Source organism: Desulfomicrobium norvegicum (genome assembly GCF_900114595.1).
Classification (GTDB): domain Bacteria; phylum Desulfobacterota; class Desulfovibrionia; order Desulfovibrionales; family Desulfomicrobiaceae; genus Desulfomicrobium; species Desulfomicrobium macestii.
The window spans coordinates 278247-335324 of record NZ_FOTO01000003.1; the positions used below are offsets into that span (position 1 = coordinate 278247).

Sequence of the window (57078 nt, forward strand, 5' to 3'; positions counted from 1 at the left end):
CCGGACAGCCGCTCTTGTAGGCCTGGGCTCCGGCTGCGAGGGCCAGGACCAACGAGGCGGCGATTATGAGGTGTTTCAGGTACATTTTAAGGCTCCCTTTGCAATTACATTCTGGAGGTAGTGGAATGTCTTTGGTTGGACCTCACATAGCAGGCGTCGTGCCAAAAGCTTAAGTTGTTTTATTTCAGCTTGTTGAGATTTGTGGTCGTGCGTCCTGCAGGAGATTTGCGTGCCGGTTGCTGCACAAGACGTGTGCATGTGCAATATATTGCATTTTTCCCGGTATTGCCATTGCCGGGGAAAGGATTACCTTGACCTCCATATTTATCGCAAACAGCCTGCTTCAAGGCGTAAGGGAGGTCCGTATGTGCAAGGGCTGCGGATGTTTGAGAGGCAAGACCACCACGACCGTGGTCAAGCATGAGCACGAACACACCCACGGGGATCTGACCCACAGTCATCCCCATGACCATGATCACGACCATGTCCACGACGAGCAGCCTCCAGCGGCTCATGAGGATCACAAGCATTAGTATCGACGGAAGCGCGTCGGTTCAAGGGCCGCCTGCAACAAGTGGGGGGCCTTTTTTCATCTTTACAGGTTTACAGGGAGGGTGCGTGCGTAAAACCGGAATGATCGTGCTTGGGCACGGCAGCAGGCGCAGGGAGGTTTCCTTGCAGTTCACGGCCATGGTGGAGCGGGTCGCGCGGGAAGTCAGCGGCGCGCCGGTCCTGCCGGCCTTTTTTTCCCTGGGCGAACCGACCCTGGCCGACCAGGTGCGTGCCCTTGTCCTGCAGGGCTGCGACAGGATCGTGGTCATGCAGTACTTCCTCTACAACGGGGTGCATATCGAGCAGGACATTCCGGAAATGATCGCCGCCCTGCGGGAGGAATTCCCCGCGATCGAGTTCGTGCTCCAGCCGACCCTGCAGGACGATCCCGCCCTTGAGCGCCTCATAGTTGATCGCCTTTTGGCGGATGCGGGCCGATGACTCTGTCATGAAACCTCCTCGCCTTCGTCTCCGGTACGAAACACGCGGATCCTAGTGTGCTTCAACGGCAAGAAGTTCGAATCCGGGTGTTCCGGGTGGACCGACTTGCCACACACAATGGAGGTATCCATGTCGCGTGTTTGTCATATCCATCAGGACATCGAGATTCGGCTGCGGGAAAAATTCAGGAAGATCGAAAGGGAAAACGAAAGGTTACGGGAATCCATGTGCCAGGACCGGGAGCTTGAGCCGGATCTGGCGGATCAGGCCAGCACCGCTTCCTCCCAGGACTGGAACATGATACGCTACAATCGCAACGTTAAGCTGCTGAGGGACATCACCGTCGCCCTCAAGGCCATCGACAACGATTCCTACGGGATCTGCGAAATGTGCGGAGAGCATATTGCTGACCGCAGGCTCCTGGCCATACCGAGCGCGCTCTTCTGCATAGAGTGCCAGGAGATGATCGACAGGCATCCCGGAGAATTCGGACGCACCGGACTTGGGGACGGGGTTCTGGCAGCAGTCTGATCGGCCGCCCTCTCCCGTCAATGGTCCGGACCGGGGCCACCGGCCCCTAAGGATTGAGCCGTCCATGCAGAAGAATTACGTACTTGATACCAATGTGCTCATTGACAACCCCCAATGCATCCGCGCCCTGCGCAACGGCCAGGAAAACCGGGTCATCCTGCCGTACACCGTTCTGCGAGAGCTGGACAAGCTCAAGCGCGAGCCGCGTGTGGCCCACATCGTGGCCCAGGCCATTGCCGCCCTGCAGGACGACCCGGATGTCCTGTTCCTCCCGCCCCGGACGTTCACGGACGCGGAAAGCAAGAGCGGCGATGACCTGATTCTTGACGAACTCAAAGACAGCGGAGTGGATGCGCCCATCCTGGTCACCAACGACCGCATCCTTCAGCTCAAGGCCCGCATCCACGCCATCGCCAGCGAGGGGTACCGCGATTCAAATCCCTTCCGCTCCGAATCCCAGTCCTACACCGGTTTTGTGCGCGAGGGCGAGCCGCCCATTGCCAACAGCTTCGCCTGGGTTGGCGGACAGCCGTACATGCACGCCACCTCCGGGCCCCGCTTCATCGATTTTCAGCACAACGTCTGGAACGTGCGGCCGCGCAACGTCTATCAGAACCTGGCCCTGGAACTGCTTCTCGACGATGCCGTGAACCTGGTCACCATCCAGTCCGAGGCCGGATACGGCAAGACCTTCCTGGCCTTGGCCGCGGCTCTGTTCATGGCCCTTGAGAAGAAGGACAATCCATACCGCAAGATCTACCTTGTCAAACCCGTCATCGAGATCGGCGCCAAGCTCGGCTATCTGCCCGGCGATCTTGAGGAAAAGATGGCTCCCTACGTGCGCTACATCGGCGATCTGCTCATGAAGCTGCACGACCTGCGCCCGGCCAACCGCATCTTCGCCGACAGCGAGAGCGGCAATTTCAGGTACAATCCCAAACGCTTCGAGATTCTGCCTATCGCCTTCATCCGGGGCATGAACCTTGAGAACGCGGTGGTCATCATCGACGAGATGCAGAACCTTTCGCGCACGGAGACTCGGGCGCTTTTGACCCGCATGGGCGAAAACGTGAAATGCATCTGCCTTGGCGACACGCGCCAGGTCGACAATCCCTATCTGAATGAATCCAACAACGGACTGAACTGGACCGTGAAGATGCTCAAAGGGCTGCCCGGATACGGGCACATCGTCCTCAAGGGCGAACGCTCACGCGGGCCCATCACGGACATGGTCATCAAGACTGGGCTCTGATTTTCCGGGCGCCAACGGCCCGGTCCTTTCCCCACAAATCTTTATACCCCGTCTGCCGCGTGTGAGATTCCCTCACGCGGCAGGCGATGTCGCGTCCTTGTAAAGCTCCCAGGTTGCCAGAAAGGCGGAGCCGAAGCTGCGCTCCTCGGCGAAGCTGCGCGCCGCCTCGCCCATGCGTTTGACCCGGCATGGGTCGCCGCAGAGTTCGATCATGGCCTGCGCCAGGGCCTTTGCGTTCCGTCCGGGAACGATGAGTCCGGTCTTGCCGGGATCGATGTTCTCCATGGGTCCTCCCTTGTCGCTGACGATGATCGGCAGCCCCGAGGCCTGGGCCTCCAGGACCACATTGCCGAAAGTGTCCGTGGTCGATGGAAAGACGAAAAGATCGGCGGAGGCATAGGCCTCGGCCAGGGCCTCGCCGTGCAAGACGCCGGTGAAGAGCGCCGGCAGTCCTGAAAGTTCCTGCTCCATCTCCTCCCGATACGGCCCGTCGCCGACGATGACGAGGCTGACCCCGTGTCCGCTCAATGACTCGTGGGCCGATTTGAAGGCCGCGCAGAGAATGTCCAGATCCTTCTCCTTGGAGACTCTCCCGACGTAGATGAGTTTAAAGTGGTCAACGCCCCGCCAGCGCTTGAAGAAGCCGTTGCGCTTGATTGGATCAAAGCGCGCGGTGTCGACTCCGCGCGGGTACACCCGGATGGCCCCGCGCTCCACGCCGAAGGATGTCAATTCATCGGCGATGGCCTGGGACGGGGCATAAACGACATCCATCTGCTTGTAATACCAGGCCATGTACTTGCGGGTCAGATCTTCAAGGCCTGAATCGCCGGTCAGGGAGGCGACATATTGGGGAAAGGCCGTGTGATAGGTGCCATGGATGGGAATCTGCAGAATTCTGCTTATGGCCAGCGCGGCGAGGCCGACAGGACCGGGCGTGGCGGCCAGGATGAGCTTCGCGTCCGCTTCGAGGGTGTATTCGAGCATGCGCAAAAACGGTGGGTAGGAAACGGAAAGTTCGGGATACTCGGGTATCGCGAAGGTACCGATGGGGTCGAAGACCTGGAGGCCCGGCGCGTTCTCGCCCTGTCCGCAGGTGATCACGGTCATGTTCTTGCCGTGTTCGAGGGCCATGTCCAGCTGCTGGCGGATGGTCCATGAGACGCCGTTCACGTCTTCGAAGGTGTCCGTGAAATGCAGGAGCGCGAGGGGACGGGGCCTGGCCTGTCCGAAAGCGCGGGCGCATTTGCGGCTGAAAGATCTTTCCCGGGCAAAGAGCCCGAAGGACACGAAATAAGGGGCCAGCAGCGCGTACAGCGACCCGGCCGTGCCGATGGTGCTGAAGATGTCGAAGATGTCGGCGCCGAGAGCGCTGGTGAGCAGGCGGTCCAGGAAGGTGGCGATGAGCTTGTCCGAGGCCTGCCCGACGCAGCGGAACCATTCCTGGTCGAGATCCGCCCCCGTCTCGCCCCTGGCGATGGCCGTGAACACGGGGTCGTTCTCGATGATTCGGGTCACCTCCTTCAGGAGCACGGCCTTGATCCCTTCGGCGTCGGCCAGGCGCAGGTAGGTGCTGCTCTTGCGTGTGCCGATGGCCGCGTGCAGACGGGCCAGAAAGCCGTCCCCGGACGTTTCGCTGGCACCGAGCATGCGGTCGGCGAACTGCATGCAGACTAATTTGGAACGCGAGCGCCGGGTCTTGGCGCGGTAGAACTGGTAGGCAATGGCGTACAGATTGCGCGCCAGCGCATGTCCGGTGGCTGCGCGTCCAGACGGCTGGGAGTTCCTGCCGCGCACCGCTTCCAGAAAATCGTCCGGACCGTCCGCCCTGGCCAGGGTGTGCATGCTTGCGATGTTGAGGCTCGAATGATCGTCGGAGCCGCCGATCAGCCCCTTTTCCCAGGGCTTGCGGCCCAGCGGCGCCATTGCGTGCCTGTCTGCCAGGATCTCGATGGTGGATCGGTCCAGATCGGCCAGAATTTTTCGCAGCACCGTGTTCTGCATATCGTCTCGGCAACCGTTCAATTCGAAGATGTCGAAGAGCAGCAGGCTCTGCTCGAAATGGTCGATGTCCAGCTTGTCGTTGACCGCGAACAGGGGATGGGCCAGCGCGTGCACCAGGTTCTCGCTGCGTAGGTAGCCGCACAGGTCATGGACATTTTCCCGAAGGCGCTGGATCTCCACATGCTGGCCTTCCGTGATGTCATAGACCAGGACGTGCAACTTGCAGCGATCCTCGGGGAAATAGGTGGTGACCTCCTCGCTCACGAAGACTCCCGGCAGATGGGCGATCTGCAGCGCCCCGTCGATGACGTTGTGGTCGGTGATGGTCACATAGTCCATGCCCGCGGCCTTGGCCCGCTCGTAAATGAAGGCAGGTTCCGTGAAGCTTTCCGGACAGCCGAGTTTCTGTAGAATCCATTGTGACGGCCTGCTGGAGAACTTGGAATGAACATGCATGTCCGCCTTGCGCTGTGGGATCATATGCGTACCTCGTTGTGGTTTAAGCACGTTATCCCGCATGGACGTCATTTTTGTTACGCGGTCATGACAATTCAATAAAGATATCGAGTTCATGAAAGGCCGGGGTAGGGTTGTCACAAAGCTGTGACGCAAATGTCACAGTATGGGAATTGACTTTATGGCGCTGTTAACAGACAAAATCCGCATTTATATATCACTTTTCACCAAGGAAGCGTGCATGGCCTCGAAACTCAAACACAATTGGCTGCTCTCACGCGCGGAAGCGGCGGATCTGCTTCGCAAACTGGCGGATACCCTGGAGCAGGAGTCCGATGATCTGGCCGAATACGGGATCAGCCTGGCGGAACTTGTCAAATTCAAGGTCAAGGTCGATCTGGGGCATGAGGACGCGCTGGAGGTCAAATTCACGGGCAAGGGCATCAAGGTTTGCGGAGCCGAAGACCCCTGCGGATCGGGAGTCGTGTGCGAGAGCTACTCGAAACTCAAGAAGCGGATGCAGATCTACTTCAAGGCCATGAGGGAAAGCATCGCCAACGGCGAGATGCCTTCGCGGGAGATTGTCTCGGTTTTTCTCTCGGATTCCGAAAGAATGATTTCATATCACGGCTACGGTGACGAATACTATCCTGCGTATGCGGAAATCTGCGAGCGCCTGCGCCTGGCCTTCGACCAGGAAGACCAGGCCGCGATCGCCGCCGTGGTCGAAGAACTGATCCAGTCCAAAAAATCCTGCCACGACCGATACAAATAGGCTTTGCAAATGCGTTCTCTCGATCCCATGAATCCGGCGGCCTGGGACCCGGCCATCACCGAGCAGGATCTCGCTGTTTTCGAGCGCGTGATCAGCACGGATCTCAATGATGAAAAACTGAAGGAACTGGTCTCGCCGTCGCTCACCCTTCCCGTTCAGCAGAGCGTCATGGCCGTGCACTGGCACCCTGAATTCGTGCCCATGCCGGTCATTGAACAACGCGTTCACAACATGTTTCCGGGCATGACCGAGAGCCTGATCATCCCGACTCAGCACAACGAGATCCTCGAATACGGCGATTTCAGCGGCGTGGAGGTGGACTGCTACTCCCACGGTTTCAACCAGAAGGTGCAGCTGTTGCTGCACTTTGCCACGGCCCGTCTGGAGCATGCCCACACGCTGCGCGCCATGCTCCGGCACACCCTGACCTACCGCGCTTCCCAGCTCTTTGATTTCATGCACACCATCACGGCCCCGCTGGAAGACCGCATCGAACAGGCCGCCCGGGAGACCGGGGCCGATCTGGATCTGGTCGAATTCGTGCGCCATCATGTGACCAAGGTGCAGCGCATGGTGGAGGACAACCACGCGCGCCTTCCCCAGGACGCCCTCAAGAACAAGCTGCTGCGTAACTATTTCAACGCGCTGCGCCCCGTGTACGACAGCGAGCTCATCGACCGCATCCAAACGTATCTTTCGGCGGTCAAGGCCATCGTCAAAATCCATTTTTCGCTGCGCTATTTCTACCGCACATCGGAAGTGATCGAGGAGGTCCGCGCCCTTGGCGGCGGGATCATCATCCCGCATCCCGAACAGTTCTGGCCCATCCTCCTGGCCGATTACGACGTGGACGGATACGAGGTCTGGAATCCTCAGTCCCAGCGCTATACGGATTTTCTGATCACGGTCGTGGGCAGGGCCAACGCCTGCGCGGGTCTGTCCCAGCGCCGCAAGCTGGTCTTCATGGGCGACGACACGCACATGGGCGAAAAAGTGAAGGACGTCTCACAGCGCAATTCGGAAAAAGCGAACCGTGAGATCGGGTATCAACCCGCCTGGGACGATCTGGAGATCTCCAAGCGGCTCATCCTTTCGGGCATGAGCCGGGAAATCGTCATCCGGGAATATCGTGAACGCCTGCTGGGCTGAAACAAGGAATGATCATGTCTCAAGACGACAAATTTGAATTCGAGTCCGTACAGGACAGCCAGACCATCCAGAAATATCTGCAGGCCTTGCAGGACGGCTTCGCGCAGGGGCGGATAGTGCTTCATTCCGAGGGGTCGGAAATATGTCTGCACCCGAGCGGCTTCATGAAATTTCAGGTCTCGGTGAAGAAAAAGGGCTCTGAAAACAAGCTCTCCGTCAAGTTCGCCTGGAAGGACAAGAGCGACGAATCCCCGGCATCCAGCACCATTTCCATCACTTCCTAGGACGCGTCATGCTCAAAAGTTTCGAAGGGCTCGATGAGAATTTCAGGTTCCTGATCATGGAAGTGCAGAACCAGATCAAGGCCACCTTCCAATTTTTGCTGGAGCCGACTCCGGCGACCTATGACAAGATCTTCAGCAAGGACGACTACATCGATAACCTGAAGAACGTCATAGAGAACAAGTGCTTCACCACGCTGAACCAGACCAAGCTGGCTCCGGATCAGATGAAGTGTCTGCGGGCCGTGCATGTCATCAGCATCAACCTTGAACGCATCGGCGACTATTGCGTGAATATCGCCAAGCAGATGGGCTATCTGTCCACCCCTCGCTTTCTGGAGAATTTCGACTATAAGGATAGCTTCCTGAAAATTCACGATACGGTGAGCGAGATTCTTCCCGTGCTGCAAAAGGCCAACCTGTCGGGCGCGCTGTCCATTTGCCGCATGGAGGACGAGCTCGACACCATGTACAAGGAAAATTTCGACAAGATCATGATCCACCTGCGCATCGGCCGCAACGTGGAGGATCACATCACCTCGCTTTTCATCATCCGGTACATGGAGCGCATCGGGGACAGCCTGCTCAACATCGGTGAGGCGCTGCTTTTCGTCATCATCGGCGAACGCATCAAGATCCAGCAGTTCCAGGCCCTGCAACGCAACCTGAACAAGTCGGGCATGCAGGGGGACGTCACGGATGTGGATTTTCAGGGAATTTGGGGCTCGCGCTCCGGATGCCGCATCGCCCGCGTGGAAGAGAAGAAATCCCCCCAGGCCCGGGATTCCATCTTCAAGGAAGGCAACCTGCGCAAGATCCGTCAGGAGAAGATCAACCTCGAATGCTGGAACGAGATATTTCCCGGACTGGTACCGAGGGTTTTCAGTTACCAGGAAGACGGGGAGAATGCGTCGCTGCTGACTGAGTTCCTGTCCGGCTGCACCCTCGATGAGACCATTTTCAATCCGGACCGGGAGATCCTCAAAAACGCCCTCTTCATCTTCGAGCAGACCGTGCAGCACATCTGGGAACAGACCATGAGCGAGCACGCCCTGCCCACGAACATGATGCGTCAGGCCCTGGACCGCATGTCCTCGATCCTGCAGGTCCATCCGGAGCTCATGCGCCCCGCGATGGGCATAGGCTCCATCGCCATCCCCTCGGCCGGGGAACTGATCAAGGGCTGCATGGACATCGAGGCCAGATTCCCGGCGCCTTTCTCGGTCTTCATCCACGGCGACTTCAACATCAACAACGTCATCTACAGTCATCTGGATCAAAAGGTCTATTTCATAGATCTGTATCGCTCCCAGCATGCCGACTACGTGCAGGACGTCTCGGTCTTTCTCGTCTCCAACTTCCGCTTGCCCGCTTTTGACCGGGAATCGCGTAAGCGCATCAGCGAAACCATCACCAGCTTCTACAAGTTCGCCAGGAATTTCGCCCGGGCCCATGGCGACGAGAGCTTCGACATCCGGCTCGGGCTCGGTGTGGCCAGGTCGTTTTATACCTCGACCCGTTTCGAGCTGAACCGGGCCTTTGCCCATGCCATGTACAATCGCTGTCTTTTTCTCATGGAGCGGCTCACGGAACATGAACTGAAGTCTCCGGCTGATTTTTCTTTCCCCTTGGAAATACTCAACTATTAGGATTTTTTTATGAAGATAGGAGTGGTCGGAACGCGCGGTGGGTGGTCTTCGGAACTTCTTGCGGACACGGTGGCCGCCAAGACCGGATTTCGCCTGCTGGTGGACATGGAGCAGGTCTGCATGGACCTGGACAGCGGCAAGGTCTGGACCGAAGGGGTCGATCTTGGCGGCCTTGACGGCCTCATCATCAAGAAGATCGGCGCGCGCTATTCTCCGGATCTTCTCGACAGGCTTGAGGTGCTGCGCTTTCTGGCACAGCGCGGGCTGCCCATTTTTTCCTCGCCCATGTCCATCATGCGCGTCCTGGACAGGCTCAGCTGCACCGTGACCCTGCGTCTCGGGAATATCCCCATGCCGCCGACGACCATCACCGAGTCCGTGGACGAGGCGCTGGGCGCGGTTGAACGCTATGGCGCGGCCGTGTTCAAGCCGCTTTTCACCTCCAAGGCCCGGGGCATGACGGTCATTGACCACGGAGCCGGGGCGCGCGCCGCCATCGAGGCCTTTCACGCGGAAAATCCCATCATGTACATGCAACAGAAGATCGAGCTGCCCGGGCAGGATCTCGGCATCGTCTTTCTGGGCGGCAAGTACCTGACCACCTACGCCCGTTGCGGCACGGGGGCCTGGAACACGACCACCGAGTCGGGAGGCAAATACGCCCCGGCCACGCCTTCGCCCGAGGCCATGCGCACGGCCGAGGCGGCCCAGGCCCTGTTCAATCTCGATTTCACATGTGTCGATGTGGTGGAAGCCGCCACCGGGCCAGTGGTCTTCGAGGTTTCGGCCTTCGGCGGGTTCCGTGGCATCCAGGATGCCTGCGGTCTTGATGCCGCGGCCATGTACACCGATTATGTCATGGAGAAGATTCGTGAATAATGACAGCACTCTGCGCGGACTCGTGCATCTTTTGAGCGCCGGCGTCGCGACACCGCACCAGGTCTGCCTGAGCATGGGCGACTGCCGTTTTCGGGTCATGACCAATTCCGGGAATCTGGCCCGGGAATTGACCAGATATTTCGCGCCATTCCTGAACTCCGGGTCGGAGGCGGACATATCCATCACGGCCCTGCAGGGCGAGGTTCCTGATCTGGGGCTGATTTTTGAGGTCAAGGAGCCGGACCCGGGCAAGACCAAGATAAAAGAGGAGTGGGCCGACATCGAAGGCGGGCGGGTCATCCGCAAGCGTCTGACCGGCATGCATTTTCTCTTCGGAAACGGGGAAAATCTGGCCGTGGGGGACTGCGAGGCCAATCCCAACCAGGTCGTCAATTTCATCAACAACCGTTTCATCGAGCGCAAGTTGAACGAAGACTGTCTTCTGGCGCATGCCGCCGGAGTGGCGATGTGCGAGACCGGTATGGCCATGGCCGGGTTTTCGGGCATGGGCAAATCGACCCTGGCCCTGCATCTGGTCAGCAAGGGCGTGACCTTTGTCAGCAACGACCGCCTGATGATCAGTCCGGCAAGCTCCGGCCCGGTCATGTTCGGCGTGGCCAAGCACCCGCGCATCAATCCCGGCACGGCCCTGCACAATCCCGACCTGACAGGCATAATCTCCCCCGAGGACACGGCGCACTTTCAGAGCCTGCCACCGGAGGAACTCTGGAGTCTGGAGCACAAATACGACGCCCTCATCGACCAGCTTTTTGGCCCGGACAGGTTCATCCTGCAGTGCCCCATGCGTTATCTGGTGCTGCTGAACTGGCACCGGGACGGCTCGCCCACGCGCTTCGAGGAGATCGACATCAATGCACGGCACGATCTGCTGGAAGCCTTCATGAAGGACACCGGCCTTTTTTTCACCGCCGAAAACGGCTATGCCCCGACGCAAGACGACTATGCCAAGGCGCTGGCGGGGTGCAGGGTGTTCGAGATCAGCGGAGGCGTGGACTTTGACCAGGCCGCGGATGGCTGTCTGCGGCTGCTGGAAAAGGCATGACGGCCATACGGGTCACCCGGGAGGTCAACGTTCCGGATCCGGTACGCGTGGCCAGGTCGTTGCGCAGTCCCGACCTTGGGCCGCGAATCCTCTTTTTCACCGGCGGCACGGCTCTCAAGGAAACCAGCCAGGCCCTGGTGGGGTACACCCACAACTCCGTGCACCTGGTCACGCCCTTTGATTCGGGGGGCAGCTCGGCCGTGCTGCGCCGCTATTTCGACATGCCGGCCGTGGGTGATCTGCGCAACCGGCTCATGGCCCTGGCCGATCGCACCCTGCATGGATACCCAGAGATTTTCGAGCTTTTTGCCCACCGTCTGCCCAAGACCGCAAGTTCCGGACAGCTGCTGGACGAACTCTCCGCCCTGGTCGCAGGCAGCCATCCGCTCATTACCCGTGTGTCGGACCCCATGCGCAAGATCATCCGCCATCATCTGCAACTCTTCGAGAAATCCATCGGCCCGGATTTCGACCTGCGCGGGGCGAGTGTAGGCAATCTCATCCTGACCGCCGGATATCTTGAAAACAGGCGGCACATCGATCCCATCGTCTACATCTATTCCAAACTGGTCCAGGTGCGCGGGGAAGTCCGCCTGCTGATCAATTCCAACCTGCAACTTCGGGCCGTGCTCGAAGGCGGCGGCCACCTCGTCGGCCAGCATCTGCTGACAGGCAAGGAGACTTTGCCCCTGACCCGCGCCGTGTCCGAACTGTCCCTCGTCGATCCCGCCAAGGGCAACGCGCCGGTGCGCCCGCTCATCCGCGACAAGATCCGCAGGGCCATCCAGGGCGCGGACCTCATCTGTTATCCGGTGGGCAGCTTCTACAGCTCCATCGTCGCCAACCTGCTGCCCCGGGGAGTGGGGCAGGCCGTGAGTCAGACGCCCTGTCCCAAGGTCTTCATCCCGAACACGTTCAGCGACCCTGAATCCGTGGGCCTGTCCCTGGCGGGCCAGGTCAGGACCCTGCTGCGGCACCTGCGCGCCGACGCCCCGGACAGCATCGCCATCAGCGATGTCCTCGACTTTGTACTGCTTGATCCGTCCGTGAGCTATCCGGACGCAAAGAATCCGCAGCGGGAGCTGGCGCCCCTCGGCGTCCAGATCATCAAGACTCCCCTGACCGACACGAAAACCGGCGCCATCGACCCGCATCTGCTCTGCCAGGCCCTCATCTCCCTGGCGTGATATTTAAAAGGAGGATCTCATGGGAAAAGACAAGCTCAAATCCAAGAACATCATGACCAGGGATGATCTGGTCGCGTATCTGGAAACCGTGCTCTCGGGTCTGAAGCAGGGCACGCTCATCCTCGACAACGAAGACAGGCCCCTGATTTTAAGGCCTTCGGACAGCATCGAGGCGGAGCTCGAAATAAAGCAGAAAAGCGACAAGGAGAAGCTTGAACTCAAGCTCTCCTGGGTGCCGAACAAGATGCAGCCGCTGACCCCGGTGGCGACACAACTTGAAGCCCCCATCCTGTCTTCGCCTCCCCTGGGTGACGAAGCAAAAAAAAAATGAGCTGAAGGAAGCGGCAGAAGCGGCAGAAGGGGAAGAAGCGGAAGAAGATAGGACCCATGGGACCTATAGGACGAATGGGCCGAATGAGACGAACGAAAACACAGAACTTCCTGCAACCCATACGACCCATTCGACCCATTCGACCCATACTTCCTATTCTTCCCCGCAAAAGGCCCTCTATGCGGTCATCCGCGAGGCCCTGACCCTGGATCAGGGTATTTCTCTGCCGGGGCTCGGCTCTTTTTCCGTGACGCTCCATGCCGCGCGCATGGGCCGAAACCCGCGTACCGGGGAGAGCATCGCCATTCCGGCGCGCAGGCGGGTTCACTTCAAGGCGGCAAAGGGACTGCGGCAGCTGCTGAACCCATGACTTGCGCGGCGGCGTCCCGGAAATTTTCGGCCAAAGGAGCCTTTCATGAAGTTTCTCCCCACCTGTCGCGCGCTGTTCCGGGGGCGCCTTCCCGGCCAGGCCGTGATCCAGATCACTACCCGCTGCAACGCCCGGTGCGTGCAATGCGGCATGAGCGCGGACAATTCTTTTGCCCGCCACAGTCTTGACCCCGAGGTCGTGGACCGCGTTCTCGATACCGTGGCCAGGCTTGGGATGCAGGCCGTGTCCTTCACCGGCGGGGAGCCCCTGCTGGATCTCGGGCGCCTGACGGGCATGATCCGACGCGCCAAGAAGCTCGGTATTCCTTACATCCGCACCGGCACCAACGGGTTCATCTTTCAGCGCCATGAGGCCTCGGATTTTGCGGATCGCATGCGCCGCACGGCCGACGAATTGCTTGAGAGCGGCATCCGCAATTTCTGGATCAGCCTCGATTCAAGCGATCCGGACATCCATGAGAAAAACCGGGGCCTGCCCGGCGTGGTGAGGGGCATGGCCAAGGCTGTGCCCATCTTTCACGAACGCGGCCTTTACCCGTCGGTCAATCTGGGCATCAATCGCCTCTGCGGCGGGCGCATTCCGGCCTTGCAGGCCCCTTTCGATGCGCACGATTTTCGGCAGGGCTTTTCCGAGGCCTTCACCCGCTTTTTCACGTTTGCGACGGAACTCGGCTTTACCATCGCCAACTGTTGCTACCCCATGAGCGACGAAGACCTCGCCGTTTACCAGGCCACCTCCTCGGATCCGTTCATCCGTTTCAGCCCCGAGGAGAAGAGGGCCATGCTGCTCGCGCTCAAGGATGTGGTGCCGGATTTCAGGTCTCGCATCCGCCTCTTCACGCCGCTGTCCTCCCTGGACGCCCTGGTGCGGCAGGCCGACGGGGAGGCCGGACAGACATATGCCTGTCGCGGAGGCCTGGATTTCTTCTTCGTGGATGCCACGGCCGGACACGCCTATCCGTGCGGCTATCGCAGCGCTGAGGACCTTGGGCCTTTCTGGGAATTGCAGGATCTGCCCGACGGCGAGCCGGGTTGTCGGCGCTGCGACTGGGAATGCTTCCGGGACCCGTCCGAGCTGCTCGGGCCCTTCGGGATGGCGCTCTCCAATCCTCTGGAAGTGATGCGCAGGTTCTCATCCCGCCCGGAGCTGCCCGGCCTCTGGTTTTCTGACCTTCGCTACTACATGGCCTGTGACTTCTTTGACGGCACCAAACCCATGCGCGCGGAAAAACTGACGCGCTTCGCGCCGCGTCAGGCCGCGCCCGCGCTTCTAGTTTCGACCGAAGCCGCGTCCTGAGCCGCCATCACGCTTCGATGGCCCATGCATTGAGCGTCCCCCGCGCGTTCAGGGCCGGGCCTTGAAGCGACCGCGCACCAGCATCCCCAGCCCGAAAAGCAGGGCCGCGCCCGCGCCGAGTAGCGGCAATCTTGCAACGACGGACGGATCGGTCAGGAATTTTCCGGCATGAAGCCCGAGCAGGGTGATGAGCACCGACCATAGCGTTGCCGTGAAAAGGTTGGCGGCGAGAAAGAAGCGCCAGCACAGATCCGAGACGCCAAAAGCAAAGGGGATGACTCCGCGCATGCCGTAGATGAACCTGTAGGTGCCAAGGAGCGGCAGGCGATGGCGCAGAAGCAGGTCGCCGACGCGGGCGACCCTGGTTCCGAAGCGCGGATGTCCCGCCAGGTAGGCGGACCCTTTGAGCCTGCCGAGCCAGAAGAAGAACTGATCTCCCGCCATGCTGCCCGCAAAGGCCGCCCCCACCACGGTCCAGAAATCGAACAGCCCCAGGGCCAGCCCCGCGCCGCCCAGAAGCACCGCCGTTTCCCCCTCCACGAAGGCGCCCAGTGCGATGGCCAGGGGGCCATATTGAGTAATGGTGTTCATATCCATGACCTGTCTTTGCCGCGAGCCTCAAACCTGCCCGTGACGGACAGGTGACGCTTCGGTGACAGCCCGGGCCCTTCGCCATGGGGCGCCCCGAAAGCTGTCACCGGGCGGTCACGAATTCTTCGCATCCTCTTCATGTTCGTTTGTTCAAGGCATTCAAACAAGGTGGTGTGCATGTTTTTCGATACAACAACGATGCAGGCGGGCATGGAAGGGCGGTTGGCCGACAAGATGGGTTTTGAAGGCGGGTGGAGCGACCGCCTCCTGGACGTGCTCCCTTTCGGTCCTGACGACGCCACGGCCGGAAGCGAGAGCGAGTTGCAGGTCGCGGTCATGGGCAGCCCGGATTGCGTGGACCTGCCGCTCAGAATCCGGGAATCGAGCTTTTATCAGAACGTGGCCCGGCGCACCGTGGCCGGGGACACGTCGAGCCATACGCTCCTTGAGCTTGAACGCTATCTGGAGGCCGGTCCGGATGCCGTCTGGGAAAACAGCTGGGTGCGCTTTCCCCTGGGACGGCTGAACACCTTTGCCCGCCACACCCTGGAGCGTGACCTCCTGGCGGACAAGAGCGACCCCGCGTCAGGGCGCAGGAAGGACAGCGCGGACTTCTTTTTTGCCAGGGACGGCGAAGACTGGCTGCGCATTCCCATCAGTTATCTGCTCAAGCTCTCCCTGGCCGACCTGGCCGGGTCCGGCGTGACCTCCGAGGTGCGCCGGCTGGCCGAATCCTTTCTTGCCCATTTCCTGAACGACAACACCTCCCCCGAGACCTTCTCCTTTTATCCCGTGCCCATGGACGACGCGTTCCAGGGCGGGCGGGGCATCGCCCGGGAGACCAGTCAGCGATTCCTGCTGTCCCAGCTCCTGCTCGACCACGCCAACGAAGGGTTCGGGCTGCTGCAGCACGGGCAGCGGGCCATGATCTATTTCGCGCCATTGCCCCCCGCCCGGCAGAAGCGTCTGAACGAGATCATTCCCGACGCCCATTACCGCGAGCTGTTCATGAACCCGTGCCTGTCGGGCTGGGACCGGGGTGAGGCCAAGAAGGAGTACATGGGCCTGTGTCACCGCATGCTCTCGCGCAGTCAGCTGAACACCATCGCCAAGCTGCGCGAGTCCGGCATTCTGACCAACAACCTGGTGGTCCTGCCCAACACCTCGAACACGTGCCTGGCCAACAACGGGACGCACATTTCGCTCGGCAGCAAGCGCCTTGGGGAGCTTCTGCGCGCTAAGGGGGATTTCGGCGTCACCGATGAGAAGTACCTCGGGGACCTGGTCATCAAGATCGTGGAGCATTTTCTGCCGCTATTTGTAGGCACCTACAGCGCCGCTCCCATGCGCATGGATTTCGAGGATTTTCATCCGGAGAAGGCGCTCGGATTCCTGCCGCACGAACTCGATTACACCCACCTGCGCATGATCTGGCGGCGCTGGAAAAAGAAGGCCAAGCTGAAAGTCTGCGGCCGTCCCCTGACTCCTTTTGGTCCGCCGCTCATGGACAGGGCCATTGCCCGGATTTTCGGGCTGCGCGGCGACTTCATCCCGGATTTTCGTCTGCTGGACTACATGACCACGCTCATGAGCACCCACCGCTGCGCGGCGCTTGACGGCGAGATGGGCAACGACCTGAGGCTCAAGCGCGATCTTGCGGCCATGGGCGTATTCCATGAATCCATGTCCACCTATCTGCTCTACAAGCAGCGCTCGTTCGAGGTGATGGGATTTTCCGGTTTCGAGGGCCGCTTCTACAGCCTTTTCGATTCCCTGGAGGCGGACATGCGGCCCGCGGCCCGCTTGCAGCAATTCCTGAGCGCGCTGGCCTGCAAGCTTGTGCTCAGCGGACGCGTCAGCCGGTCTTCGATTCCCGACAGCCCGGAAGTGGAGAGCGAGCGTCGGCAGATATTTTTCGCCACGGCCATCAACCTGCCCACTTTCTTCGTGCGGCGGGATTCGGGCAATGCCCTGCTTCTTGATCTCGTGTCGAGGGCCACCGGCGTTCGGGGCAGCCATCGCTATCCGGGCAACCTGCGCGTGCATGTGCAGGAGTACCGCAAGGCGCTGCTTGATTTCATCGAATCCGAGGGGCGGGACGTGATCGAACTTTTCGGGGCGCAGGAGCTGCTGCGCGATCTGCGCGCCCGCATCACGGACCCCGAACTTGGCGCGGGGGGAAAACTGACCCGGCGCATTCTGAAGCATGTCGGGGCGCGCACGCCGCTGGCCCTGCGCGCCCAGGACTTCAACATGGGCGCCGAGGATGTCTACAGGGGAGAATTGCGCACCGCGCATCTTGCCGAGGCTCTCGACTACCTTCTGGAAGACTGCGAAACGGTCAAGAATTTCGGCTGCCTGCCCGCACGGTTCTGCCGCACCGGGCTCCCCGCGCTGCTCGGCGGGCGGGACATCATGGAGTTTGCGCGAGAGGCCAGGTCGGAATTGAAACGTACGGGCGAGCTTGGCGGGTGCCGGCCGGTGCTGATCCAGCTTCTGCTCTTGATAATCGGCATGCACGGCGAAAACGCCCGAATCAGTCGGCCAGCCGCATAAGTCGCACAAGTGGAAGGAAAAATGACGCATCAGTATATAGCCAGAGATTTGGGCAGCATCCGGGACGAGGAACTGTTCTGCGACCGGGTCATTGATTATCTTTATTCACGCGTACGGGAGAAGGCTCCGGTCCTGTTCGACGCCGTGACTTCGGCGCGCGCATCCAGCCTTTTGGGCTTTGTCAATTACGACCTGCCCCTGGGCGCGCGCATCTCGGGCGCAAGCGCGCTCATCAAACGCCTTGGCATCGACATTTCCGAGTGCGTGGAGGCCCCGTCCCATTACAACACGGCCCGGCGCATCTTCGAACGCCGCATCCGCTACGAAACGGTCCGGCCCATGACGGGCGATCAGGCCGCCGTGGTCTCTCCTGCGGACTCGCGCATGTTCACCGGTTCCCTGAGCGAAGAGAGCGTGCTCTTCATCAAGGACAAGTTTTTTTCCTTCGAGGAATTTCTGGGCCGCCCGAACTGGAATCAGGTCTTCGCGGGCGGCGATTTCGCCATATTTCGCCTGACCCCGGACAAGTACCACTACAATCACGTTCCGGTCAGCGGGGTGGTGCGCGACTTTTACGAAATCGAGGGCGCGTTTCACTCCTGCAATCCGACCGCCGTCATCAGCGAGGTCACTCCCTTTTCCCGCAACCGCAGGGCGGTCACCATCATCGACACGGACGTCCCGGGCGGCAGCGGATGCGGCCAGGTGGCCATGGTCGAGGTGGCGGCGCTCATGATCGGGCAGATTGTGCAGGCCTATGCTTCCTCGGGGTACGACCCCCACGAGCCGGTGCGTCCCGGTCTTTTTCTGCGCATGGGACAGCCCAAGAGCCTTTATCGGCCGGGCAGTTCCCTGGATGTGCTCATTTTCGAGCCGGGCCGGGTCGAATTCAGCCCCGATCTTGTCGCCAATCAGTTCCGGGGGGACGTGGGCAGCCGTTTTTCAAGCTGGCTGGGACGGCCCTGGGTGGAAACGGACGTGCGCGTGCGCGAGAGCATCGGCCGCGTCCTCAACCAAAACACATGACGGGCGGGGTGAACCGCGCCGATGGAGAAAATATGGAGTATTTGCTGATCGTCTGCTTCGGGGCCGCGCTTTTCGCCTTCATCTTTCTGAGCGGGCGGGTCCTGCCGAGCGAACGCTGGCAGATGATGGCCAGCGTGCCCCTGTTCAAGAATCCCGACGGCATGTGGCAGGCCCTCAATCTAACCTGGTACGGGGGGTTCAGCGCCCTGGCCTACACGCTGGCCACGGCCGTCGCCGTCGTGTTGCTGGGTTCGGTTGGCATGGGCATCCTTGGCCTTGTGCTCATGGTCGCAGGCATGCTCGGGCTGTGCATACCGGCGGCGAAGATCGTCGCCCGCCTCGTCGAAGGCAAGCCCAACACCCTGAGCGTGGGCGGGGCCGCCTTCGTGGGCATTGTCGTGGCTCCTTTCGTGGCCTCGGGCGTGGTCTGGCTGACCGGAAGCGGGGCGGTGCTGCCTGCGCTCGCGGCCCTGGCCATCGCCTATGCCGTGGGCGAGGGCGTGGGACGCCTGGCCTGCCTGAGCTTCGGCTGCTGTTACGGGCGTCCCGTCGACACCCTGGCCGAGCCCTGGAAGGGGATTTTCAGCCGCTGGAACGTCGTTTTTCACGGCGGAACCAAGAAAGCGGCCTACGCCCATGATCTCTGCGGGCGCAGGCTGGTGCCCGTGCAGCTCATGACCGCCTATCTTTACTGCGCCGCCGCCTGTCTGGGGATGATCTTCTTCGCGGCCGGGAGCTTTTCGATGGCCATGATCGCGCCCCTGGTCGTGACCCAGGTCTGGCGCGTGCTGTCCGAGTTCTTCCGCGCCGATTACCGGGGCGAACAAAAGATCTCCGCCTACCAGATCATGGCCGGGGCGGGCGTTCTCTATGGACTTGTGCCGGCCCTGTTGCTGACCGCGCACGGCGCCGCCGTGAATTTCGGGCAAGGCCTCGCCGCCCTCTGGAACGTGCCGGTGCTGCTCCTTTTGCAGGGAGTCTTTCTGGTCGTGTTTCTCTACACGGGGCGCAGCTCCGTCACGGGTTCGCAGATCCGATTTTTTGTCAAGGAAGGGGAGATATAAGTGAGTGTCCTTTTTCGAGACAAAAGGGGATGGGTCCGCGGGCTCATCCTCTTTCTTTTCTGCCTTGGCGCGGAGCCGGCCATGGCCCTTGGTCCCCATGCGCCGCCGCCGGATTTTGAGCGGGCCGTGGAGCATCTGTGCCGCGAGGTGCTTCACGGTTACGACCCGGACCCGGCCCGCATCGCGCCCATCATCGCCCATGTGCGCGCACACGGCGACACCTCGGGCGCGCTGCCAAGGTACTCGGACGCTCCCGGCGCATACCAGGGCTTTGCGATCGACATGCCCATGCAGCGACTGCTGCGTTATCTCTACAACCCTGAAATTCCCCAGGAACTCATAAAGCCCTTTTCGATCCGCTCCTCGGTCTGGACCACCCAGGGCAGCGCCGGGCAGCAGCGGCGTCTGTGGGCCGATCCCTGGCCTCCGGCCGGGACTGAAGTCGTGCGGGGCGAGCAGTACGACCGCACCACAGCGGATCTGTCCACGGGCGGATGCTATGGAATGCAGCTGAAGCGGGTGCTTGTGTTTTTGCCGGACGACAAGGCGCTTTTGTCCGTGAGCGTGCAGCCGGGGCCGTCGGAAGTGGGCACCCGGGGCTACCTTGTGGGGCGCGACCAGGACAGCCGCTACGTCTATTCGGATGAGGAAGGGCTGACCAAGACCGGGCTTGGCTGGGTCTCATCCAGGATTCAGACCAATGTATCCATCGGCGTCTATCTTGGTGAGGGCCGCGTGGTGCGCAGCGGCGTGTTTCAGTGGATGCGGGCGGGCTGGTCAGGCCTGTCGGTCATCAAGGAGAGCCACATAAAGGCTTCGCTGGTGCGCTATCGGGAGCGCATCGGAGTGATCCTGCATGCTCCAGGCCTGCCCGCGCCCGAAGATCTGGAGGCGCTGTTCAGGGCGCTCGATGCAAAATCCGATGAGGAACTGCGCCGCGAGGCGCAGCCCATTGTGGCCGAGTACATCGAGGCGGCCGCGCGGGACAGGAACAGGGCTGCGCTCAAAATCCTGAAGGACGACTACGCCCGGCGGCTTGATCGGGCGGAACTGATCGGGCTTTTGATGCGGGATCGGTTGGAGGATTCAGTCCGGCCACAGTAGGCTCATTCAGATTCGTTTTCGCGGGGCGCGCCGGTTTCCTGGCTCGCTCCGATCTTTTCCTTCCATCCCTTAAGCACTTCCAGATAGGCGGCGAAACGCTGCCGGTCTTCCTCGTTTTCCGCCTCGCGGAGCTGGGTTTCGGCCTTGGCAATCAGAACTTCCAGATATTTCGGATCGGTGAATCCGTGCAGGATGTGGCTCATATGGTGTCTTCCCGGCGCTGCTGCACCCATTTGTTGATGGTTTCCAGATAAAGGAAGGTCTCGGTATTCTGGATGCCGCCAAGGGCCGACAGGTCGTCGACCAGAAAACGGCGCAGATCGCTGCGTGATGCAACGTGGATCTCGACCAGAAGGTCGAAGCGGCCCGAGACGTTGGACACGGACTGCACGCCGTCGAGGTTTGCGATGGCGCGCATGATCTGGGCATTGGCCCGCCCCTCAAGGCTGACTCCCACGGTGGCGGTCAGACCGTCCTCGAAAAACATGGGATTCACCGAGGCAGAGACGCGCAGATAGCCGCTTTTGAGCAGCCGTTCCGTGCGCAGCCGCACCGTGCCGTCGGACACGCCCAGCCGCTGGGCGATGTTCTTGTAGGATTCGCGCCCGTTTTCCTGCAGGGCCGCGATGATCCGGCGGTCCGTGTGGTCCAGGGTAATTTCTTTTTCGTTCACGTTTTTGCTCCCGCGTGAGCGCATACCGAAGTCTTGCCGCAAAGACAAAGCCTGTGCGGGTGGTTCCGGAATACGGTTGCCAATTGAGTTATTCGTCAATATATTGCCGATTCATTCATTGACAAGAAATTTTATGGCGATAAAATTACGCAAATCGAAATTCTACGGGGAGGCGGCATGAAACGGATACTGGAAGATCTGACGCGGCGGACGGAGGAATTGCGGGAAGGCGGGCTTTTCAAGGCCGAACGGGTCATTACCTCGCCCCAGGGCGCGCGCATCACCGTGGCCGGAGGCCGCGAGGTGCTCAACTTCTGCGCCAACAACTATCTTGGCCTGGCCGGTGACAAGCGTCTGGTCGCGGCCGCGCATGAAGCCCTGGACCGCTACGGTTACGGCCTGTCCTCCGTGCGCTTCATCTGCGGCACCCAGGACGTGCACAAGGAACTCGAAGAGCGCCTGTCCGAATTTCTGGGCACCGACGACACCATTCTCTACAGCTCCTGCTTCGACGCCAACGGAGGCCTGTTCGAAACCCTGCTCGGGCCCGAGGACGCCGTCATCAGCGACGCCCTGAACCATGCCTCCATCATCGACGGGGTGCGGCTGTGCAAGGCCAAAAGGTTCCGGTACGCCAGCAACGACATGGCCGATCTGGAAACGCAGCTCAAGGACGCGGCGGATTGCCGCTATAAGCTCATCGTCACCGACGGGGTCTTTTCCATGGACGGTCACATCGCCGACCTGTCGGCCATCTGCGACCTGGCCGACAGGTATGACGCCCTGGTCATGGTCGATGACTCCCACGCCGTGGGCTTCATGGGCGAAAACGGGCGGGGCACGCATGAACACTGCGGGGTCATGGGCCGGGTGGATATCATCACCGGCACCCTGGGCAAGGCGTTGGGCGGAGCTTCCGGCGGCTACACCTCGGGCCGCAAGGAGATCGTCGAGTGGCTGCGGCAGCGCTCCAGGCCATACCTCTTTTCCAACACCCTGGCACCGGTCATTGCCGCAACGTCGCTGGCCGTGTTGGACCTGATCCGCGACGAGCCCGGATTGCGTGTCAAACTGGAAGAGAACAGCCGGTATTTCCGTGAGGCCATGACCGAGGCCGGGTTCACCCTGGCTCCGGGCGAGCATCCCATCATCCCGGTCATGCTCGGCGATGCGGTGCTGGCCCAGCGCATGGCGGCGCGGATGCTCGAAGAGGGCATCTACGTGATCGGATTCAGTTTTCCGGTGGTGCCCCAAGGGAAAGCCAGGATACGCACCCAGATGAGCGCGGCGCATACGCGGGAACAGCTGGAGATGGCCGTGGCGGCGTTTGTGAAGGTCGGGAAGGAACTGGGAGTGATTTGAGATGGTGAGGAGGTGGGCGGAAGGGGCTTTGCGGGTTGGCGGGACGGCGGGCCGCCGAAACTCCTTCGCGGGCCTCGTAGAGTTGCATTGTCGCTGCTGCCGAACGAAGGCTTTTACTTCGAGTGATGGGCGACAACGCAACAAACGATGCCTGGCTCAGTCAGACAGTCGACGCCCCACCGTCCCGCCAACCCGCAAAGCCTTGAGCGCTGACCGAAAAGGCATGAAAGCATGGTTGCCTGTTAATGAAGCAGTAGGGGCATTTCCGGCGTCACGAGGGCGTTGCCCCGGCGTCATTCCCGCGCAGGCGGGAATCCATCTTCAAGATTTGTAAAACATTGCGCATAAAATTCAGAACATACGAGGATTATAAAATGGAAAAAATGAAAGCGCTGGTAAAGGCCAAGGCCGAAGTCGGGATCTGGATGGAAGAGATCCCCGTACCCGAGGTCGGCCATAACGATATCCTGATAAAAGTCGGCAAGACCGCCATCTGCGGCACCGACATCCATATCTACAACTGGGACGCCTGGGCGGCCAAGACCATCCCCGTGCCCATGGCCGTCGGGCATGAGTTCGTGGGGCGCATCGTGGCCATGGGCTCCGAGGTGCGCGGGCTCAAAGTCGGTGACCGCGTTTCCGCCGAAGGGCACATCACCTGCGGCCACTGCCGCAACTGCAAGGCGGGCAAGCGCCATCTGTGCCGCAACGCCATCGGCGTGGGCGTCAACCGTCCGGGTTGCTTCGCCGAGTACGTCTGCGTTCCGGCCGTCAACGCCTTCAAGGTCCCCGACACCATCTCCGGGGACGTGGCCGCCATGCTCGACCCGCTCGGCAACGCCACGCACACCGCCCTGTCCTTCGATCTGGTCGGCGAGGACGTGCTCATCACCGGGGCCGGACCCATCGGCATCATGGCCGCGGGGATAGCCCGGTTCTGCGGAGCTCGCCACGTGGTCATCACCGACGTCAACGACTACCGCCTGGACCTGGCCCGCAAGATGGGCGTCAGCCGCGCCGTCAACGTCGGCAGCGAGTCCCTGGCCGAGACCATGGCCGACCTGCACATGTCCGAAGGCTTCGACGTGGGCCTTGAGATGTCCGGAAATCCCCACGCTTTCCGTGAGATGCTCGCGCAGATGAACCACGGCGGGCACATCGCCCTGCTCGGCATCATGCCCGAGGACACGGCCATCGACTGGGGCCAGGTCGTCTTCAAGGGCCTGAAGCTCAAGGGCATCTACGGACGCGAAATGTTCGAGACCTGGTACAAGATGACAGCCATGCTGCAGAGCGGACTGGACATGTCCCCGGTCATCACCCACAACTTCGCCGCCGAGGACTTCCAGAAGGGCTTCGATGTCATGCGCTCGGGCAAGTCCGGCAAGGTCATCCTGGACTGGAACGCCTGATTTCGGGTGGCTAGGGGAAGACATGGATTCCCGCGAAGGCGGGGATCCATGTCTTTTCGTCTTTCAGCCTCCGGTCCAAGACAGTGATGCCTGTATCACCTTGCTTCGGAACCCAGGCCCTGACATACTCTTTCCGGTACCGCACCATCCCCAATCAAGGAGCCGTTCATGCGCCACACCATCTCCGCCCTGGTCCAGAACAAGCCCGGCGTCCTGGCCGCCATGGCCCAGGTCTTCCAGCGCCATGACATCAACATCCGTTCCATCTCCTGCGGGGAGACCGAGCGTGAGGACGTGTCGCGCATGATCATCTGCGTCGAGCCCGATGAAGGGAAAATCAGGGCCGTGACCGACGAAATCGAGTCCCTGGAGTTCGTCATGCGTCTGGAGGACCTTGCGGGGCAGGATCTCATGGACCGCGAGCTGGTCATGATCAAGGTGCGCATCACCAAGGACACGGTCAGCCGGATTCTGCAGATTTTCGAGGTTTTCCGGGCCAACGTCATCGACATGGGCAACGAGACCATCTCCGCCGAGCTGTCCGCGCCCCAGGGCAAGGTCGCGGGGTTGATCCGCACCCTGGCCCCGCATGGCATCCAGTCCCTGAGCCGCACCGGGCTCATCGCGCTGTCGCGAGGTGACGGCTGATGGCGGGCCCCGTATCGCCGGTTCAATCCCTGGAGCGGATGGTGGAGCTGGTCCGCTCCCGCCAAACGCCCGTGCGCGTGGTCATCGCCGCCTGCGCGGAACCCAACGCCGTTCTGGCCGGGCTTGAGGCCTCGCGGCAAGGGCTGGCCGAGCCCGTCTTTGTCGGCGATGTGGAACGCATGCGCGGCCTGCCGGAGCTGGCCCGGGAGGACTTCGACGCCTTTGAATGCCTGCACGAGCCTGACGACAAGGCGGCCCTGGCGGCCAGCCTCGATCTGCTGCACGAGGGGCGCGCCCAGTTTTTGATGAAGGGCGGGGTCAAGACCGACGTGCTGCTGCGCGCCGTGCTTGGCCGCAAGCGCGGCAGCGCCGGGTTGCTCAGCCACATCGGGGTCTTTCCGCATCCGCGCGAGGAACGCCTGCTCATCGTGACCGACGCAGGGGTGAACATCGCGCCGTCGCTGACGCGCAAGATCGACATCATCAACAACGCCGTGGCCGTGGCCAAGAAGCTGGGCATGGAGCCGCCCAGGGTGGCCGTGCTCTCGGCCACGGAAAAGGTGTCCTACAACGACATGGTTTCCAGCAAGGATGCGGACATCCTGGCCAAGCTCTGCCGCATGGGCATCTTCGGCGACGCCATTGTCGGCGGACCTTTCGCGCTCGACATCGCGGTGTCGCGGGAAAAGGCCCTGGCCAAGGGTGTGGACCATCCCGCCGCCGGCCGCGCGGACATTCTCTGCGCGCCCAACATCGTCACCGGCAATGTGCTCTACAAGGCCGTGACCAGTCTCATGGAATTGCCCATGGCCGGTATCGTCGTCGGAGCCAGCTATCCCCTGGTCGTGCCTTCGCGCGGGGACTCCGAGCGCTCCAAATTCTACGCTCTGGCCCTGGCCGCATTTCTGGCCGGGACAGAGGCGTGACAATAAGAATCTGAAATTTCGAATTCATTTCCTGCCGGGATTTGCCCAAGTGCCCTCGCAATGGCGAGGTAACGTTGGCATGTTGTCCGACGCCGTCCCCGGGGGCTTCTGCGCCCTTGACTGACCGCGACAGCGCTTTATTTTTCATACGTCCCGGAAACGTTCCGGGCCGTGAAACTCTTATAAGCTGGTCACAGAAGGAGGTTGGCCATGACACTGATGAAATGGGATCCCTGGCGGGAAATTGAGGACATGTTCGATCGGTACACCAAGGCCGTAGGATGGCCGCGCGGAGGGCAGGAGGCCCTTGCGTCGAGTGACTGGACCCCGCGGGTGGATATTGCCGAGACCGAAACGGAGTTTTTGATCAAGGCCGATATTCCCGGCGTGGAGAAGGACCATGTAAAGGTGTCGCTTGAGAACGGAGTTTTGACCATTCAGGGTGAGCGCAAGACAGAGAAGGAGGAAAAGGACAAGAAGTTCCACCGAGTGGAACGATTCACCGGAACCTTCATGCGCCGTTTCACCGTACCGGAGAATGTCGACCCGGAAGGCATCAAGGCGGTATTCAAGGACGGCATGCTGCACCTGCATCTGCCCAAGACGGCAAAGGCGACCCCCAAGGCCATCGACATTCACGTCGACTGAAAAGACCTTGGCGGACTGTTCGCCTAAGCTCACCCCAAGGACCGGCCCACGCGCCGGTCCTTTCATTTGGAGCGCAGTATCCTGCCCGCCCGTTCGAGGTGTTCGAGCAATGTTTTTTGAGCACAAGCGGCGTGCTCGGGGCGGGTGTCCAGTTCGTGCATGATGCCGAGCAGTTGCGGGTCTTGAACGTGTTTGCTCGTGATCAGGACCGGGCGAGAGGTGTCTTTCGTGCTGAAAAAATTCCAGGCCAGAGGCGTTTTCTCGTCGCGGAATGGCCAGTTCAATTTGAGCCGCAGCAGATCAGCCAGGGCTTTTTTCCCGTCTTCGGTGAGGGCGCCCGCGTCCAGGGCAAAGCCCAGGCGGCTTTCGACGGCGTCCGTCATCGCGGCCAGAAAGCGATGTTCCGGAATGATCAGGCCGTATTCATACCAGTCATTCAGCACCTCGCGCGCCATGCGCTTGATTCTGGCTTCAAGCTCGTCATAACTTGGGCAGAAGAAGTATTTGCAGGCCGCGCCGCCGTAAAAACTCAGCCCCCGCCAATCAATTCCATTGTTCCCGAGAGCCAGGGGATGCAGCAGGCAGCCCACCCGTTCGCCCTCGTCGCGGATCAAACCCACAAAGACGCAATGATGAAAATCCTCTATGGGCGCGGGAGCGTCCTCGATGCGCAAGCGCTCCTGCTCAAAGGCGAGGATGCCGTCGATGGTGCGCGGGACAGAGGCGAAGGAGTCCGTCCGCGCGCAGAGGACGGCGTGCAGCCGTTCACGGGACAGGTCCGCCATGTTGTAAAGCCCGCAGCAGCTGCCGCAGGACACGCACTTTCCGGTCTGGCAGAGATAGACAAGGCCCCGGACCCCTTTGTCTTCGGGAAGAGTCGTCATTTTTGACCTCCATGACCCGCGCTGGCTATCCCAAAGGCCTGGCCGTGGCAACGCCGCCGATTCGCCGGGGTACCTGCGACTGGTGGCTTGTCCGCGAATGCCTGCGTCAAAAAAAAGGGAAGAACCGGAGTCCTTCCCTGCGGCGTTTCGGCGGCGGAGCCTTACCATTTGCGCTCGTATTTGTTGCGCAGCAAAATGGCCAGGGCGTTCATGGACAAAAGGACGACCAGGAGGACGATGATGCCCGCGGACGTGCGCTCGGTGAAGGCGCGTATCGATTCCGATGACCACACGTAGATCTGGGCCGGGAGCACGGTGGCCGCGCTGGTCAGGCCGCGCGGCATGTCCTGGATGTAGGCGACCATGCCGATGATGAGAAGCGGCGCGGTCTCGCCGATGGCGCGGGCCAGGCCGATGATGGTCCCGGTCAGGATGCCCGGCAGGGACAGCGGCAGGATGTGGTCCCAGACCACCTGCCAGTGCGTTGCGCCAAGGGCCAGGGCTCCCTCGCGGATGGAGTCCGGGATGGCCCGGATGGCCGCGCGGGTGGAGATGATGATGACCGGAAGGGTCATGAGCGCAAGGGTCAGGCCGCCCACCAGGGCCGACGAGCGGGGCAGTCCCATGAAGTTGATGAAGATCGCCAGGCCCAGAAGGCCGAAAAGGATGGACGGGATGGCCGCCAGGTTGTTGATGTTGACCTCGACGATATGCATCAGCCGGTTGTCCGGAGCGAATTCTTCCAGGTAGATGGCGGCCATGACTCCCGCCGGGAAGCTGAAGATGAAGGTGATGCCCAAAAGATAGATCGTCCCCACGGCCGCGGACAGGATGCCCGCCATCTCCGCCAGCTTGGAGTCGCCGTTGGTGAAGAAGCCGACGTTGAAGACCTTCTTGATCGAGCCCTCGGCCACAAGTTCGTCCACCAGCTTTATTTCTTTTGGTTTCAGACGGTTGGGCTTGTTCTTGATGTATTGGTCCACCTCGGCGTTGGCCAATACCCAGACTTCGGAGGTCGTGCCCAGCAGTTGCGGATTTTCCCGCAGCTGCATGGGCAGAATGCGGGTCACGCCGCGACTGACCAGCGGGACGAGCCTTTTGTCCAGGGCGGACCGGGGGTCGTCCAGGATCGACTCGGAAAAGGTGACGTTGGCCCGGATCTCGGTCTGCATGAAGGCGGTGTACCCTTGCCGGATGATGTCCGCGAAGAAGACCACCAGAAAGATTCCGGCAACGGAAATGGCCATGTAGGAGAGGGCCTTGAACTGGCTTTCCGAGTTTTTGCGTTTGCGCAGGCTGCGCGGGTCGATGGGCATGCTCACGTGAGGCTCCTATTCGTATCTTTGGCGGAACTTTCGGATGACTGTCAGGGAGACGATGTTCAGGCACAGGGTCAGGACCAGGAGGACCAGGCCAAGGCCGAACGCGGACAGCGTCTCGGGGCTGTCAAAGGCCTGATCGCCGGTCAGGGCATCGACGATGCGCACGTTGACCGTGGTCATTCCCACCAGCGGATTCCAGGACAGATTCGGTTGCAGGCCGGCGGCCATGACCACGATCATGGTTTCCCCGACGGCGCGGGACACGGCCAAGAGACAGGCCGAGACAATGCCCGGCAGCGCGGCTGGGAGAACGACCCGCTTGATGGTTTCGGCAGGATAGGCCCCGAGCGCCAGGGACCCTTCGCGCAGGCTCTGCGGTACGGAACTGATCACGTCGTCGGACAGGGATGAGACCAGGGGGATGATCATGATGCCCATGACCAGTCCGGGGCTCAGGGCGTTGGTGTAATCGGCGCTTATGCCCACCTTGTCGGCCAGGTTCACGATCAGCGGACTGACCGTTATGGCCGCGAAAAAACCGTAAACAACGGTGGGGATGCCGGCCAGGACCTCAAGAGCGGGCTTGGCCACCCGTCTGACCGCAAGCGACGCGTACTCGGACATGCAGATGGCCGACATCAGGCCCACGGGGATGGCCACGCACATGGCGATGGCCGTGATCATGAACGTGCCCGCGAAAAGGGGCACCGATCCGAAAAGGGGCTGGATGTTGCCGGCGTCGTCGATGGTCGCCGCGTCGGGGTTCCAGGTCGTTCCGGTCAGGAAGTCCCAGAAGTTGACGATGCGAAAAAAATGAACCGCCTCGAAGACGATGGACATGACGATGCCGATGGTCGTCAGGATGGAAATGAGCGACGCCACTAGCAGAATGCGGGTGATGGTCTTTTCCAGAGCCGTACGGACCCGCAGACTCGGACGGATGGCCCTCAGCGCGATCCAGATGCCTCCTGCGCCGAGGATCAGGATCGCTGCCGCGAGCATGGTCCAGGGCACTTCGACCAGATCGAAGAGGTCGAGAATCGAGCCGATCACGCTGATCAGCACGGCGGGCATGAGCATTTTGCTGACGGCAAACCATCCGAACAGATTTTCCGATGCCTTGTATCTGGCATTGGGGTCCTGCTGGGTCCGGATTTTCCTGCGGCCGAGGAGATAGCCGAACAGCGCCAGGGGCAAAAGTCCGGCAAAAAGATATTGGGCCAGGTAGGTTGTGGTCACGAGGTTCCTCGCATGTTGTCGGGCGCGACGAAGGGCCGGGGCCGTAAGTTCACGGCTCGGCCCTTCGCGGGATTCACTTGCTAGACTATTTCTTCAGGTCGTCGAGGGTCAACTTCTTCTTGGCGAGCACGTTCTCGCGGGCCGTGGCGCGCTCTGCCTCGGGCAGCGGGATGAGGCCGATGGACTTCAGCAGGCCGTCCTTGCCGATCATCTTCTCGCTCATGAATAGTTCCACATATTCCTTCAGGCCGGGGATGGCGTCGTAGTGGGCGTTCTTGACGTAGAAGAACAGGGAGCGGGAGATGGGGTACTGGCCGGAAGCGACGGACTCGGGATTCGGGGTCACGCCGTTGATGGCCGCGCCCTGGATGGAATCGGCGTTTTCTTCCAGAAAGCTGTAGCCGAAGATGCCGAACGCGTCCTTGTCCTTGGCCAGCTTCTGCACGATCAGGTTGTCGTTCTCACCGGCGGGGACGTAGGCGTTGTCCTGACGGATCGCGTGGTAGCCCTTCTCGTAACCTTCCTTCTTGCCGAAGATCTTTTCAACGACCATTTCCTCGAAGGCGTCACGGGTGCCGGAAGAGGTGGGCGGGCCGTAGAAGACGATCTTGCGGGCGGGCAGCTGGGGGTTGATTTCGTTCCACATCTTGTAGGGGTTCGGTACGAGCTTGCCGTCGACCATGATGTCGGCGGCCACTGCGGTGGCCAGTTCTTCAAGGGAGATGCTCATGGCCTCGTTGTCTGCGTTCTGCGCGACCGCGATGCCGTCGAAGCCGATCTTGGCTTCGGTGATGTCGGTCACGCCGTTCTTGGCGGCATTCTCGAATTCACTCACCTTCATGCGGCGGGAGGAGTTGGCGATGTCGGGGGTGCCCACGCCCATTCCGGCGCCGAAAAGCTTGTGGCCTCCGCCGGAACCGGTGGACTCGACGACGGGTGCGGGGAACTTGGTGGTCGCGCCCAGCTCTTCAGCCACGTAGCTGGAGAAGGGGAAAACCGTGGATGATCCGGAAATTTTGACCTGATCGCGGGCATGGGCCATGCCCGTGCCGACCAGCAGCAGGGCCAGGGCGAAGATTGCTTTGTTCAGAAAACGGTTCATGAGGATGCCTCCTTGGCTATGTTTCAAATTCAGGGTTGCGTTGTTGCGCTGGGGGTCTTTCTAGAGGGGGTTTGTTACAGGATGTTGAGGCGATTGTGACAGGATCGTGACAAATTGTTTGGCCTGCGGGCGTCCCGGTTTTAAAGAAAAGCCCGTTGGTTCCGATCCCGCCTCCTCTTTTATGTGCTGCCGGGCATCCCTGGATCAGCGCGAAACGACGAAACCCCGCAGCGCGGGGTTTCGTCGTTTCGGAATCTGTTTTGAGAGCCGGAGTCGGTGTTATACGGCTTCCGCCAGCTGTGCTCTGCGGCCAATCCACATGCTGCCGAGAATGATGCCGGAGCCGATCAGCAGGGCCATGCACATTGAGGCGAAGCTGACCTTGTTCAGAAGGTTCAGCGTGTCCGGTCCCATGTTCATGACTCCCAGCTTTACGAGATACGTGGGCAAGGCCAGGCCTCGGCTGACCGCGACGATGAGCATGATGGTGGCCATGACCATCTTGATCATGTGCGGACGGACGTACGTGGTGCCGATGGCGCCGAGCTGAACGCCCAGCAGCGAGCCGCCGAGGATGATGAGCACGAGACGGATGTCGACCATGCCGTGCATGGCCCAGTTGATGGAGCCGCCAAGGCCCATGGCGAAGGCGATGACGAGTTCCGTGGCAGAGGCCATGAGGCCGGGCACGCCGATGACGTAGATCATTCCGGGTACGCCCACGAATCCGCCGACGGCGATGGTCGCGGCCAGCATGCCGGTGGCGAAGCCCACGGGCAGGGTGAACCACAGGGAAATGCGCAGGCCCGAACGCGGGAAATTGATCATGGGCCACAGCTCGATCTTTTGCAGGCGAGTGGCCAGAGCCGTGGTTTCTTCCACGCCGCCGCAGCGGGCGCACTTGACGGCGTCCTTCATGACGTAGCCGCCGACAAAAACGAGAACAAAGACGAACGAGAGGCTGACATAGAGATCGGAACCGGCCTGCCCCCACATGTCAAGGATGATGCGCTGGATGTGGATGCCGATCTGGACGCCGATGCCGGCCGAGGCGGCCATGATCAGGCCCATTTTCACGTCGACCTGTCCGTATCGGAAGCGCTTGATCGCTCCGACCAGAGCCTTGGGGAACTTGTGGCACATGTTGCTGGCCACCGCCACCGTGCCGGGTACGCCGAGGCTCATCATGCCGGGAGTGAGCACGAAGGCTCCTCCGGAACCGATGAAACCGCTGACCAGGCCGCCGATGAATCCGACCAGGAACAGGAAGATGATTGCCATTGTGCTGAGATCGATGAATTTGGTGGGGTCAAGACTCAAGATATCCATTGTGGTGTCTCCTGCAATGCGTTGGTTCAGGCGTTGAGAACAGGGCGCTGGGCCGGGCGCTTGGTGGCTTCGACGGTCTTTCTGGCATCCTTGCGTATGGCGGAAATGCCGAGGACGGACCACAGGTTGCTCGCGAACTCGCCGTGCAGGTACGAAACGGCAAAAACCGTGGCAATGGGACCCGCGGCCCAGAAGGAGCCCTGGGCGAAGTGCGCGGCGATGTTGTCTCCGTAGGTGAAGAAGCCAGTGTAGAAGGCTGCGGTGAGCGCGCCGAAGAGGATGGTCCGTCCGATGGGTTTTTTGTCCGATTGAGGTGTGGCCATTGTATTCTCCATGTTGTTGTTTACCGCTTGCAGCGGGTGTGTTGTGAGGGGAATCCTACGGTCGTCCATTCCGGGAAGCTCCTGCCGCGGCATATGCGTGGGCACGTGGCTGCCGCGCTGACGGCCGCGAGGGGAGTTGACAGGCCGTGGTCAGGGGGCACCGGGCTTCATCGCTGCCGCAATGAGCCCCGGCGTGGACCGTGCACAGCGCCTTTTCCATGTTGGTGTAAATGTGGTCCCGGCCGATCTTGTCCAAGAGCCCGCTACGGTCCATGATGGCCATGACCGTGTCGTTGACTCCCGCCAGGGAAATATCCACTCCCCGGCTTCGGCAGCGCTCGATGACCAGGCCCAGCGCCTCTTCCCCGGAGGCATCCATGTCATTGATGCCCTTGGCCACCAGCACGATGTGCTTGAGGCGCTTCTTGGAAAGCAGACGGCTGGTGATGGCCTCGTCCAAAAAGCTGGCATTGGCGAAAAACAGGGGGCCGTTGAAGCGGACCATGTCCACGTGCGTGCACAGGTCCAGTCCGAAGCGGGTCGCGTCGCGCAGTTCCCCCTGCTCGGTTCGGGCCAGGGAGCTGACCGAGGGGCGCATGTTGCGGTACAGGAATACGCCAAGGGACAGGACCACGCCGATCATGATGCCCTTGTCCAGGTGCGGAGCGAAGGCCAGGGTGGCCAGAAAGGTGATGATGGAGATGGCGCCGTCGTATTTTGCGACCTTCCAGGAGTGCAGGAAGCCCGCGGGCTGGATGAGCCCGATGACGGCCATCATGATCACCGCGGCCAATGTGCACTGCGGCAGGTGGTGGAGCAGCGGTGTGAAAAAGAGCAGCGCCGCGAGTACAAACGCGCTGGTGAACACGCTCGAAAATCCGGTCAGGGCTCCGGCCTGCAGATTGACGGCAGAGCGGGAAAAGGATCCGGAAACGGGATAGCTTTTGCCGAAGGCGCCCAGAATGTTGGCGAGCCCCTGGCCGATGAGTTCCTGATTCGGGTCCAGGCTCTGGCCGGTTTTCGCGGCCATGGCCTTGGCGATGGAGATGGCTTCCATGAATCCGAGCAGGGCGATGATGGCGGCGTTCGGGAGAAGCCTGAGCATGACCTTAAGATCGAAATGCGGGACGCTCAGGGCGGGCAGACCGCCGGGCACCGCGCCAACCACGGTTCCGCCGCCGATCATGGTCACGGCCATGGGGTCAAGAGGCGCATTGCCGACGCCGATGCGCCATGTCCGGCCGTCGCTTGCCGTCCCCGAGGGCAGGGGGCTGCCTTCAGGATAGAATTTCATGCCGCCGTTGGCTCCGGGCACGCCCTGGAAAAGCATGCCGCGCAGCGAGGCCTTTATGTTCCTGGCCTGGTTTTTGGCGATGTCCATTTCCAGAGACAGACGGCGCAGTTCATGTTCTTCATCGACCATGGCGAAGCGTTCGTTGTGTTTTTCGGCTTCTTCCATGGCCACCGTCAGGGCCGTGCGCTTGGCGGCCAGATCGAGTTGGGCCTGCATGGCCGCATTGTAGGAGTCGATGGCTTCATTGGCCTTGGGCGCGGCCAGGGATGCGACGCCGACTGTGGTGTTGTGCTCGAAGCCGGTGCCCCAGGCGAAGATGGTGGTCAGGGCCACGGCCACCAGCACGTTGGGGACGCGCGGCGTCATGCGCTTCAGCAGATACATGAGTGCAAAGGCGAAGGTGCCGAGGGCCAATGTCGGCCAGTGCGTGTAATGCATGGCCGCCTGCGCGACATTGATGATTGTCTGGTAGTGATGCTTGGCGCTGTCCACGGACACGCCGAACATCTTGGAGAGCTGGCTGGTGGCGATGATGATGGCCGCCGCATTGGTGAAGCCGGCCACCACGGGATGGGAGAGGAAGTTGACGACCAGCCCGAGGCGTAAAACGCCGAGGGACAGCTGGAAGATGCCCACGGCCAGGGCCAGAAGCACGGCGTAGGCGATGTAGCTTTCGCTGCCCGCCGTGGCCAGGGGTTCGAGACTGGCGGCGGTCATGAGCGAGACCACGGCCACCGGTCCCGTGGAGAGCTGACGGCTGGAGCCGAACAACGCGGCGACGAGGGGCGGCAGGAAGGAAGCGTAGAGTCCGTAGTACGGAGGCAGCCCGGCGAGTTGGGCGTAGGCCATGCTCTGCGGAATGAGCACCAGGGCCACGGTCAGGCCGGCCATGAAGTCCATTTTGAGATTTTCGGTGGAATACGTTTTGATCCAGCCGAAAAATGGAACCATTCTCAGTACAAGGGTGCCCATTTTGCCTCCTTCGCCGTCAAGGTGCGGTCCCTGGCGGAAGTGCTCCGGATTTGCGTGGGAGCGGGAATGAGATCGCAGGTGTGAGTCCGCATCACTTTACCGTGAACAGGGCCAGACCGGTCTGGCCGACGACCTGTTCGCCTTCCTCGGGTTCGCTCAGGATGAACTCGATTCTGCCGCAGGCGCGCACGAGTTCGCTGACAGCCTCTTCGATGCCGCCGAATCTGACTTCGTGAGCGACGTGCAGGTTCATCCGCGTCGCGCTTTCGGACCAGGAGGAGGCTGCCTGAGAAGACATTTGCGTAAAGGAATCCCGCCATTTCTGGTCGGCGCTACGCATGCCGATACTCAGGAGCAAAAGGTCGCTCCCCATCCTTTCGGCCACGCTCAAGGCGTATTCCCGTAGGCGAGGGGAAAAGGAGCAGCCATGTCCGATGACCAGGATGCGTCTGCGCCCGGTCGCGGACGGGGTGACCACATCGGCGGCGAGCATCTGCTCTCCGGCCTCGGCCAAGGCGACCGCCTCGCTGTAATCAGCCAGGCGGTCCTGAACGGACCGGGCCCTGCGCAGTGACGGGGCGCCTGTCTGCACCGAATTTCGTAACCAATTGCGCGGCATGTGTTTGCTCCTGATCGTTGCTGTGATGGCCTAGCGTGCCTGCAAGGTCGTGCGGGGGCGTTTTTCGGCGCTCTTGACCGCTTTGGCCCGAGCCTTGGGCTGCGGCCCGTCTGATTTGAGCAGGAGTTTGGCGTCTTCGCTCAGGTTGCGTTCTGCAAAAGCTGTGGCCGCGTAGTTCGTTTCGATGGTTTCACGGATGGTGCTCATTTTGCTAACCTCGTGTTAAATGTGTTGCGACAGCCTAAACAAGGCTCGTGCCATGTTTGATTTTTTTATATCCATTCTGAATTATTGATTTTAATTTGAAGTGGATGAGGGGTTGGATTTCGTGCAGTGTTGCATATTGCAGCGCCTGATCGTGAAAACCATAACAAGGTCCAGTTGCCGGGGTTGATGCAGTTTGCAGCGCTGTTGCAATCTGCAACAAAGAGCTGAAATGAAGCGGACTGGGCGCAGGGGATGGGATGATGTTTTTTCGCAAACAGGAACTTGAAGCTCCGGTACCACCGGCGGACCCGACGGGATTACGGGAGAAATGTCGCCAGGCGGAGCTGCCCGAGGCCGTGGGCATCGCCGTCGAATCCGAAATCAGCCGCATGGAGAAGACCGATGCGGCGGTGGCGGAATATTCCATCGGGCTCAATTACGTGGAGACCCTTCTTTCGTTGCCGTGGAACGCCGTGACCCAGGACAATCTGGATCTGGGGCAGGCCGCGGAAGTCTTCGACGGAAGTCATGCGGGTCTGGGGCAGGTCCGGGAGCGTGTGCTTGAGCATCTGGCGTCGAGAGTGCTGCATTCCAAGCGGCAGGCCTCGCTGCTCATCGTCGACGACGAGCCCATTGCCCGCTCCAACCTTCGCCATGTGCTGGCGCGGGAAGGCTACGCGGTGGAGGTCGCGGCCAACGGCGAAGAGGCCATGGCCCTTCTTGCCCGTCAGGAATTCGATTGCATCGTCACGGATCTGAAGATGGACCGCATGGACGGCATGCAGCTCCTTGAAGCGGCCAGGGCCGTGGCTCCGGAGACGAAATTCATTCTGGTCACGGGATACGCCACGGTGGACACCGCTGTGCAGGCCTTAAAGACCGGGGCCGTGCATTATCTTTCAAAACCCATAGATCTGGGTGAATTGCGGGAGGCGGTGCGTTCGGCGCTGCTCTCTCGCACGCACCGCTACTCCAATCGTTCTCCGATCCTGTGCTTTGTCGGGCCTCCGGGCGTGGGCAAGACCTCGGTTGGCAAGGCCATCGCCGAAGCCCTCGGACGGCGCTTCTATCGTATGTCCCTGGCCGATCTGCGCGACGAGGCCGAGCTGCGCGGCCATCGTCGGACCTACGTCGGAGCCATGCCCGGTCGGATCATCCAGGCTTTGAGGAGCGTGGGCGTGCGCAACCCGGTCTTCATGCTCGATGAGATGGACAAGATTGGCCAGGACGTGAAAGGCGATCCGGCCATGGCCATGCTCGAAATCCTGGATCCGGAACAGAACGCGCGCTACGTGGACCGTTATCTGGAGATGCCCTTTGACCTGTCCGAGGTGCTCTTCATCGCCACGGCCAACGGGGTCGAGCGGCTGGCCGGGCCGCTTCTGGACCGGCTGGAGGTGGTGCAGTTCTCGGGATACTCCGAGGGCGAAAAGCTCGACATCGCGACCCGCTTTCTGTTGCCGCGCCAGCTGCGTGGGCATGGGCTGACCAGCCCGTATCCCACGATTCTCCCCGAGGCCCTGGTGCGCATCATCCGCGAGTACACCAACGAATCCGGAGTGCGGGGCCTTGAGCGCGAGATCGCGCGGATGTGCCGCAAGCTGGCCCGGTTGCGTCTGGACGGAGGTGCCGAGGCCGTGGCCGCGCCCGTGGGAAGCGAGGGCGCGGCGGTCCTGCTCGGGCCGGCGCGGTTTCGCCATGACGACGCCAAGGCCGGAGGTTTGGTCGGCACCGCCACGGGCCTGGTCTGGTCGGAAACGGGTGGTGAGATCATCTTTGTCGAGGCCACGCGCATGAGGGGTCCGGGCCAGCTCATCCTGACCGGCTCCCTCGGCGGCGTGCTCAAGGAGTCGGCCCAGATCGCGCTCAGTTTCATCCGCAGCAACGCGGGGACGCTTGGCGTTGAGCTGGATTTTTTCGAGGGGCACGACATCCACATCCACATCCCGGCAGGGGGCATCGCCAAGGATGGCCCTTCCGCCGGACTGACCATCGCCGTGGCCCTGGTCTCCCTTTTGACGGGCCGTCCGGCACGCTCGGACGTCGCCCTTTCCGGAGAGCTGTCCCTGGTTGGCCGGGTGCTGCCCGTCAGCGGGGTGCGCGAGAAGATTCTGGCCGCCTTGCGCGGTCGGGCGGCCATGGTCGTGCTCCCCGTGGCCAACGCGGCCGATGTCGAGGCCCTGCGCGAAAGTGTCGCGGACCTGCCGCCGGTGGTGCTGGTGGAACGGGTCGAGCAGGCCCTGGCGGTGGTCCTGGGCAGTCAGGAGGGCGCGCCATGTACGGAATGATCACGCGATTTGCCAGCGGCAAAATCCGGCGTATCGTCCTATTCGGCATGATTCTGTCCGTGCTGGGATTTTCGGTGCTCGGAGCCATCTCCTACCGTTACCTGCTGCAGATCGAAGACGCTCTGGCCCTGGCCGAGGTCGTGGACGATCTGAGCAGCGAGATTCTGGAAATCCGTCGTTATGAGAAGAACTATCTGCTTTACGCGCTGGAAGAGGATTACCTTGAGACCCTGCGCTACTGCGACAAGGCCTTGTCCATCATCGAACGCATCGAGCCCCGGGAAGGCGGCTTGATCGGAGCCGACCTGAAGGGACGGGTGACCCTGGCCCAGCTTCGGGATGACCTGCGCCGTTACAAGGAGTTGTTTACGAGCATCGGCACACAGCCGGGGAGCAACAACGATGAGAACGATCCCCTGGGCGTCGAACTGCGCGACCAGGGCAAGGATCTGGTCGATGTGGTGCGGCAGTTCGTGCTCTACCAGCGCGAACGCATCCTGGACATTGTCGGGACCCTGAAACATCAGCTGGCCTTGGCCATTGGAGCCTTCACGGGCGTGGCCATATTTTTTTCCTGGCTGGTCGGGAGAAGGATTTTCGGCGCGCTTGGCATCATCGAGCACTCCACGCGCCAGATTGTGCAGGGCAATTTCAAGCCCCTGCCCCTGCCGGACACCAGCGACGAAACGCGGGGCGTGGTGGAGGCCTTCAACCACATGATCGAGGAACTCGAACGCAGGCAGAACCAGCTCCTGCAGGAAAAGAAGCTGGCCTCGCTCGGCGTCCTGACCTCGGGCATCGCCCATCAGCTCAACAATCCGCTCAACAACATCTCCACCTCCTGCCAGATCCTGCAGGAAGACCTGGAGGCGGCCCTGCCCGTCGATCCGGCGCTGACCAGGCAGATGCTCGACAATATCTATCAGGAAGTCAGCCGTTCGCGCGACATCGTCAAGGGGCTCCTTGAGTTCGCCCGGGAAACGGAATTCTGCCTCAAGCCCGTGCCGCTGCATGCGGTCGTGCAGCGGGCTGTGACACTGGTTTCAAGCGAAGTGCCGTCGGGGGTGCGCATTCTGACCGAAATTCCGGATCATATTAAGCTTCCCCTCGACAGCCAGCGCTTTCAGGAGGTGCTTTTGAACCTGATGATAAACGCCATCCACGCCATAAGCCCTCCCGGAGTGATCTCCCTCTCCGCAAGGTCCGACCCCGGGTCGGGGGAGGCGGTGCTGCAAGTGACCGATACCGGCGCGGGTATCTCGCCGGAACATCTGGGGCGCATCTTCGATCCCTTCTTCACGCTCAAGGACACGGGCACGGGCCTTGGCCTGTCGGTGGTGTTCGGGATCATCAAGAAACACGGGGGCACCATCAGCGTGGAGAGTCAAGTCGGAGAAGGCACCACGTTCACCTTGCACCTGCCCCTCGGCGGCAACACATCGGGGGCATCGTGAGCGCCCAGGATGTCCGCAGCCGCGTTTCCGGGCCGTCAACGCCCCCGCCGGCCAGGATTCTGGTGGTCGACGACGAGCCGATCTCGCGCGACAATCTGGCGCTGGCGCTGGCGCGGCAAGGGCATGAGACCGTGACCGCGTCCGGCGGGATCGAAGCGCTTGGCCTGTTGCAGGACTCGGACTTCGACATGGTCCTGACAGACCTGATGATGGAAGGGATGGACGGCCTGGCCCTTCTGCGGGAGGTCAAGTCCCGTCATCCCGATGTCGAGGTCGTGGTAATCACCGGCTACCCCACGGTGGATACGGCCGTGGAGGCCATGCGGGCCGGAGCGTACGACTATCTGGCCAAGCCGTACCGCATCGACGAGGCCAGGTTGCTGGTGCACAAGGCGCTGGAAAAACGCAGACTCAGGCTGGAGGTGGCGCGTTTGCGCGAACAGCTGCGCGAACGGACCCTGCCCGTTCCCATGCTCGGCGCGGCCCCGTGCATGGTCGAACTCAAGCGGACCATCGCGCAGGTCGCGCCTTCGGACGTGACGGTGCTGATCCTGGGTGAGACCGGAACGGGCAAGGAGGTGGCGGCGCGCATGGTACACCTCTTCAGCCGACGCTCCGAGGCCCGCTTTCTGGCCATCAACTGCGGCGCGTTCAACGAGGAGTTGCTCGAAAGCGAGCTTTTCGGACATGAACAGGGCGCTTTTTCCGGGGCCACCCGGCAGAAGAAGGGCCTCTTCGAGGCGGTCGAAGGCGGCACGCTTTTTCTCGATGAGGTCGGGGAGATGTCGCTGGCCATGCAGGTTAAGCTTCTGCGCGCCGTGCAGGAGCGGTGCATCCGACGGGTGGGCGGCACCGCCGACATTCCTGTGGACGTGCGCCTCGTGGCCGCGACCAACAAGGATTTGAAGACCGAGGTCGAGACGGGCCGCTTTCGCCAGGATCTGTATTTTCGCCTGAACGTGCTGGTGCTGAGCATGCCGCCGCTGGTGCAGCGGCGCGAGGATCTGCCCCTGCTGGCGCGCTATTTCGCGGAGAAGGCCAGCCGGGAGACGGATCGGCCCGCGCCGGGCATCTCCGACGAGGTCATGGATATCCTCGGCCGTTACGCCTTTCCGGGCAATGTCCGCGAGCTGCAGAACGTCATCGAGCGGGCCGTGGTCTTCTGCAACGGTGACGAGATCCGTCCGGCGCATCTCTCGCCGGAGCTGCGCGAAGTTTCGCTGCATGTCAGCCGGGCGGGAGACAGGCAGCCCATGACCCTGGAAGAGTGCGAGCGGGAGCAGATCCGATGGACCTTGGAGCATGCGGCGGACAATCGCACCCTTGCCGCCAAGCTGCTGGGCATCGATCGGGCCTCCCTGTGGCGCAAGATCAAACGTCACGGCTTGTAGGCCGGAGGCTGGTCATGGAATACCCGTCCCTTGATTGCGCCGGATTTTGCCGGGATTGCGGATGCGAACATGTTTTGCCCGCCGAGGCGGCCCTGCCCCATGCCCGGGAGCTGATGGCGCGGCTTGAGCAATGCGGGAATATCGGGCTTGGACAGGCCGCAGACGATCCGCGCCTGTCCCTTGAGTACCTTTACGGCCCTGCCCGGGGGCAGATGTTCGGAGTGCTCCCGTACGTGGACAAGGACGGAACCCGTGGCGTGCTCAGGGCTTTTTCCGGGCAGTACAACGGAATCTGGGAGGTGCCGGGCTGGGTTGGGCCCATCCTTGACCCGGCGGAGTTCGAGCGCGCCATCGAACATGAAGAGCCGCGCATCAAGGAACTGACTCTGCGCATGCAGGGCCTTAGGGTGGACGATCCGGTCCGCCTGGACATGCTGGCCCGGCGGCGCGAATTGTCCCGGAGCCTCATGGAACGCATCTTCGACCTGTACCGCCTGACCAATTTTCGCGGCCGGACCAGGGCCCTGTCCGAGGTCTTCACGGGCAAGGCCATGCCCACGGGCACGGGAGAATGCTGCGCGCCCAAGCTGCTGCACCATGCCGCCGTGCACGGACTGACCCCGCTGGGGCTTGCGGAATTCTACGTCGGCCGTGAAAATCGTTCTGCCACCCGTGCTCACGGGCGGTTTTTCGCGCCCTGCGAAGAAAAATGCAGGCCGATCCTTGGTTTTCTGCTGTGCGGGCTGCCTGAGCCTCCCTGCGTCCCGTGAGCAGTTCCGCGCGAAAACCGGACCCGGCCTGATCCTCGGGCGCGTCACGGCAGCCGGCCGACTGTTTTCGATATTGCCAGTGCGCCGTACTTGGGGCACTCATGGGTCATGATCCACATCTCTCCGGCCACGGCCATCATATATCGCCGCATTTTCAAAATTTCCATGCCACTGGTCATAAGCCTCGGGGCGACCACGATCATGGAGTTCACGGACCGCCTCTTTCTGGCCCGCTATTCCCTCGACGCCATCGCAGCAGCCCTGCCCGCCGGGATCATGGCCCTTCTGGCCATGACCATTTTCCTTGGCACCACGAGTTACGTCTCCGTGTTCGTGGCCCAGTACACCGGTCAGGGGCGTCCCGAGATGGTCGGCAGGGCGGTCTGGCAGGGCATCTATGTGGCGCTTTTGGGAGCGGTCGTGCTGGGGGCGCTGGCCTTTTTGGCCGAGAGCATTTTCGCCTTCGGCGGCCATTCCAAAGAGATTCAGGTCCTTGAGTCCATATATTTCAGGACGCTGTGCCTGGGGGCGGGGATGCATCTGGTCGGCGGAGCTTTGGCCGGGTTCTTCACCGGCCTTGGGCGCACGCGCGTGGTCATGTTCGCCAACTCGGCCGGGATGCTCCTGAATATCCCCCTCGACTATTGCCTCATTAACGGCGTCGGGCCGTTTCCGGAGCTGGGCATCCTGGGCGCGGGCCTGGCCACGGTGATAAGCTGGGGGGTGATCACGACCATTCTCTGGCTGGCCATGCGCCGCTCCGAGAACGCCCGGTTCCGCCTGGCCATCGATCGGCGACTGAGGCCCGAGCTGTGGCTCAGGCTCATGCGCTACGGGCTGCCGAGCGGGATGGAATTCTTCCTCGACATATTCGCCTTCACGGTCTTCATCTTCGTGGTCGGCAGGCTCGGGACCATGGAGCTGGCCGCGACCAACATCGCGCTGAACATCAACGCCCTGGCCTTCATGCCTCTGGTCGGCTTCGCCATGGGCACCAGCACCCTGGTCGGTCAGGCCATGGGCGCGGGCAAGCCCGACGACGTGCCCATGGTGGTGCGTGCCAGCCTCGTGCTGACCTTTGCCTATCTGGCGGCCATGTCGGCGGTTTTCCTGTTCGCCCCGGAAGCGGTCCTGCATCTGTTCCAGCCCTGCGACATGGACCCGGCCGCCTTTGCCTCGGTGGTCGGCATGGGCCGGACCCTGCTCATGATCGTAGTCGCGTACCTGTTCTTCGACGGGGTCAGCTTCATTGTCTATGGGGCGCTCAAAGGGGCGGGGGACACGGTTTTCGTCATGGCCGCGCGTCTGGCGCTGGTCTTTCTGGTCATGATCGCGCCACTTCTGGCCGGAGCCTGGCTTGATTTCGGGCTCTATTATTTCTGGGCCGTGACCTGCACGTTTCTGATCATGCTCTCGCTTGTGGGGTGGTGGCGCTTCAGGCAGGGGAAATGGCGGAACATGTTGGTGGTGGAGAAAAAGCCGCCCGCATGAAGCAGGGCGGCTGTCCGAGTCATGCGGTTTGCTCGCAGGTCCGATTGCCGCGCCGGTCCCGAACATAGACGTTGCCGGGCAGGGTCTTGGCGTAGCCCTTGATCTGGGCCGCTTTTTCCCCCAGGGCCTGCAGGCTGCACGGGGCCATGCAGTCCACGATGCCGATGGACACGGAGACCAGCGGGAACTGCTGCTCCCTGCCGTCCCGGCCCTTACCCATGATCCAGCCCCTGGCGCGGTCCTGGGCATGGTAGCAGTTCAGGATGAGCCTTTTGAAGCAGCGGGTGACGGCCTGGCAGATGCGTTCCGCTTTCTCCGGATTGACCATGGCCACGAAATCATCCCCGCCAATGTGCGCCAGAAAGTCTCCGCTGTGCCCATGCCGGGAAATGGCCCAGGTCATGATGCGCCCCAGCAGCAGTATGACGAGGTCGCCGTCCTTGAAGCCGTAGACGTCATTGTAGACCTTGAAGTTGTCCAGGTCCGCGTAGAGCATGCAGAAGGGCTTGCCCCGCCTGAGCCTCGTCTCGATTTCCTTCTCCAGCGCCACGTTGCCCGGGATGCCTGTCAGCGGGTTGGTGCCCTTGGCCATTTCGACCTGAACCTGCGCCAGGGTGGTCAGCATCTTCTGCACCGTGACCACGCCCAAAAATTGTCCGCCACTGGTGACGATGACCTCGTCGTAGGCTTTCAGCATTTCGCGGGTGTTGGCGTTCTTGGCCACGGATTCCACGGGTTCGCGTTCGTCCACGACCATGGGAGTGGTGTCCATGAGCACCGCCACTGGTTTTTCCGCGTACAGAGCCCGCCCGTAGAGAGTGGCCAGATGCCGGTCCAGGCTGTAGCCCATGACCAGCCCCTGGGGTATGCCGTCGTCCACGACAACCACGCTTGAGAGCGCGGGGTTGGTGGCGAAGATCCGCTGCACGGACTGCACCGGGGTTCGGGGGCTGACGGTCAATGTCTTTTGGACCAGTTGTCCTATGGGAATGGAGCAGGACAGCCTGCCGAAGTTGTCCGGACGCAGCGGGGTCAGCTCCTTCATGTCCAGGTGGGTCTCGGGTTTGGGATAATGGGGGCGGCTCAAATAATATCCCTGGCCGAAATGGACTCCGATCTCCGTCAGGGCGCGTGCTTCGCCCTTGGTTTCGATCCCTTCGGCGATGATTTCCGAGCCGATGCGGCCCGCCAGGGTTACCATGGTCTCCATGAGCGCCCTGCGTACCGGGTCCTTGTCCACGTCGCGCACCAGCGACATGTCGACCTTGATGAAGTCGGGCTTCAGGGCCGCGACCGTGGACAACCCTGAGTAGCCCGTTCCGGCGTCGTCCACGGCAATCTTGAATCCCTGGCTGCGGTAATGGTCCAGGGTTTTGTGAAACGAGGTGAAGTCTTTTATGGAATGGCGTTCGGTTATTTCAAAGACGATGTCCTCGGGTTTGAGGCCATGTTTGTCCAGAATTTCCAGAGTCTTGCCTGGGGCGAAGGTCGGGTCGACCACGGTGCGCGGGTGGATGTTCAGGAACAGCCTTTGGCCCGTGGTCAGAACTCCCACCGTTTCCATGGCCTTCGCTCGGCAGGCCTGCTCCAGCGCAAAGAGCTGTCCGAACTGTTCGGCGAAATCGAAGAGGATCGACGGCGATTCGAAATCGGAGCCGCGCGGCCCGCGCGCCAGAGCCTCCCAGGCCATGACGGTTCCTGTCTTGAAATCGTAGATGGGCTGAAAGAGCATGCGGATCTGTCCGTTGCGGATGATGGCCCGAAAGGTGGAGGAGAGCTTGACCGCTTCAAGGTCGATGCCGCCCTGGGCCATGCGCCGCGCATCATGGATGGCCTCGTGGAAGATCCGCTCGCGTTCGAAAAGCGACGATTCCGGCAACGTCGAGAACCCCACCTCGATCTCGAATTCCCTGCCAAGCGAGGAAATGGTATGTTTTCTGAGAATGGCCTGCAGCTTGACCTTGAGGCTGAAGGCCTGGTCCATGAGCTGGGAATCCTTGGCCTGTCCCAGACATCGGATGAGCAGCGCCTCTCCGGAGGAGATGCGCAGGGCGTGTCTGGCGCTGAGCATCGGGCTGTCGGGGTCGTGCTGGTTCAGGGCGTTGATGAGCAGGTTCTCCAGTTCCTCGGCGACATGGTCTCCGTAGAGTTCCCGGCAGAGTCCGAAGTCCTTGAGGCGAAATATGAAGATGCTCAGCCAGTGATGGGCGTGCAGGAATCTTTTGAGTTCGAAAATGGGCTTGGTCGCGGCCTGCATGGTTTGGGCTTGAGAGTTGGACATCATTTCCTCTGATGGATGGGACCGGGGTCGTTTTCAGGTAGAATCAAAGTTAGGAAGCTCTTTGTCCGGCGGATGCGACATTTTGGCGACAGGCCCGTGACAGGTGCGAGGCGATTGGATTTGAGTCCCTTTGCGGGGAATGTTACAGGAAATTCATACAGGTGTCACAATGCTGTCACATGCTCCCTGTAGCCCATCATGGGTACGAGGGGGGCGGCGCGTCGAAAGTGGCGGGGCTCTTTTCGTGAACAAGGGGGGAAACATGGCTCACAAGATTGTCGTCATCGAAGACGAACCGGATATCGCCAACCTTTTGGCTTTTCATCTCAAGTCGGGCGGGTACGACTGCTTCGTGGCCCGGGATGGAAAAAAGGGCCTGCAGCTGGTCCAGTCCGAACGGCCGGATCTGGTGCTGCTTGATCTGATGCTGCCCGGCATGAGCGGCACGGACGTTTGCAAGGCCGTCAAGGGCAGCCCGGAATGCGCTCACATACCAATCATTATGCTCACCGCCCGGGGTGACGAAGTCGACCGCATCCTCGGCTTCGAACTCGGCGCGGATGATTATGTCATAAAGCCGTTCAGCCCCCGGGAACTGATGCTGCGCATCAAGACCGTTCTGCGACGCAACGTGAACATCCTGCCCAAGGTCGCGCACTGGCAGCGCGAGGGCCTGGCTGCCGATTTCGAGGCGTACACGTTGCTCGTGGACGGGGTGGACGCGCACCTGACCCCCACGGAATTCAATCTTTTCGGAGAATTCGTGCGTAACGAGGGCAAGGTGCTCTCCCGGGAGCAACTCCTGAGCAATGCCTGGGGGTACGAATTCGAAGGCTATTCGCGCACCGTTGATACCCATGTGCGTCGGCTGCGCAAGAAGCTCGGCCCCTATGCCGACTGGCTGGAGACCGTCCGAGGCATCGGTTATCGCATGAAACGTGAAAATCAGGTCGACTAGGGCGCTTCATGACCACAACGACGATTTCCTTGCGGCTGCGGCTGTTTCTGGCCTTCGGGGTCATTTTGTTTTTGGCGCTGGGCGTGCCTGCCTACTATCTGCACCAGAATCTCGGGCAGACCAGCGAGCGCGAAGCCCGAGACAGCGCACGGCGAGACCTGCGCGCGGTGGAGTGGATGCTGTCCCATGGCTCCTTCACTTCCTTCGCGGCGGTCAACGAGGCGCTGCGCGACCTTGCGGCACGCATGGACATCCGCGTCACCTTCATCGATCTTGAAGGTCGGGTGCTGACCGATTCCGGCGTGACGGCGGAACGGGTCGAGAGACTGGAGAACCATTTGGGCAGGCCGGAAGTGACACAGGCCCTTGCCGGAGAGATCGGTCTCAGCCTGCGTTACAGCGACACCCTGGACCAGGATCTGCTCTATGCGGCCATGCGTACACAGGCCAGCGGGATCATGCCGGAGGGTATCGTGCGCATCGCGCGTCCCCAGAGCCAGATTCGCAAGACCCTGGACCGGCTCTACGGACGGACTGGCTGGGTCTACGGGTTCAGCGTCATCCTGGCCTTCGGGCTCGTCTCCCTGACTTCGAGGCAGATTGGCCGCGCCATAGCGAGCGTGGCCCAGGCCGCCGCCGACATCGGCCAGGGCGAGCCGGGCAAGCGCATTCGCTTTTCGCCGAGCACCGAGCTTACGCCACTGGTGCAGGCCTTCAACAACATGGTCGAACGCATCGAGTCCAACATGCAGACCATCGTCAAGCAGAAGATGGAATCCGAAGCCGTGCTCAACGGAATGAAGGCCGGGCTGATCGTCCTCGACGGACACGGCCGGATTCTGCGCGGCAACTACGCCGCCCAGGAGATTTTTCCGGGCCTTTCGACCTTCGCCGGGCGCAAGCCCATGGAACTGTCCCTGCTGCAGGATCTTCAGGATGCCTGCGACGCGGCGCTCCAAAAGCGCCGGGAAGGTGATTTTTCCCAGGTCGGAGTGGTGGTCTCCCTGGCGGGTGGCAGAAGCTTCGACGTCTCCATCGTGCCCATCAAGGGCGACGCCGAGCTTGGCGTGATCATGGTTTTTCACGACATCACCGAAATCAAGCGGGTGGAACAGATCCGTCGTGATTTCGTGGCCAACGTGTCGCACGAGTTGCGTACACCCCTGACATCGATCAAGGGCTACGCCGAAACCCTGGTGGGCATCGAGAAATACGATCCCGAGCAGACGCGCTCCTTCCTGGAGGTCATCCTGCGCAACGCCAACCACATGAACACCATGCTCGACGAGCTGCTCCAGCTCTCGCGCCTGGAGCATGGCAAGCAGCGCCCCGACCTGGTCACGGTGGAGCCTGCCTCGGCGCTTTATTCGGCCTGGAAGAGCTGTCATCCCTTGAGCAAGGACATCGAATTCGTGAACGAGCTAGGTGCCTCAACGCCCCAGGTGCGGGCCAATTTCGAGCAGCTGGTCCAGGTTTTTCGCAATGTCCTTGAAAACGCCATCAAGTACGTGCCTGACGAAACCGCCGTCATCCGTGTCCACGGGCATGCGAGCGGTCGTGAGCTGGTTGTTTTCATCGAGGACAACGGGCCCGGCATTCCGGTCGAGGATCAGACCCGGATTTTCGAGCGGTTCTACCGTGTGGAAAAGGACCGCAACAGCTCCATCGGCGGCACGGGCCTCGGCCTTGCCATCTGCAGGCACATAATGGCCAATCACGGAGGGCGGATCACGGTGCAGAGCCCCGTGCCCGAAACCGGGATCGGCTCCCGCTTCATCATCACCTTGCCCCTGGCCGGGCAGATCCCAGAGGAATAGACATGACAGAAACGGTCAAGATTTCATCGAGAAATCTCAACTTCTATTATTCGGACTTTCACGCGCTCCAGGATATCAGCTTCGATATGCTGCAGCATCAGGCTACGGCCCTTATCGGGCCTTCGGGTTGCGGCAAGTCTACTTTTCTGCGGTGCATCAACCGCATGAACGACCTTATAGCCGGTACCCGGATCGAAGGGTCCCTGACCATGGACGGGCAGGACCTGAACGACAATGCCCATGACGTGGTCGTGCTCCGGCGCCGGGTGGGCATGGTCTTCCAGAAGCCCAATCCTTTTCCCAAGAGCATCTACGAGAACGTGGCCTATGGGCTGCGGGTCAACGGCGTCAAGGACCGTGAATTCATCGATGCGCGGGTTGAGGAGAGCCTCAAGCTCGCCGCCCTGTGGGACGAGGTCAAGGACCGCATGGACCAGTCGGGCCTCAGCCTTTCGGGCGGGCAGCAACAGCGCCTGTGCATCGCCCGGGCCATGGCCGTGGAGCCCGAGGTGCTGCTCATGGACGAGCCCGCTTCCGCGCTTGACCCCATCGCCACCCAGAAGATCGAGGAGCTCATCCACGAACTCAAGAACAAATTCACCATCGTCATTGTCACGCACTCCATGCAGCAGGCCGCCCGCGTCTCCGATCGGACCGCATTTTTCTATATGGGCAAGCTCATCGAGGTCGGCCCCACGGACAAGCTGTTCACCCGTCCGGAGAACAAGCAGACCGAGGACTATATCACAGGCCGTTTCGGCTGATGCCCCCAGTTCTTCTGAATGGTCCGACAAATTTTTAAAGGAAGTGAAAGATGTATACGCATTTGCATGAAGAAATCGAAACGCTGAAGCTCAAGGTGCTGAAGATGGTCTCCCTGACCGAGGACGCGGTCCAGAAGTCCATCCAGGCCTATGTGAACAAGGATCTGTATCTGGCCGAAGAGGTTCAGGACGGGGACGTGGAAGTAAATCGTCTGGAGGTGGAGATTGACGAGCTGGCGCTCAAGCTGCTGGCCCTGGAGCAGCCCGTGGCCGGAGACCTGCGCTTCATCCTCGGGTGCATGCGCATCAGCGTCGATCTTGAACGCATCGCCGATGAGGCCGTGAACATCGCCGAGCGCTCCATCATGCTCAGTTCGCGGCCGCCGTTGCCTTTTCATCAGGACGTGCTGGAGATGGGCACCAAGGCCCTGGCCATGCTGCGGCACGCGGCCCAGGCGTTCTCATCCAGCAATGTGGAGGCGGCCCTGCAGGTCTGCCATCTGGACAACGAGGTCGACGTGCTGAACCACAAGAACATGCGTCAGGTCATCGAATACATGATCCACGAGACTCCGGCCATCGAGCGTTCCGTTCACACCATCATTCTCATCCGCCGCCTCGAGCGCATCGGCGATCTGGCCACCAATATTGCCGAATCCGTGGTGTTCATCGCCCAAGGCGTGAACATAAAACACAAACTGTATTTCGACGAGCGTTGATCCGGTACACGTACATGATTTGCAAGAGGGCGCCTGCGGGCGCTCTTTTCATTTACGGTGCAAAAGCTTGCGCTCACACCTCCAACTGGCTAGTGATCCCGGATACATCACCGTGGAGGATTGCGCATGCATCGCGCCCTGCTATTATGCCTTTTCGTTCTGGCCGCCTTCGCGCCGGCCAGTGCCTATGAATATCCGTTCAAGAATCCTTACGAGGCCACCGTGCTCGGCACTCTGCCGCGGGACGAATTTCCGTTGGACTCCATCCGTCCCTCCTCGTTGCGCGATCTCAACCCGTTGAGTGATCTGGGCGCGGTGCGCGAAAGGGAGCTCCTGCTGCATGAGCGTCCGGTGCCCGAAATCCTCTGGTATGACGACACCCTGCAGTACTCCGTTGCCCTGCAACGCGACGTGGCGCCGCTGCTGTTCATCATTGCCGGGACAGGCTCTTCCTACGATTCGGCCAACTGCCGCTTCCTGCAGGCGGTCTTTCATCGGGCCGGGTACCACGTGGTCAGCCTGTCATCGCCGACGTATCCGAACTTTGTGGTCAGCGCCTCCACGACCCAGGTTCCGGGGTTCATTCCCCGCGACGTGGCTGACCTGTATCAGAGCATGGACGCCATCGTGAACGAAATTGGCCGCGACAGGATATCCTCCTACAACCTGACCGGTTACAGCCTCGGCGGAACACAGTCCGCTTTTCTGGCGGAGCTGGACACGCGCGAAAAGCGTTTCGGATTCGACAAGGTGATGCTCCTCAATCCGGCGGTCAGCCTGCTGACCTCTGCCACCATCCTCGACCACCTGCTCTCCGACAACGTGGCCGACCGGACCGAGGCCGCAAGGGTCGTGGCCGATCTGGTCTCCGATCTTTCGGCGGCCTATCGCGGTAGCGACGAGGTCAATTTCGGCGACGAATTTCTTTTTGCATTGCACGGGAGCCGCTCCATTTCCGAAAAGGAGCTCAAGATCCTCATTGGCGTCGCTTTCCGAGTCTCTCTTGCGTCCATGGTTTTTACCAGCGACGTGTGCACGGGAGCGGGATACATTTCCCCAAGGGGGCACGTCATCGAGAAGAACGAGTCCCTGTCGCCTTATCTGGATGCGGCCGTGGGCGTGAGTTTCGAGGATTATGTGGACGAGTATCTCTTGCCTTTCCTGGCCTTCACGGATCCGGCCATGACCCGGGAACGGGCCGTGGCGGCCAGCAGCCTCGAATCCATCGCTCCTTTTCTGCGCGAGTCCACAAGCATCGCGGTCATGACCAATGTCGACGACCCCATTCTGACCCCCGACAACCTCGGTTTTCTGAAACGCACGTTCAACGGCCGCCTGACGCTCTATCCGGCAGGGGGGCACTGCGGCAATATCCGTTATCGGGACAATGTCGCGGCCATGCTCGATTTTTTCCGCAAGTGAGACATACCATGCGCATATTTCTTCTCTGCCTCATCCTCTTCGTCTCCGCCGGATGCGCCACCAACGGGCAGCATCAGCCCGGCCCTTTTCAGGCCCCCGTACATCGCGGCCTGCCCGAGGACCCGACCCTGGAGCGGCATTTTCAGGTCCATGATCCCTGGGAGGGATTCAATCGGAACATGTACCACTTCAACGCCCAGCTTGACCGCTACGTCTATCTGCCAGTGGTCCGCACCTACGAGGCGATCCTGCCGGATAGCGTTCAACAGGGCGTTTCCAATATTTTCAATAACTTGAAAGAAATACCGATTTTTGTGAACTCTGTCCTGCAAGGCAAGGCCAAAAAGGCTTCGGTCTCGCTGGGCCGCTTTGTCTTCAACACGACCATCGGCCTGGGCGGCATCATCGACGTGCTCGGCAATGGAGGCATCCCGCAGGAAAACGAGGATTTCGGACAGACCCTGGGCTTCTGGGGCGTCCCCCCCGGTCCGTATCTGGTGCTCCCCGTGTTCGGGCCCTCCGGAGTGCGCGACACGGGAGGCGTGTTCGTGGACGCGGCCATGACCATAAACCCATCGTACGGCCTCTTCCAGGACATGAGCTGGATTGCGCGCGAGTCGGTGTCCACCGGCGTTTACGGGGTCAAGGCTGTCGACGCGCGGCATCAGGTCAAGTTTCGCTACTACGAGACCGGAAGTCCCTTCGAGTACCAGTTGGTGCGCTTCATCTACTCCAAGAAACGCGAACTCGACATCGAGAAGTAGTTTTTTCTTTTCCCTGCCTTGAAAAGGCGTGGCGTTCCTCTCGAGCGGCCACGCCTTTTTTTATCGTTTTCCAAAATTTTGGACGGCTGCAGGATGCAGCTCTTGAAGTTTGCGGTGCTAACTTGTGTTTGCAGTGTAAATCGTGCTTTGCGCTTTTTTTAAGATGCGAAATTGTAACGCGCTGAAATTATGCGGTCTCGTATTTTTTGCAGACATGGCAGGGCTTTTGCTCTGGCTTCGTCGTCAAAATAACCGGCGAGAGAACGCTTCATAATCATCGAGGAGGAAGAAAACCAATGTCTGAAGAAAGCAGCAGCGTCGTCATCGACCACGGGAAAAGCCAGTGGTCGGATTTGTGGAAGAAAGAGGACTTCCTGGCCATCTGGCTCGGTTTTATCATTATTTCCGTCTGCATCCTGGCGTACACGACTTTTGGTCCCAAGGCGGAGTTTGCCGAAAAGATAGCCACCGCCAACCAGATCCAGGAAGCGGAACTGGCCAAGGCTCCGTTCAAGACCATCGCCTGGCACAATGCCCAGGATGCCAAGGGCAAACTCAAGGGCTCCGGTACCGCGTTTGGCAAATTTGCGTCCCACTGGACCAAGACGCCAGGTTCCTGGAAGACCAACCCCATGGATTCCCTGATCCGCTCCGAATCCCAGGCCAAGGCGCTCAACGAGAAGGCCATGCCTAAATACGAAGAGGCCAAGGGCAAGCTTGAAGTGGCACTCGCCGCTGCCGTGGCCGCGGAAGAGGCTGCGGCCGGCGCATCCTTCCAGAACCAGGCGCTCAATGACGAGGCCGCGGCCAAGATTTCCGAGTGGCGCGACGCGCACAAGGCTGCCGGAGATGCCAAGAAGAAGGTCGAAAACAAGCCCTACAACTACATTCCGTCCCTCATCGGCCTGTGCATCTTCATCGCGCTGATCTTCGGTGCGGGCATTGCCATGATGGGCAAGAGCGCGCCTGCGTTCCTGCAGGGTTTCGTGATTGTCTTCCTGGTCGCCGTCCTGGCGTACATTCTCGGCGGACAGGCCATCTCCAAGCAGTACGGTTTTGGCGCCGAAGCCTGGGGCGTGCTTCTGGGCATGGTCATAGCCAATACCGTGGGCACTCCCAAATGGGTCCTTCCGGCTTGTGAAGTCGAATTTTTCATCAAGACCGGCCTTGTTCTTCTGGGCGCGGAAGTGCTCTTCAACAAGATCGTGGCCATCGGCACACCCGGCATTTTCGTGGCCTGGGTAGTCACCCCCGTCGTGCTCGTGTGCACCTACATCTTCGGCCAGAAGGTGCTGAAGATGCCCTCCAAGACACTCAACGTCGTCATCTCCGCCGACATGTCCGTGTGTGGCACCTCCGCCGCCATCGCCGCTGCGGCAGCCTGCCGGGCCAAGAAGGAAGAGCTGACACTGTCCATCGGTCTGTCCCTGGTCTTCACCGCCATCATGATGATCGCCATGCCTGCCTTCATCAAGGCTGTCGGCATCCCGGAAGTTCTGGGCGGCGCCTGGATGGGCGGCACCATCGACTCCACCGGCGCGGTGGCCGCGGCAGGCGCGTTCCTGGGCCAGAAGGCCATGTACGTGGCCGCGACCATCAAGATGATCCAGAACGTCATGATCGGTGTTACCGCATTCTGCATCGCCGTGTACTGGTGCACGAAGGTTGACTGCGTGGCCGGCAAGACCGTTGGCGCAGGAGAGATTTGGCATCGTTTTCCCAAGTTCGTGCTCGGCTTCATCGCCGCCTCCATCATCTTCTCCATCCTGGATCAGGGCATGGGCAAGGATCTTGGCGGCGCGGTCGTGGATCACGGCATCGTCCGCGGCGGCACCAGGCTTCTGCGTGGCTGGTTCTTCGCCCTGTCCTTTGCGGCCATCGGCCTGTCCACCAACTTCCGCGAGCTGGCCAAGTACTTCAAGGGCGGCAAGCCGCTCATCCTGTATGTCTGCGGTCAAAGCCTCAATCTTGTCTTGACTCTGGCCATGGCCTACCTCATGTTCTACGTGGTCTTCCCCGAAATCACGGCCAAGATCTAAATTGTCTCGAAAAACAGCCGGGAGGATCTTCCTCCCGGCTTTTAAGGACGTATCGTCATGACTGAAAAAAGCCTGCCCGTAAGATTGAAGAATTTTGTTCTGACCATGGGCGCCGCCCTGGCCTTCGTCTACCTGTTCCTGCCTTTTTTGACCAACTCCTGTGGTGTTCTGAGCCGCATGTCCTCGTATCTGGACGATAATGGCATCGATCCGACCCGTTATTACTACACGGATGTTGCACAGGTGAAGGAAGGAGAGGATTACCTGCGTTTTGCCCTGGAGGAAAAATAGTCGAGGCGCCTCTCTTTGGGGGAAATGTGCTCAGATCAGGAGCAGCCGAACGGTTTCAGGTCTTGATTGGAGGACGGTAGAACACTAATGATTTCTATGGTGCCCTTTTTTGATTTGGTCTTGCCGACAGTCTGAGCGAACGCATCTTCATCCACTTCACACACGTTTCCACCGCCACGGGAAGCATCAATTTCAGGCGAGCCCATGCACCTTCTCAAGCCATCAAAGATACAGACCAAATTTGTTTCCGGGCTTTTGGTCGCCTCCATTGTTCTGGGCATCGTTTTTTCCGTCGGTTTTTATCTACACATGAAAAATGTCCTCGAGGAGGAGGTGCGGGACAAGGCCCTGCTCATCTTCACCCATGTGGACTCCATCCAGCACTACGTGCGCGACATCCTGCGCCCGGCCATGTACGAGCGCCTGCCCGCTTCGTTCATCATCGAGGCCATGTCCTCATCCTACATTTCCCGAACCATCATGGCGCCGATCAACGACGATCACGGCGGCACCATCTATCGCCGCGTGGCCATCGACGCACGCAACCCCGCTTACGAAGCCAACACGCACGAACGGGAACTGATCCGCTATTTCAGGGCCAATCCCGAGCAGGAGCTGTGGCAGGGGTACAAGACCATGGACGGGGAAAAATATTTTCTGAAAGTCCGTGCCGTGCGTTTCGAGGAAGGGTGCATGTATTGCCACGGCAAGCCCGAGGATGCTCCGCCGGAGCTTTTGTCCCTGTACGGGGGGCGGGGTTTCGGCAAGGAGGAGAACTCCATCGCCGGGGTCGATTTCGTGGGCATCTCCGTGCAGAGCAGTGTCGGGCGCGTGCAGCAGACCATCCTGACCTACTTCGCCTTTTTCGCCTTTGGCGCGCTGCTGTTTTTTTCAGCGACAAATTTTCTGTTCCGGGTTCTGGTGGTCAACAATCTCAAACGCCTCAACAGCGTTTTCAGACGCAACGTGGTCGATGCGGAAGGCTCCGAGCTCCTGCACAAGCTGGAGCAGGGCGACGAGATCGAGGAATTGGTCGAAGGCATGGAGCAGATGGGCAATCATCTCTTCGAGGTCCGCCACCAGCTCCAGGATTATGCGGAGAATCTGCGCAAGATGGTCGATGATCGCACCGAGGCCCTTTCCCATGAGGCCGAAGCCCGGCAGGCAGACGTGCATCTCTTTGTGCGCCTGCTGGAGGACATGCGCCGCAGCGGTTCGCGTTCGGAACTCTGGAGCCTGGCCCTGCCTCAGATCTGCAAGCGCTTCGGGGCGCGCAGCATCGCCTATGTGTGCACCATGGTCTCCAGGAATTACTACGTCTGGCCGGAGTCGTCCGCCGCTCCCGAGTTGCCTGAGAACATGGTGGATGTGCTGACCGGAAGCGCCTGCCTGCAATCGGGATCCAGGATTTTCGTGCCGGTGGAGTCGAGCTCCGGAAATGCCGAGGGCATCCTTTGCCTCTACTGGGACACCGAAGCAGAGGCGGCACGGCACGATCAGCGGGTACTCACGGCGCTCGGTCGTCAGCTCGGCACGGCAGCGGAGAATCTGACGGCCATCGACAGCCTGCTGCGGCAGATGAACGTGCTCGAAACCATCGTCGAAGGCATCACCGACCCGCTGGCGCTCATGGACTCGAACTGCGCCGTGCTGACCGTGAACCAGGCCGCCCGACAGCTGACCTCGGAATTGACGGGCGGCGAACGCACGGACGGCAACATGCTGTCCATCTTTTTCGATCCGTTGTCTCATCCTTGTCCGATGGTTGACGCCATTCGCGGCGGGGCGCCGGATCTGCGCGAAGTCGAGCTGCCCGGAGGCAGGTCGTTTTCACTTTCGATGTACCCGGTGCGCAGTTCCGACGGGCAGACGGACCGCGTGGTCGTCTATGTGCGCGAGACCACCATGGAGAAGCGCATGCGTTCCCAGGTCTGGCATTCGGAGAAGATGGCGACCGTAGGCAAGCTCACGGCGGGCCTGGCGCATGAGATCAACAACCCGCTCGGGGTCATCCTCTGCTATGCGGGGTTGCTCCGCCAGACGATCTCCGATCCGCAGCAGGCTTCGGACCTGAACATAATCGAGCGCCACACCAGGCAGGCGCAGAGAGTGCTTCAGGAGCTTCTCAATTTTGCCCGCCCCAAGGCTGCCGGGTCGGGCACGGCGGATGCCTGCGGCGTTGCCGTGTCCGTGTCCGAGGTTTTTTCCGTGCAGGCCGCCAAGAAGAGGGCGCACTTGACTGTGGAACAACCAGATCGGCCTCTGCCCGTGCGCATGGGTATCGGTGAGCTGGAGCAGGTGCTCAGCAACCTGGTCATCAACGCCCTCGACGCGGTCGGGGAGGAGGATGGCGAGATAGTGGTTCGGGTCGCGCCCAAGGCTGGGCGGGTGGCCATCGTGGTGGAGGATAACGGTCCGGGCGTTTCGGCGGCGGATGCGCCGCATATTTTCGATCCCTTTTATTCGACCAAGGCCATCGGCGCCGGGACTGGACTGGGCCTGGCCGTGGTCTACGGCATGGTCAGGGACGTGGGCGGAGAAGTCTTTGTCGAGCATTCGGACCTCGGCGGCGCGCGCTTTGTCGTGCTCCTGCCGTCTGGAACCGATGACCAGGAATCGGATACTGCGCACCAGAGGAAGGATTGAGCATGGAAGTCATGGATTCAGCCGGCATTGTCACGGGAGCACGGGTCGTCATTGTCGACGACGAAGTTGATTTCGCACGCGGACTGGCCAGGCTTGTCGGAGGTCATTTTCCGGGCCTCGACGTGGTGGCCGTGCATAGCGGAGCCGAGGCTCTGCAAGCCCTGGCGGCGAAACCCGCGCAGCTCATGATCACGGATTTGCGCATGCCCGAGATGACCGGATTGCAGCTTTTGTCCCAGGCCCTTGGCCTGCTGCCGGACCTGAGCATGGTCGTGCTCACCGCCTACGGGACCATTGAGACGGCGGTGGAGGCCCTGCGGGCTGGTGCCTATGATTTTCTGACCAAGCCCATCGAGCCGGAACAGCTCTTCCGTGTGGTGGAGAAGGGACTGGAGCGAAGCAGGCTGCTGGAGGAAAACAATCGTCTGCGCCAGATCCTGGCCAG

54 protein-coding genes (2 of these 54 running past the window's edge) are annotated in these 57078 nt (G+C 61.0%); 38 read left to right on the forward strand and 16 right to left on the reverse strand.

The features are described from left to right. Positions 1-85, reverse strand: the 5' portion of a protein-coding gene (locus tag BMZ24_RS07225) for a periplasmic heavy metal sensor (RefSeq protein ID WP_092190724.1). It extends 389 nt beyond the left edge of the window; only the first 85 of its 474 coding nucleotides appear in the window; its start codon is at positions 83-85; the stop codon falls past the left edge of the window. 280 nt (positions 86-365) lie between these two features. Here BMZ24_RS07225 and BMZ24_RS19405 point away from each other — a divergent pair, with 280 nt between their 5' ends. From BMZ24_RS19405 to BMZ24_RS07240, 4 genes are all read left to right on the forward strand, one after another. Beyond that, on the forward strand, positions 366-533 hold the full coding sequence (locus BMZ24_RS19405) for a hypothetical protein (RefSeq protein WP_192623491.1): 168 nt from the start codon (positions 366-368) through the stop codon (positions 531-533). Between the two features lie 85 nt (positions 534-618). Then, complete coding sequence (locus BMZ24_RS07230; protein ID WP_161949070.1) at positions 619-993, forward strand: sirohydrochlorin chelatase; 375 nt, start codon at positions 619-621, stop codon at positions 991-993. Positions 994-1122: 129 nt separating this feature from the next. Next, positions 1123-1524 carry a TraR/DksA family transcriptional regulator gene (locus BMZ24_RS07235; protein WP_161949071.1) on the forward strand — a complete coding sequence of 134 codons (402 nt, stop codon included), beginning with the start codon at positions 1123-1125 and terminating at the stop codon, positions 1522-1524. A 64-nt stretch (positions 1525-1588) separates the two neighbouring features. Continuing rightward, positions 1589-2776: a PhoH family protein gene (locus tag BMZ24_RS07240; protein WP_092190730.1), complete on the forward strand. Its 1188-nt coding sequence runs from the start codon at positions 1589-1591 to the stop codon at positions 2774-2776. A gap of 72 nt (positions 2777-2848) precedes the next feature. On the opposite strand, the gene BMZ24_RS07245 is transcribed toward BMZ24_RS07240, so the two are convergent. Next, positions 2849-5260, reverse strand: a complete 2412-nt coding sequence (locus tag BMZ24_RS07245) for a glycosyltransferase (protein WP_092190732.1) — start codon at positions 5258-5260, stop codon at positions 2849-2851. Positions 5261-5477: 217 nt separating this feature from the next. On the opposite strand from BMZ24_RS07245, the gene BMZ24_RS07250 reads away from it, so the two are divergent. From BMZ24_RS07250 to BMZ24_RS07295, 10 genes are read left to right on the forward strand one after another with little or no spacing between them, the layout of a single operon-like run. After that, entirely contained in the window at positions 5478-6011 is a 534-nt protein-coding gene (locus BMZ24_RS07250; RefSeq protein WP_161949072.1) for a GAK system XXXCH domain-containing protein, read from the forward strand. A gap of 9 nt (positions 6012-6020) precedes the next feature. After that, the gene (locus tag BMZ24_RS07255; protein ID WP_092190736.1) at positions 6021-7160 is read left to right on the forward strand and encodes a hypothetical protein; all 1140 of its coding nucleotides are present in this window, start codon (positions 6021-6023) and stop codon (positions 7158-7160) included. Between the two features lie 14 nt (positions 7161-7174). Further along, complete coding sequence (locus BMZ24_RS07260) at positions 7175-7444, forward strand: amphi-Trp domain-containing protein (protein ID WP_092190738.1); 270 nt, start codon at positions 7175-7177, stop codon at positions 7442-7444. An 8-nt stretch (positions 7445-7452) separates the two neighbouring features. Next, on the forward strand, positions 7453-9090 hold the full coding sequence (locus BMZ24_RS07265) for a PhoU domain-containing protein (RefSeq protein ID WP_092190740.1): 1638 nt from the start codon (positions 7453-7455) through the stop codon (positions 9088-9090). Positions 9091-9099: 9 nt separating this feature from the next. Next, complete coding sequence (locus BMZ24_RS07270) at positions 9100-9969, forward strand: GAK system ATP-grasp enzyme (protein WP_092190742.1); 870 nt, start codon at positions 9100-9102, stop codon at positions 9967-9969. After that, positions 9962-11032, forward strand: coding sequence for an HprK-related kinase B (locus tag BMZ24_RS07275; RefSeq protein ID WP_092190744.1), 1071 nt, complete (start codon positions 9962-9964; stop codon positions 11030-11032). The genes BMZ24_RS07270 and BMZ24_RS07275 overlap by 8 nt, the downstream gene beginning before the upstream one ends. Next, a complete protein-coding gene (locus BMZ24_RS07280) occupies positions 11029-12219 on the forward strand; it encodes a GAK system CofD-like protein (protein WP_092190746.1) in 1191 nt (396 codons plus the stop codon). The genes BMZ24_RS07275 and BMZ24_RS07280 overlap by 4 nt, the downstream gene beginning before the upstream one ends. A 19-nt stretch (positions 12220-12238) precedes the next feature. Further along, a complete protein-coding gene (locus tag BMZ24_RS07285; RefSeq protein WP_092190748.1) occupies positions 12239-12550 on the forward strand; it encodes an amphi-Trp domain-containing protein in 312 nt (103 codons plus the stop codon). Continuing rightward, a complete protein-coding gene (locus tag BMZ24_RS07290) occupies positions 12528-12920 on the forward strand; it encodes an HU family DNA-binding protein (protein WP_244150298.1) in 393 nt (130 codons plus the stop codon). Before BMZ24_RS07285 ends, BMZ24_RS07290 begins: the two co-directional genes overlap by 23 nt. Before the next feature lie 45 nt (positions 12921-12965). Next, on the forward strand, positions 12966-14237 hold the full coding sequence (locus BMZ24_RS07295) for a radical SAM protein (protein WP_092190750.1): 1272 nt from the start codon (positions 12966-12968) through the stop codon (positions 14235-14237). A gap of 48 nt (positions 14238-14285) precedes the next feature. Here BMZ24_RS07295 and BMZ24_RS07300 read toward each other — a convergent pair whose 3' ends face one another. Continuing rightward, positions 14286-14828, reverse strand: coding sequence for a DedA family protein (locus BMZ24_RS07300; protein ID WP_161949073.1), 543 nt, complete (start codon positions 14826-14828; stop codon positions 14286-14288). A 177-nt stretch (positions 14829-15005) separates the two neighbouring features. Between BMZ24_RS07300 and BMZ24_RS07305 the strand changes: the two genes are divergently transcribed. From BMZ24_RS07305 to BMZ24_RS07320, 4 genes are read left to right on the forward strand one after another with little or no spacing between them, the layout of a single operon-like run. After that, positions 15006-17384, forward strand: coding sequence for a hypothetical protein (locus tag BMZ24_RS07305; protein ID WP_092190754.1), 2379 nt, complete (start codon positions 15006-15008; stop codon positions 17382-17384). A 21-nt stretch (positions 17385-17405) separates the two neighbouring features. Next, entirely contained in the window at positions 17406-18410 is a 1005-nt protein-coding gene (locus BMZ24_RS07310; RefSeq protein ID WP_092190756.1) for a phosphatidylserine decarboxylase, read from the forward strand. Between the two features lie 32 nt (positions 18411-18442). After that, entirely contained in the window at positions 18443-19474 is a 1032-nt protein-coding gene (locus BMZ24_RS07315; protein ID WP_092190758.1) for a prolipoprotein diacylglyceryl transferase family protein, read from the forward strand. Further along, positions 19475-20578, forward strand: coding sequence for a hypothetical protein (locus BMZ24_RS07320; protein ID WP_092190760.1), 1104 nt, complete (start codon positions 19475-19477; stop codon positions 20576-20578). 2 nt (positions 20579-20580) lie between these two features. Here BMZ24_RS07320 and BMZ24_RS07325 read toward each other — a convergent pair whose 3' ends face one another. Together BMZ24_RS07325 and BMZ24_RS07330 are read right to left on the reverse strand one after the other, a co-directional pair. Beyond that, the gene (locus BMZ24_RS07325; protein WP_092190762.1) at positions 20581-20781 is read right to left on the reverse strand and encodes a hypothetical protein; all 201 of its coding nucleotides are present in this window, start codon (positions 20779-20781) and stop codon (positions 20581-20583) included. Continuing rightward, the gene (locus tag BMZ24_RS07330) at positions 20778-21251 is read right to left on the reverse strand and encodes an Lrp/AsnC family transcriptional regulator (protein WP_092190906.1); all 474 of its coding nucleotides are present in this window, start codon (positions 21249-21251) and stop codon (positions 20778-20780) included. Before BMZ24_RS07330 ends, BMZ24_RS07325 begins: the two co-directional genes overlap by 4 nt. A gap of 177 nt (positions 21252-21428) precedes the next feature. Here BMZ24_RS07330 and BMZ24_RS07335 point away from each other — a divergent pair, with 177 nt between their 5' ends. From BMZ24_RS07335 to BMZ24_RS07355, 5 genes are all read left to right on the forward strand, one after another. Further along, positions 21429-22613 (forward strand): glycine C-acetyltransferase, encoded by a 1185-nt coding sequence (locus BMZ24_RS07335; RefSeq protein WP_092190764.1) that lies wholly within the window; start codon positions 21429-21431, stop codon positions 22611-22613. 374 nt (positions 22614-22987) lie between these two features. Next, positions 22988-24025 carry an L-threonine 3-dehydrogenase gene (tdh, locus tag BMZ24_RS07340; protein WP_208599814.1) on the forward strand — a complete coding sequence of 346 codons (1038 nt, stop codon included), beginning with the start codon at positions 22988-22990 and terminating at the stop codon, positions 24023-24025. Between the two features lie 168 nt (positions 24026-24193). Then, entirely contained in the window at positions 24194-24673 is a 480-nt protein-coding gene (gene ilvN, locus BMZ24_RS07345; RefSeq protein WP_092190765.1) for an acetolactate synthase small subunit, read from the forward strand. Then, entirely contained in the window at positions 24673-25599 is a 927-nt protein-coding gene (locus BMZ24_RS07350) for a phosphate acyltransferase (protein WP_092190767.1), read from the forward strand. Before ilvN ends, BMZ24_RS07350 begins: the two co-directional genes overlap by 1 nt. 210 nt (positions 25600-25809) lie before the next feature. Beyond that, entirely contained in the window at positions 25810-26247 is a 438-nt protein-coding gene (locus BMZ24_RS07355; protein ID WP_092190769.1) for an Hsp20/alpha crystallin family protein, read from the forward strand. A 62-nt stretch (positions 26248-26309) separates the two neighbouring features. Here BMZ24_RS07355 and BMZ24_RS07360 read toward each other — a convergent pair whose 3' ends face one another. The 9 genes from BMZ24_RS07360 to BMZ24_RS19660 form a co-directional block, all read right to left on the reverse strand. Then, a complete protein-coding gene (locus BMZ24_RS07360) occupies positions 26310-27131 on the reverse strand; it encodes a hypothetical protein (protein ID WP_092190771.1) in 822 nt (273 codons plus the stop codon). Positions 27132-27292: 161 nt separating this feature from the next. Next, positions 27293-28447, reverse strand: coding sequence for a phosphate ABC transporter permease PstA (gene pstA / locus BMZ24_RS07365; protein ID WP_092190910.1), 1155 nt, complete (start codon positions 28445-28447; stop codon positions 27293-27295). Between the two features lie 15 nt (positions 28448-28462). Then, positions 28463-29692, reverse strand: coding sequence for a phosphate ABC transporter permease subunit PstC (gene pstC, locus BMZ24_RS07370; RefSeq protein WP_092190773.1), 1230 nt, complete (start codon positions 29690-29692; stop codon positions 28463-28465). A gap of 85 nt (positions 29693-29777) precedes the next feature. Further along, a complete protein-coding gene (locus tag BMZ24_RS07375) occupies positions 29778-30794 on the reverse strand; it encodes a PstS family phosphate ABC transporter substrate-binding protein (RefSeq protein ID WP_092190775.1) in 1017 nt (338 codons plus the stop codon). Between the two features lie 279 nt (positions 30795-31073). After that, entirely contained in the window at positions 31074-32123 is a 1050-nt protein-coding gene (locus BMZ24_RS07380; RefSeq protein WP_092190777.1) for a sulfite exporter TauE/SafE family protein, read from the reverse strand. A gap of 26 nt (positions 32124-32149) precedes the next feature. Further along, a complete protein-coding gene (locus BMZ24_RS07385) occupies positions 32150-32446 on the reverse strand; it encodes a hypothetical protein (protein ID WP_092190779.1) in 297 nt (98 codons plus the stop codon). Between the two features lie 55 nt (positions 32447-32501). Then, on the reverse strand, positions 32502-34712 hold the full coding sequence (locus BMZ24_RS07390; RefSeq protein ID WP_092190781.1) for a SulP family inorganic anion transporter: 2211 nt from the start codon (positions 34710-34712) through the stop codon (positions 32502-32504). 91 nt (positions 34713-34803) lie between these two features. Continuing rightward, entirely contained in the window at positions 34804-35331 is a 528-nt protein-coding gene (locus BMZ24_RS07395) for a hypothetical protein (RefSeq protein ID WP_092190783.1), read from the reverse strand. A 30-nt stretch (positions 35332-35361) separates the two neighbouring features. Further along, positions 35362-35538 carry a hypothetical protein gene (locus tag BMZ24_RS19660; protein ID WP_153304605.1) on the reverse strand — a complete coding sequence of 59 codons (177 nt, stop codon included), beginning with the start codon at positions 35536-35538 and terminating at the stop codon, positions 35362-35364. A gap of 257 nt (positions 35539-35795) precedes the next feature. On the opposite strand from BMZ24_RS19660, the gene BMZ24_RS07400 reads away from it, so the two are divergent. The 5 genes from BMZ24_RS07400 to BMZ24_RS07420 all read left to right on the forward strand — a co-directional run bounded on the left by BMZ24_RS07400 (position 35796) and on the right by BMZ24_RS07420 (position 42932). Beyond that, positions 35796-37826 carry a S16 family serine protease gene (locus BMZ24_RS07400; protein ID WP_161949074.1) on the forward strand — a complete coding sequence of 677 codons (2031 nt, stop codon included), beginning with the start codon at positions 35796-35798 and terminating at the stop codon, positions 37824-37826. Continuing rightward, positions 37814-39280 (forward strand): sensor histidine kinase, encoded by a 1467-nt coding sequence (locus BMZ24_RS07405; RefSeq protein ID WP_092190785.1) that lies wholly within the window; start codon positions 37814-37816, stop codon positions 39278-39280. Before BMZ24_RS07400 ends, BMZ24_RS07405 begins: the two co-directional genes overlap by 13 nt. Next, positions 39277-40671, forward strand: a complete 1395-nt coding sequence (locus tag BMZ24_RS07410; protein ID WP_092190787.1) for a sigma-54-dependent transcriptional regulator — start codon at positions 39277-39279, stop codon at positions 40669-40671. Before BMZ24_RS07405 ends, BMZ24_RS07410 begins: the two co-directional genes overlap by 4 nt. A 14-nt stretch (positions 40672-40685) precedes the next feature. After that, positions 40686-41441 carry a hypothetical protein gene (locus BMZ24_RS07415; protein WP_092190789.1) on the forward strand — a complete coding sequence of 252 codons (756 nt, stop codon included), beginning with the start codon at positions 40686-40688 and terminating at the stop codon, positions 41439-41441. Positions 41442-41549: 108 nt separating this feature from the next. After that, entirely contained in the window at positions 41550-42932 is a 1383-nt protein-coding gene (locus tag BMZ24_RS07420; RefSeq protein WP_092190791.1) for an MATE family efflux transporter, read from the forward strand. A gap of 19 nt (positions 42933-42951) precedes the next feature. On the opposite strand, the gene BMZ24_RS07425 is transcribed toward BMZ24_RS07420, so the two are convergent. Next, positions 42952-45213: a GGDEF domain-containing protein gene (locus tag BMZ24_RS07425; protein WP_092190793.1), complete on the reverse strand. Its 2262-nt coding sequence runs from the start codon at positions 45211-45213 to the stop codon at positions 42952-42954. 262 nt (positions 45214-45475) lie between these two features. On the opposite strand from BMZ24_RS07425, the gene BMZ24_RS07430 reads away from it, so the two are divergent. The 8 genes from BMZ24_RS07430 to BMZ24_RS07465 all read left to right on the forward strand — a co-directional run bounded on the left by BMZ24_RS07430 (position 45476) and on the right by BMZ24_RS07465 (position 53987). Then, positions 45476-46171, forward strand: a complete 696-nt coding sequence (locus BMZ24_RS07430) for a response regulator transcription factor (RefSeq protein ID WP_092190795.1) — start codon at positions 45476-45478, stop codon at positions 46169-46171. 8 nt (positions 46172-46179) lie between these two features. Beyond that, positions 46180-47988 carry an ATP-binding protein gene (locus BMZ24_RS07435; protein WP_092190797.1) on the forward strand — a complete coding sequence of 603 codons (1809 nt, stop codon included), beginning with the start codon at positions 46180-46182 and terminating at the stop codon, positions 47986-47988. A gap of 2 nt (positions 47989-47990) precedes the next feature. After that, positions 47991-48752 (forward strand): phosphate ABC transporter ATP-binding protein PstB, encoded by a 762-nt coding sequence (pstB, locus tag BMZ24_RS07440; RefSeq protein ID WP_092190799.1) that lies wholly within the window; start codon positions 47991-47993, stop codon positions 48750-48752. Between the two features lie 50 nt (positions 48753-48802). Further along, the gene (gene phoU / locus BMZ24_RS07445) at positions 48803-49471 is read left to right on the forward strand and encodes a phosphate signaling complex protein PhoU (RefSeq protein WP_092190801.1); all 669 of its coding nucleotides are present in this window, start codon (positions 48803-48805) and stop codon (positions 49469-49471) included. Between the two features lie 126 nt (positions 49472-49597). Then, positions 49598-50893 carry a hypothetical protein gene (locus BMZ24_RS07450; RefSeq protein WP_092190804.1) on the forward strand — a complete coding sequence of 432 codons (1296 nt, stop codon included), beginning with the start codon at positions 49598-49600 and terminating at the stop codon, positions 50891-50893. Positions 50894-50901: 8 nt separating this feature from the next. Beyond that, the gene (locus BMZ24_RS07455; RefSeq protein ID WP_092190806.1) at positions 50902-51657 is read left to right on the forward strand and encodes an MlaA family lipoprotein; all 756 of its coding nucleotides are present in this window, start codon (positions 50902-50904) and stop codon (positions 51655-51657) included. Between the two features lie 296 nt (positions 51658-51953). Continuing rightward, positions 51954-53696, forward strand: coding sequence for a YeiH family protein (locus BMZ24_RS07460; protein ID WP_092190808.1), 1743 nt, complete (start codon positions 51954-51956; stop codon positions 53694-53696). A 57-nt stretch (positions 53697-53753) separates the two neighbouring features. Further along, the gene (locus BMZ24_RS07465; RefSeq protein ID WP_092190810.1) at positions 53754-53987 is read left to right on the forward strand and encodes a hypothetical protein; all 234 of its coding nucleotides are present in this window, start codon (positions 53754-53756) and stop codon (positions 53985-53987) included. 35 nt (positions 53988-54022) lie between these two features. Here BMZ24_RS07465 and BMZ24_RS19665 read toward each other — a convergent pair whose 3' ends face one another. Then, on the reverse strand, positions 54023-54193 hold the full coding sequence (locus BMZ24_RS19665) for a hypothetical protein (protein ID WP_153304606.1): 171 nt from the start codon (positions 54191-54193) through the stop codon (positions 54023-54025). On the opposite strand from BMZ24_RS19665, the gene BMZ24_RS07470 reads away from it, so the two are divergent. Further along, complete coding sequence (locus tag BMZ24_RS07470; protein WP_092190812.1) at positions 54192-56633, forward strand: c-type heme family protein; 2442 nt, start codon at positions 54192-54194, stop codon at positions 56631-56633. The two genes, BMZ24_RS19665 and BMZ24_RS07470, sit on opposite strands and share 2 nt — an antisense overlap. A gap of 2 nt (positions 56634-56635) precedes the next feature. Beyond that, positions 56636-57078: the start of a sigma-54-dependent transcriptional regulator gene (locus BMZ24_RS07475; protein ID WP_425266265.1), read on the forward strand. It continues 1000 nt past the right edge of the window; 443 of the gene's 1443 nt are visible here — the first part of the coding sequence; the start codon lies at positions 56636-56638; its stop codon lies beyond the right edge, outside the window.

Bases quoted from the DNA above. Each gene is read 5' to 3' on its own strand.
- BMZ24_RS07325 (WP_092190762.1), bottom strand. From the start codon at position 20,781: ATGAGCCACATCCTGCACGGATTCACCGATCCGAAATATCTGGAAGTT.
- BMZ24_RS07300 (WP_161949073.1), bottom strand. From the start codon at position 14,828: ATGAACACCATTACTCAATATGGCCCCCTGGCCATCGCACTGGGCGCC.
- BMZ24_RS07265 (WP_092190740.1), top strand. From the start codon at position 7,453: ATGCTCAAAAGTTTCGAAGGGCTCGATGAGAATTTCAGGTTCCTGATC.
- BMZ24_RS07305 (WP_092190754.1), top strand. From the start codon at position 15,006: ATGTTTTTCGATACAACAACGATGCAGGCGGGCATGGAAGGGCGGTTG.
- BMZ24_RS07295 (WP_092190750.1), top strand. From the start codon at position 12,966: ATGAAGTTTCTCCCCACCTGTCGCGCGCTGTTCCGGGGGCGCCTTCCC.
- BMZ24_RS07430 (WP_092190795.1), top strand. From the start codon at position 45,476: ATGGCTCACAAGATTGTCGTCATCGAAGACGAACCGGATATCGCCAAC.
- BMZ24_RS07270 (WP_092190742.1), top strand. From the start codon at position 9,100: ATGAAGATAGGAGTGGTCGGAACGCGCGGTGGGTGGTCTTCGGAACTT.
- BMZ24_RS19405 (WP_192623491.1), top strand. From the start codon at position 366: ATGTGCAAGGGCTGCGGATGTTTGAGAGGCAAGACCACCACGACCGTG.
- BMZ24_RS07375 (WP_092190775.1), bottom strand. From the start codon at position 30,794: ATGAACCGTTTTCTGAACAAAGCAATCTTCGCCCTGGCCCTGCTGCTG.
- BMZ24_RS07240 (WP_092190730.1), top strand. From the start codon at position 1,589: ATGCAGAAGAATTACGTACTTGATACCAATGTGCTCATTGACAACCCC.
- BMZ24_RS07425 (WP_092190793.1), bottom strand. From the start codon at position 45,213: ATGTCCAACTCTCAAGCCCAAACCATGCAGGCCGCGACCAAGCCCATT.
- BMZ24_RS07395 (WP_092190783.1), bottom strand. From the start codon at position 35,331: ATGCCGCGCAATTGGTTACGAAATTCGGTGCAGACAGGCGCCCCGTCA.
- BMZ24_RS07310 (WP_092190756.1), top strand. From the start codon at position 17,406: ATGACGCATCAGTATATAGCCAGAGATTTGGGCAGCATCCGGGACGAG.
- BMZ24_RS07390 (WP_092190781.1), bottom strand. From the start codon at position 34,712: ATGGGCACCCTTGTACTGAGAATGGTTCCATTTTTCGGCTGGATCAAA.
- BMZ24_RS07415 (WP_092190789.1), top strand. From the start codon at position 40,686: ATGGAATACCCGTCCCTTGATTGCGCCGGATTTTGCCGGGATTGCGGA.
- BMZ24_RS07470 (WP_092190812.1), top strand. From the start codon at position 54,192: ATGCACCTTCTCAAGCCATCAAAGATACAGACCAAATTTGTTTCCGGG.
- BMZ24_RS07360 (WP_092190771.1), bottom strand. From the start codon at position 27,131: ATGACGACTCTTCCCGAAGACAAAGGGGTCCGGGGCCTTGTCTATCTC.
- BMZ24_RS07285 (WP_092190748.1), top strand. From the start codon at position 12,239: ATGGGAAAAGACAAGCTCAAATCCAAGAACATCATGACCAGGGATGAT.
- BMZ24_RS07465 (WP_092190810.1), top strand. From the start codon at position 53,754: ATGACTGAAAAAAGCCTGCCCGTAAGATTGAAGAATTTTGTTCTGACC.
- BMZ24_RS07250 (WP_161949072.1), top strand. From the start codon at position 5,478: ATGGCCTCGAAACTCAAACACAATTGGCTGCTCTCACGCGCGGAAGCG.
- BMZ24_RS07235 (WP_161949071.1), top strand. From the start codon at position 1,123: ATGTCGCGTGTTTGTCATATCCATCAGGACATCGAGATTCGGCTGCGG.
- BMZ24_RS07460 (WP_092190808.1), top strand. From the start codon at position 51,954: ATGTCTGAAGAAAGCAGCAGCGTCGTCATCGACCACGGGAAAAGCCAG.
- BMZ24_RS07255 (WP_092190736.1), top strand. From the start codon at position 6,021: ATGCGTTCTCTCGATCCCATGAATCCGGCGGCCTGGGACCCGGCCATC.
- BMZ24_RS07400 (WP_161949074.1), top strand. From the start codon at position 35,796: ATGATGTTTTTTCGCAAACAGGAACTTGAAGCTCCGGTACCACCGGCG.
- BMZ24_RS07315 (WP_092190758.1), top strand. From the start codon at position 18,443: ATGGAGTATTTGCTGATCGTCTGCTTCGGGGCCGCGCTTTTCGCCTTC.
- BMZ24_RS07245 (WP_092190732.1), bottom strand. From the start codon at position 5,260: ATGATCCCACAGCGCAAGGCGGACATGCATGTTCATTCCAAGTTCTCC.
- pstA (WP_092190910.1), bottom strand. From the start codon at position 28,447: ATGCCCATCGACCCGCGCAGCCTGCGCAAACGCAAAAACTCGGAAAGC.
- BMZ24_RS07355 (WP_092190769.1), top strand. From the start codon at position 25,810: ATGACACTGATGAAATGGGATCCCTGGCGGGAAATTGAGGACATGTTC.
- BMZ24_RS07405 (WP_092190785.1), top strand. From the start codon at position 37,814: ATGTACGGAATGATCACGCGATTTGCCAGCGGCAAAATCCGGCGTATC.
- BMZ24_RS07450 (WP_092190804.1), top strand. From the start codon at position 49,598: ATGCATCGCGCCCTGCTATTATGCCTTTTCGTTCTGGCCGCCTTCGCG.
- ilvN (WP_092190765.1), top strand. From the start codon at position 24,194: ATGCGCCACACCATCTCCGCCCTGGTCCAGAACAAGCCCGGCGTCCTG.
- BMZ24_RS07455 (WP_092190806.1), top strand. From the start codon at position 50,902: ATGCGCATATTTCTTCTCTGCCTCATCCTCTTCGTCTCCGCCGGATGC.
- BMZ24_RS07420 (WP_092190791.1), top strand. From the start codon at position 41,550: ATGATCCACATCTCTCCGGCCACGGCCATCATATATCGCCGCATTTTC.
- pstB (WP_092190799.1), top strand. From the start codon at position 47,991: ATGACAGAAACGGTCAAGATTTCATCGAGAAATCTCAACTTCTATTAT.
- BMZ24_RS07335 (WP_092190764.1), top strand. From the start codon at position 21,429: ATGAAACGGATACTGGAAGATCTGACGCGGCGGACGGAGGAATTGCGG.
- BMZ24_RS07260 (WP_092190738.1), top strand. From the start codon at position 7,175: ATGTCTCAAGACGACAAATTTGAATTCGAGTCCGTACAGGACAGCCAG.
- BMZ24_RS07385 (WP_092190779.1), bottom strand. From the start codon at position 32,446: ATGGCCACACCTCAATCGGACAAAAAACCCATCGGACGGACCATCCTC.
- BMZ24_RS07380 (WP_092190777.1), bottom strand. From the start codon at position 32,123: ATGGATATCTTGAGTCTTGACCCCACCAAATTCATCGATCTCAGCACA.
- BMZ24_RS07350 (WP_092190767.1), top strand. From the start codon at position 24,673: ATGGCGGGCCCCGTATCGCCGGTTCAATCCCTGGAGCGGATGGTGGAG.
- BMZ24_RS19660 (WP_153304605.1), bottom strand. From the start codon at position 35,538: ATGAGCACCATCCGTGAAACCATCGAAACGAACTACGCGGCCACAGCT.
- BMZ24_RS07280 (WP_092190746.1), top strand. From the start codon at position 11,029: ATGACGGCCATACGGGTCACCCGGGAGGTCAACGTTCCGGATCCGGTA.
- phoU (WP_092190801.1), top strand. From the start codon at position 48,803: ATGTATACGCATTTGCATGAAGAAATCGAAACGCTGAAGCTCAAGGTG.
- tdh (WP_208599814.1), top strand. From the start codon at position 22,988: ATGGAAAAAATGAAAGCGCTGGTAAAGGCCAAGGCCGAAGTCGGGATC.
- BMZ24_RS19665 (WP_153304606.1), bottom strand. From the start codon at position 54,193: ATGGGCTCGCCTGAAATTGATGCTTCCCGTGGCGGTGGAAACGTGTGT.
- BMZ24_RS07435 (WP_092190797.1), top strand. From the start codon at position 46,180: ATGACCACAACGACGATTTCCTTGCGGCTGCGGCTGTTTCTGGCCTTC.